This window comes from Falsiroseomonas sp. E2-1-a20 (assembly GCF_051433195.1).
GTDB lineage: Bacteria > Pseudomonadota > Alphaproteobacteria > Acetobacterales > Acetobacteraceae > Falsiroseomonas.
The window spans coordinates 167,502-222,230 of record NZ_JBHMFT010000006.1; the positions used below are offsets into that span (position 1 = coordinate 167,502).

General features: G+C 69.8%; 58 protein-coding genes, 1 tRNA gene and 5 pseudogenes (2 of these 64 running past the window's edge). 31 read left to right on the plus strand and 33 right to left on the minus strand.

What is annotated here, in order from left to right:
* Positions 1-153 carry the 3' portion of an efflux RND transporter permease subunit gene (locus tag ACFHPP_RS10110; RefSeq protein ID WP_437163145.1) on the plus strand. The gene continues 3,000 nt to the left of window position 1, outside the view, so only the last 153 of its 3,153 coding nucleotides appear in the window; the start codon falls outside the window, past its left edge; the stop codon is at positions 151-153.
* Between the two features lie 16 nt (positions 154-169).
* A complete protein-coding gene (locus ACFHPP_RS10115; RefSeq protein WP_437163146.1) occupies positions 170-463 on the plus strand; it encodes a DUF6713 family protein in 294 nt (97 codons plus the stop codon).
* A 32-nt stretch (positions 464-495) separates the two neighbouring features.
* Here the strand turns inward: ACFHPP_RS10115 and ACFHPP_RS10120 are convergent, their stop codons facing one another.
* The 6 genes from ACFHPP_RS10120 to ACFHPP_RS10145 form a co-directional block, all read right to left on the minus strand.
* On the minus strand, positions 496-1,521 hold the full coding sequence (locus ACFHPP_RS10120; protein ID WP_437163147.1) for a nucleotidyltransferase family protein: 1,026 nt from the start codon (positions 1,519-1,521) through the stop codon (positions 496-498).
* Complete coding sequence (locus tag ACFHPP_RS10125) at positions 1,521-2,588, minus strand: hypothetical protein (protein WP_437163148.1); 1,068 nt, start codon at positions 2,586-2,588, stop codon at positions 1,521-1,523. Before ACFHPP_RS10125 ends, ACFHPP_RS10120 begins: the two co-directional genes overlap by 1 nt.
* A gap of 197 nt (positions 2,589-2,785) precedes the next feature.
* Entirely contained in the window at positions 2,786-3,151 is a 366-nt protein-coding gene (locus ACFHPP_RS10130) for a hypothetical protein (protein WP_437163149.1), read from the minus strand.
* Between the two features lie 107 nt (positions 3,152-3,258).
* A complete protein-coding gene (locus ACFHPP_RS10135; RefSeq protein ID WP_437163150.1) occupies positions 3,259-4,974 on the minus strand; it encodes a methyl-accepting chemotaxis protein in 1,716 nt (571 codons plus the stop codon).
* 26 nt (positions 4,975-5,000) lie between these two features.
* On the minus strand, positions 5,001-6,968 hold the full coding sequence (locus tag ACFHPP_RS10140) for a TonB-dependent receptor plug domain-containing protein (protein WP_437163151.1): 1,968 nt from the start codon (positions 6,966-6,968) through the stop codon (positions 5,001-5,003).
* 1 nt (position 6,969) lies between these two features.
* Positions 6,970-7,539, minus strand: a complete 570-nt coding sequence (locus ACFHPP_RS10145; protein WP_437163152.1) for a YfiR/HmsC family protein — start codon at positions 7,537-7,539, stop codon at positions 6,970-6,972.
* A gap of 222 nt (positions 7,540-7,761) precedes the next feature.
* Between ACFHPP_RS10145 and htpG the strand changes: the two genes are divergently transcribed.
* Complete coding sequence (htpG, locus tag ACFHPP_RS10150; protein ID WP_437163153.1) at positions 7,762-9,597, plus strand: molecular chaperone HtpG; 1,836 nt, start codon at positions 7,762-7,764, stop codon at positions 9,595-9,597.
* 162 nt (positions 9,598-9,759) lie between these two features.
* Positions 9,760-11,766 carry a Calx-beta domain-containing protein gene (locus ACFHPP_RS10155; protein ID WP_437163154.1) on the plus strand — a complete coding sequence of 669 codons (2,007 nt, stop codon included), beginning with the start codon at positions 9,760-9,762 and terminating at the stop codon, positions 11,764-11,766.
* Positions 11,767-11,787: 21 nt separating this feature from the next.
* On the opposite strand, the gene ACFHPP_RS10160 is transcribed toward ACFHPP_RS10155, so the two are convergent.
* The 5 genes from ACFHPP_RS10160 to ACFHPP_RS10180 all read right to left on the minus strand — a co-directional run bounded on the left by ACFHPP_RS10160 (position 11,788) and on the right by ACFHPP_RS10180 (position 17,839).
* Positions 11,788-13,413: a M10 family metallopeptidase C-terminal domain-containing protein gene (locus tag ACFHPP_RS10160; protein ID WP_437163155.1), complete on the minus strand. Its 1,626-nt coding sequence runs from the start codon at positions 13,411-13,413 to the stop codon at positions 11,788-11,790.
* 219 nt (positions 13,414-13,632) lie between these two features.
* On the minus strand, positions 13,633-14,631 hold the full coding sequence (locus ACFHPP_RS10165) for a helix-turn-helix transcriptional regulator (protein ID WP_437163156.1): 999 nt from the start codon (positions 14,629-14,631) through the stop codon (positions 13,633-13,635).
* Positions 14,628-16,793 (minus strand): molybdopterin cofactor-binding domain-containing protein, encoded by a 2,166-nt coding sequence (locus ACFHPP_RS10170; protein WP_437163157.1) that lies wholly within the window; start codon positions 16,791-16,793, stop codon positions 14,628-14,630. The genes ACFHPP_RS10165 and ACFHPP_RS10170 overlap by 4 nt, the downstream gene beginning before the upstream one ends.
* On the minus strand, positions 16,780-17,259 hold the full coding sequence (locus ACFHPP_RS10175) for a (2Fe-2S)-binding protein (protein ID WP_437163158.1): 480 nt from the start codon (positions 17,257-17,259) through the stop codon (positions 16,780-16,782). The genes ACFHPP_RS10170 and ACFHPP_RS10175 overlap by 14 nt, the downstream gene beginning before the upstream one ends.
* Before the next feature lie 205 nt (positions 17,260-17,464).
* Positions 17,465-17,839: a hypothetical protein gene (locus ACFHPP_RS10180; RefSeq protein ID WP_437163159.1), complete on the minus strand. Its 375-nt coding sequence runs from the start codon at positions 17,837-17,839 to the stop codon at positions 17,465-17,467.
* A 164-nt stretch (positions 17,840-18,003) separates the two neighbouring features.
* Between ACFHPP_RS10180 and hflX the strand changes: the two genes are divergently transcribed.
* A complete protein-coding gene (gene hflX, locus ACFHPP_RS10185; RefSeq protein WP_437163160.1) occupies positions 18,004-19,356 on the plus strand; it encodes a GTPase HflX in 1,353 nt (450 codons plus the stop codon).
* Positions 19,357-19,473: 117 nt separating this feature from the next.
* On the opposite strand, the gene ACFHPP_RS10190 is transcribed toward hflX, so the two are convergent.
* Positions 19,474-20,169, minus strand: a complete 696-nt coding sequence (locus ACFHPP_RS10190; protein WP_437163161.1) for a LuxR C-terminal-related transcriptional regulator — start codon at positions 20,167-20,169, stop codon at positions 19,474-19,476.
* A 734-nt stretch (positions 20,170-20,903) separates the two neighbouring features.
* Between ACFHPP_RS10190 and ACFHPP_RS10195 the strand changes: the two genes are divergently transcribed.
* Positions 20,904-20,978 (plus strand) — tRNA-Gly (locus ACFHPP_RS10195).
* A 384-nt stretch (positions 20,979-21,362) separates the two neighbouring features.
* Here ACFHPP_RS10195 and ACFHPP_RS10200 read toward each other — a convergent pair.
* From ACFHPP_RS10200 to ACFHPP_RS10235, 8 genes and pseudogenes are all read right to left on the minus strand, one after another.
* Positions 21,363-22,280: a hypothetical protein gene (locus ACFHPP_RS10200; RefSeq protein WP_437163162.1), complete on the minus strand. Its 918-nt coding sequence runs from the start codon at positions 22,278-22,280 to the stop codon at positions 21,363-21,365.
* A complete protein-coding gene (locus tag ACFHPP_RS10205; RefSeq protein WP_437163163.1) occupies positions 22,244-23,662 on the minus strand; it encodes a hypothetical protein in 1,419 nt (472 codons plus the stop codon). Before ACFHPP_RS10205 ends, ACFHPP_RS10200 begins: the two co-directional genes overlap by 37 nt.
* Positions 23,659-23,844, minus strand: a complete 186-nt coding sequence (locus ACFHPP_RS10210; protein WP_437163241.1) for a hypothetical protein — start codon at positions 23,842-23,844, stop codon at positions 23,659-23,661. Before ACFHPP_RS10210 ends, ACFHPP_RS10205 begins: the two co-directional genes overlap by 4 nt.
* Before the next feature lie 32 nt (positions 23,845-23,876).
* A pseudogene (locus tag ACFHPP_RS10215) lies at positions 23,877-24,068 on the minus strand (Fic family protein); the annotation flags it as partial.
* Positions 24,069-24,097: 29 nt separating this feature from the next.
* Positions 24,098-24,337: pseudogene (locus tag ACFHPP_RS10220) on the minus strand (Fic/DOC family N-terminal domain-containing protein); the annotation flags it as partial.
* 199 nt (positions 24,338-24,536) lie between these two features.
* On the minus strand, positions 24,537-24,851 hold the full coding sequence (locus ACFHPP_RS10225; protein ID WP_437163164.1) for a hypothetical protein: 315 nt from the start codon (positions 24,849-24,851) through the stop codon (positions 24,537-24,539).
* Positions 24,848-26,170 (minus strand): recombinase family protein, encoded by a 1,323-nt coding sequence (locus ACFHPP_RS10230; protein WP_437163165.1) that lies wholly within the window; start codon positions 26,168-26,170, stop codon positions 24,848-24,850. Before ACFHPP_RS10230 ends, ACFHPP_RS10225 begins: the two co-directional genes overlap by 4 nt.
* Before the next feature lie 26 nt (positions 26,171-26,196).
* On the minus strand, positions 26,197-26,694 hold the full coding sequence (locus ACFHPP_RS10235) for a DUF2924 domain-containing protein (RefSeq protein ID WP_437163166.1): 498 nt from the start codon (positions 26,692-26,694) through the stop codon (positions 26,197-26,199).
* Here ACFHPP_RS10235 and ACFHPP_RS10240 point away from each other — a divergent pair.
* Positions 26,651-26,890: pseudogene (locus tag ACFHPP_RS10240) on the plus strand (terminase gpA endonuclease subunit); the annotation flags it as partial. The gene ACFHPP_RS10235 and the pseudogene ACFHPP_RS10240 sit on opposite strands and share 44 nt — an antisense overlap.
* Positions 26,891-26,920: 30 nt before the next feature.
* Here ACFHPP_RS10240 and ACFHPP_RS10245 read toward each other — a convergent pair.
* The gene (locus ACFHPP_RS10245) at positions 26,921-28,186 is read right to left on the minus strand and encodes an IS110 family transposase (protein WP_437163167.1); all 1,266 of its coding nucleotides are present in this window, start codon (positions 28,184-28,186) and stop codon (positions 26,921-26,923) included.
* 212 nt (positions 28,187-28,398) lie between these two features.
* Here ACFHPP_RS10245 and ACFHPP_RS10250 point away from each other — a divergent pair.
* Positions 28,399-29,421: pseudogene (locus ACFHPP_RS10250) on the plus strand (terminase gpA endonuclease subunit); the annotation flags it as partial.
* 11 nt (positions 29,422-29,432) lie between these two features.
* On the opposite strand, the gene ACFHPP_RS10255 reads toward ACFHPP_RS10250, so the two are convergent.
* From ACFHPP_RS10255 to ACFHPP_RS10280, 6 genes are all read right to left on the minus strand, one after another.
* Positions 29,433-30,311 carry a hypothetical protein gene (locus ACFHPP_RS10255; protein ID WP_437163168.1) on the minus strand — a complete coding sequence of 293 codons (879 nt, stop codon included), beginning with the start codon at positions 30,309-30,311 and terminating at the stop codon, positions 29,433-29,435.
* A 74-nt stretch (positions 30,312-30,385) separates the two neighbouring features.
* Positions 30,386-30,604, minus strand: a complete 219-nt coding sequence (gene gvpA, locus ACFHPP_RS10260; protein ID WP_168048067.1) for a gas vesicle structural protein GvpA — start codon at positions 30,602-30,604, stop codon at positions 30,386-30,388.
* A 163-nt stretch (positions 30,605-30,767) separates the two neighbouring features.
* Positions 30,768-31,265 carry a hypothetical protein gene (locus ACFHPP_RS10265; RefSeq protein WP_437163169.1) on the minus strand — a complete coding sequence of 166 codons (498 nt, stop codon included), beginning with the start codon at positions 31,263-31,265 and terminating at the stop codon, positions 30,768-30,770.
* A complete protein-coding gene (locus ACFHPP_RS10270) occupies positions 31,262-31,765 on the minus strand; it encodes a hypothetical protein (RefSeq protein WP_437163170.1) in 504 nt (167 codons plus the stop codon). The genes ACFHPP_RS10265 and ACFHPP_RS10270 overlap by 4 nt, the downstream gene beginning before the upstream one ends.
* A gap of 20 nt (positions 31,766-31,785) precedes the next feature.
* Positions 31,786-32,160: a photoactive yellow protein gene (pyp, locus tag ACFHPP_RS10275; protein ID WP_437163171.1), complete on the minus strand. Its 375-nt coding sequence runs from the start codon at positions 32,158-32,160 to the stop codon at positions 31,786-31,788.
* 57 nt (positions 32,161-32,217) lie between these two features.
* A complete protein-coding gene (locus ACFHPP_RS10280) occupies positions 32,218-32,721 on the minus strand; it encodes a hypothetical protein (protein ID WP_437163172.1) in 504 nt (167 codons plus the stop codon).
* Positions 32,722-33,003: 282 nt separating this feature from the next.
* On the opposite strand from ACFHPP_RS10280, the gene ACFHPP_RS10285 reads away from it, so the two are divergent.
* Complete coding sequence (locus tag ACFHPP_RS10285) at positions 33,004-34,224, plus strand: AMP-binding protein (RefSeq protein ID WP_437163173.1); 1,221 nt, start codon at positions 33,004-33,006, stop codon at positions 34,222-34,224.
* Between the two features lie 254 nt (positions 34,225-34,478).
* Here the strand turns inward: ACFHPP_RS10285 and ACFHPP_RS10290 are convergent, their stop codons facing one another.
* Positions 34,479-36,050, minus strand: coding sequence for a methyl-accepting chemotaxis protein (locus ACFHPP_RS10290; RefSeq protein ID WP_437163174.1), 1,572 nt, complete (start codon positions 36,048-36,050; stop codon positions 34,479-34,481).
* A 237-nt stretch (positions 36,051-36,287) separates the two neighbouring features.
* On the opposite strand from ACFHPP_RS10290, the gene ACFHPP_RS10295 reads away from it, so the two are divergent.
* The 20 genes and pseudogenes from ACFHPP_RS10295 (at position 36,288) to ACFHPP_RS10390 (ending at position 49,996) form a co-directional block, all read left to right on the plus strand.
* Positions 36,288-36,977, plus strand: coding sequence for a hypothetical protein (locus ACFHPP_RS10295; RefSeq protein WP_437163175.1), 690 nt, complete (start codon positions 36,288-36,290; stop codon positions 36,975-36,977).
* 6 nt (positions 36,978-36,983) lie between these two features.
* Positions 36,984-37,970, plus strand: coding sequence for a gas vesicle protein GvpN (gvpN, locus tag ACFHPP_RS10300; protein WP_437163176.1), 987 nt, complete (start codon positions 36,984-36,986; stop codon positions 37,968-37,970).
* Positions 37,970-38,293: a hypothetical protein gene (locus ACFHPP_RS10305; RefSeq protein WP_437163177.1), complete on the plus strand. Its 324-nt coding sequence runs from the start codon at positions 37,970-37,972 to the stop codon at positions 38,291-38,293. The genes gvpN and ACFHPP_RS10305 overlap by 1 nt, the downstream gene beginning before the upstream one ends.
* Positions 38,294-38,305: 12 nt before the next feature.
* A complete protein-coding gene (gene gvpO / locus ACFHPP_RS10310) occupies positions 38,306-38,563 on the plus strand; it encodes a gas vesicle protein GvpO (protein WP_437163178.1) in 258 nt (85 codons plus the stop codon).
* Positions 38,564-38,567: 4 nt separating this feature from the next.
* A complete protein-coding gene (gvpJ, locus tag ACFHPP_RS10315) occupies positions 38,568-38,861 on the plus strand; it encodes a gas vesicle protein GvpJ (protein ID WP_437163179.1) in 294 nt (97 codons plus the stop codon).
* Complete coding sequence (locus tag ACFHPP_RS10320) at positions 38,858-39,388, plus strand: Hsp20/alpha crystallin family protein (RefSeq protein WP_437163180.1); 531 nt, start codon at positions 38,858-38,860, stop codon at positions 39,386-39,388. Before gvpJ ends, ACFHPP_RS10320 begins: the two co-directional genes overlap by 4 nt.
* Positions 39,385-40,146: a GvpL/GvpF family gas vesicle protein gene (locus tag ACFHPP_RS10325; RefSeq protein WP_437163181.1), complete on the plus strand. Its 762-nt coding sequence runs from the start codon at positions 39,385-39,387 to the stop codon at positions 40,144-40,146. The genes ACFHPP_RS10320 and ACFHPP_RS10325 overlap by 4 nt, the downstream gene beginning before the upstream one ends.
* 1 nt (position 40,147) lies before the next feature.
* Positions 40,148-40,399 (plus strand): gas vesicle protein GvpG, encoded by a 252-nt coding sequence (locus ACFHPP_RS10330; RefSeq protein ID WP_437163182.1) that lies wholly within the window; start codon positions 40,148-40,150, stop codon positions 40,397-40,399.
* Entirely contained in the window at positions 40,396-42,468 is a 2,073-nt protein-coding gene (locus ACFHPP_RS10335) for an AAA family ATPase (RefSeq protein ID WP_437163183.1), read from the plus strand. Before ACFHPP_RS10330 ends, ACFHPP_RS10335 begins: the two co-directional genes overlap by 4 nt.
* Positions 42,453-43,451 (plus strand): GvpL/GvpF family gas vesicle protein, encoded by a 999-nt coding sequence (locus ACFHPP_RS10340; RefSeq protein ID WP_437163184.1) that lies wholly within the window; start codon positions 42,453-42,455, stop codon positions 43,449-43,451. The genes ACFHPP_RS10335 and ACFHPP_RS10340 overlap by 16 nt, the downstream gene beginning before the upstream one ends.
* Before the next feature lies 1 nt (position 43,452).
* On the plus strand, positions 43,453-44,229 hold the full coding sequence (locus ACFHPP_RS10345; RefSeq protein ID WP_437163185.1) for a GvpL/GvpF family gas vesicle protein: 777 nt from the start codon (positions 43,453-43,455) through the stop codon (positions 44,227-44,229).
* A 1-nt stretch (position 44,230) separates the two neighbouring features.
* A complete protein-coding gene (locus tag ACFHPP_RS10350) occupies positions 44,231-44,455 on the plus strand; it encodes a gas vesicle protein (protein WP_437163186.1) in 225 nt (74 codons plus the stop codon).
* Positions 44,452-44,751: a gas vesicle protein K gene (locus tag ACFHPP_RS10355; RefSeq protein ID WP_437163187.1), complete on the plus strand. Its 300-nt coding sequence runs from the start codon at positions 44,452-44,454 to the stop codon at positions 44,749-44,751. The genes ACFHPP_RS10350 and ACFHPP_RS10355 overlap by 4 nt, the downstream gene beginning before the upstream one ends.
* A 34-nt stretch (positions 44,752-44,785) precedes the next feature.
* On the plus strand, positions 44,786-46,789 hold the full coding sequence (locus ACFHPP_RS10360) for a hypothetical protein (RefSeq protein ID WP_437163188.1): 2,004 nt from the start codon (positions 44,786-44,788) through the stop codon (positions 46,787-46,789).
* Positions 46,790-47,133: 344 nt separating this feature from the next.
* Positions 47,134-47,493: a transposase gene (locus ACFHPP_RS10365; protein WP_437163189.1), complete on the plus strand. Its 360-nt coding sequence runs from the start codon at positions 47,134-47,136 to the stop codon at positions 47,491-47,493.
* 70 nt (positions 47,494-47,563) lie between these two features.
* Positions 47,564-47,953, plus strand: a pseudogene (locus ACFHPP_RS10370) (transposase); the annotation flags it as partial.
* 67 nt (positions 47,954-48,020) lie between these two features.
* Positions 48,021-48,287, plus strand: coding sequence for a transposase (locus ACFHPP_RS10375; protein WP_437163190.1), 267 nt, complete (start codon positions 48,021-48,023; stop codon positions 48,285-48,287).
* A gap of 268 nt (positions 48,288-48,555) precedes the next feature.
* Entirely contained in the window at positions 48,556-48,741 is a 186-nt protein-coding gene (locus ACFHPP_RS10380; RefSeq protein ID WP_437163191.1) for a hypothetical protein, read from the plus strand.
* A complete protein-coding gene (locus ACFHPP_RS10385; protein WP_437163192.1) occupies positions 48,729-49,163 on the plus strand; it encodes a hypothetical protein in 435 nt (144 codons plus the stop codon). The genes ACFHPP_RS10380 and ACFHPP_RS10385 overlap by 13 nt, the downstream gene beginning before the upstream one ends.
* 242 nt (positions 49,164-49,405) lie before the next feature.
* The gene (locus ACFHPP_RS10390) at positions 49,406-49,996 is read left to right on the plus strand and encodes an NADPH-dependent FMN reductase (protein ID WP_437163193.1); all 591 of its coding nucleotides are present in this window, start codon (positions 49,406-49,408) and stop codon (positions 49,994-49,996) included.
* Between the two features lie 38 nt (positions 49,997-50,034).
* Here ACFHPP_RS10390 and ACFHPP_RS10395 read toward each other — a convergent pair whose 3' ends face one another.
* Positions 50,035-50,700: an alpha/beta hydrolase family protein gene (locus ACFHPP_RS10395; protein WP_437163194.1), complete on the minus strand. Its 666-nt coding sequence runs from the start codon at positions 50,698-50,700 to the stop codon at positions 50,035-50,037.
* Between the two features lie 74 nt (positions 50,701-50,774).
* On the opposite strand from ACFHPP_RS10395, the gene ACFHPP_RS10400 reads away from it, so the two are divergent.
* Complete coding sequence (locus tag ACFHPP_RS10400; protein ID WP_437163195.1) at positions 50,775-51,581, plus strand: exodeoxyribonuclease III; 807 nt, start codon at positions 50,775-50,777, stop codon at positions 51,579-51,581.
* A gap of 54 nt (positions 51,582-51,635) precedes the next feature.
* Here the strand turns inward: ACFHPP_RS10400 and ACFHPP_RS10405 are convergent, their stop codons facing one another.
* The 4 genes from ACFHPP_RS10405 to ACFHPP_RS10420 all read right to left on the minus strand — a co-directional run bounded on the left by ACFHPP_RS10405 (position 51,636) and on the right by ACFHPP_RS10420 (position 54,137).
* Positions 51,636-52,178: a hypothetical protein gene (locus ACFHPP_RS10405; protein ID WP_437163196.1), complete on the minus strand. Its 543-nt coding sequence runs from the start codon at positions 52,176-52,178 to the stop codon at positions 51,636-51,638.
* A 163-nt stretch (positions 52,179-52,341) separates the two neighbouring features.
* Positions 52,342-52,791, minus strand: a complete 450-nt coding sequence (locus tag ACFHPP_RS10410) for an N-acetyltransferase family protein (protein WP_437163197.1) — start codon at positions 52,789-52,791, stop codon at positions 52,342-52,344.
* A 265-nt stretch (positions 52,792-53,056) separates the two neighbouring features.
* The gene (locus ACFHPP_RS10415) at positions 53,057-53,539 is read right to left on the minus strand and encodes a recombinase family protein (RefSeq protein ID WP_437163237.1); all 483 of its coding nucleotides are present in this window, start codon (positions 53,537-53,539) and stop codon (positions 53,057-53,059) included.
* Entirely contained in the window at positions 53,532-54,137 is a 606-nt protein-coding gene (locus tag ACFHPP_RS10420; protein ID WP_437163238.1) for a DUF3489 domain-containing protein, read from the minus strand. Before ACFHPP_RS10420 ends, ACFHPP_RS10415 begins: the two co-directional genes overlap by 8 nt.
* Positions 54,138-54,652: 515 nt before the next feature.
* On the opposite strand from ACFHPP_RS10420, the gene ACFHPP_RS10425 reads away from it, so the two are divergent.
* On the plus strand, positions 54,653-54,729 hold the start of the coding sequence (locus tag ACFHPP_RS10425; protein WP_437163198.1) for a hypothetical protein. 283 nt of this gene lie beyond the right edge of the window; only the first 77 of its 360 coding nucleotides appear in the window; its start codon is at positions 54,653-54,655; the stop codon falls past the right edge of the window.

Consider the following 54,729-nt stretch of genomic DNA (forward strand, 5'->3'; position numbering starts at 1 on the left):
TCGCCGCTACTGGCCTTCTGGTTCACCCCGGCGATGTTCCGGCTGGTCCAGCGGCGCCCGGCGCCCGCGCCGACCGCCCTGCCAGCAAGGCCGGATCCGGTGTCCGCGCCGGCCGGGGTCTTTAGATCGGCGATGCCGCAACCGGCAGAGTGAGGGCGGCCGCCGTCCGATGGGTCTCGATCTCGTCTATGATGCGCTGCTCGCCGCCTTCCTGGCGCATGAACTCGACACGGTGAAGCGGCACGAATGGCGCGTGCTGCCGCTGACCAGCTTCCTGCCGGACCGGGTGGGTGAGCAGGTCTTCATCTGGAGCCACCTGCCGCTGGTCCTCGCCAGCCATGTCGGCCTGCATTGGGAGTTCCGGACGCATCCCGCCTACGAGTTCAACAACCCTTCCTCCCGGGGGCTGATCCTGCTGACCGGGTTTCTGGGCGCGGCCTATGTGCTTGGCGCCGTGGCATGAGGCGTGCCGGATCCGCACGCCCCGCCGCGATCTCAAAGCTTCGAGCTTGCACCGCCGGCCAGGATCCTGAGCGCCTTGCGCGCCAACTCGGCGGGCAGGCGTCGCGTGGCGCGCCTGGCAAGGACGAGCCGCCGCAGGCCCCACACCAGGTTCCCGGCGAGGCGCAACGGAGCCGCCGCCACCGGATGCCGCGCGCTGAACATCCGGCGCTGGTGCTGCAGGCGGGCGATGCCTCCGCCGCGCAGGTCGGTGGGTATGTTCGTGCCGAACAGCACATGCAGCGTCCGCAGCTGCGTCTCGACGACGTTGCGGCCAAGCCGGCCGGGCATCATGTCCCGCAGACGGCGCCAGTCCAGGTCGGGTTCCGTCCTGCCGAGTTCGGCGAGATCATGCAGGTGGCGAAGGTCGATCCGCCCGCGCCAGTAATCGCCCTCCTTGATCAGGTCGTGCACGATCCAGTGCAGCGCACGGTCGGTCGCCGAGGGAACCCTGGCGCGGACCCCGTCACGGTCCTCAAGCCGTGGCATGTCCTGGCGCCCCCACCGCAGGTAGCCAGCGCTGAGGGTGCTGGGGCGGTGGCGCAACTCCAGCATGCCGACATCCTGCGGGCGCTCCATCCCGCGCGTGCCCGTGGCGTCGCGGTAGCCGAGGCGCAGCAGGCACGCCCGGGCGGCCTCGCTTTCCGCCTCCTCGACGGCCAGGTCGAGATCGCGCGTGATACGGTTGCCGAGGCTGTCCTCCGCATCCCGGAACAGCCGCACCGCGCCTTTCAGCAGCGTCGGCTCGATGCCCTGCTGGTTCAACGCGGCCAGCGCCTCCCGCAGCTGCGCCCGCAGGCGGAGGTTCCGCTTCAGGTTGCGCCCATGCAGGAACGCCAGGTAGGCGCGACCCTCCTCCGGCAGCGCGTCCAGCCGGCCGGCACGGTGCAACGCCTCATGCAGGGCCGGCGTCAGCAGCGTCCGGTTCGCCAGGGCGATCACCGCCATCCAATCCGGGTTCTCCGGCGGCGTACCGCGCAGGCAGGCGGCCAGGGCCCCCAGGGCGCCGCCGCCCCGCATCAGCGACAGGCCCCGTGCAGCAGTTCCATCGCATCCTCCAGGCGGGAGTAGGTCAGGCGGTGGACCTGCGCGGGACGGAGCGCGAGGCGCAGCGCCTCGAAGCCGGCCGGTGTCAGTACGCGGCCTTCCGCATAGGCGTCCTGCAGCATCCAGCGCAGGGCAGTCGGTGGATCGACCGGCGTCAGGCTGGCCTTGGCCCCCGGGCGACGGTCGAGCCGCAGGAGCCAGCCGATCGGGTGGGGCCGGCTCGGCACCAGCGCCTGCGGCAGGGGGTAGCGCACGCGCTTCCGGTCCGGGCGCCGGAACACCGGGGCCTCCCCGATGTCGGGGCGGGCAGCGGCGAGCAGGTCCCAGGCGCCGGGCTTGACCGCGGGGGCGAAGGGCACGCCCGTCGCCCGGCCATCCGCGGCCAGCAGGACCAGGTCGTCGCCGGCAAAACCGAAGCCTGGACCGGCCAGCGCCAGGGCAAGCGTCGTCTTGCCGGCGCCCGGCCTGCCGCTGAACAGCAGCATCCGGCCGCCCTGGAGCAGCGCCGCCGCATGCAGGGCAAGTTCGTAGGTGCCACGGCCGAGCACCTCGTTCATCACCTGCGCCTTCAGCGCAGTGGCGGCCTCCTCCCGCGGGCAGGACAGCAGCAGGTCGCCGTCGCGGAACAGGTCCACGCCGCCGTCCCGTTCGATGACGTCCAGCGTCACCTCCGGCGCCGGGCCTGGACATTCGAGGTGCGCGAAGATCGGTGCCAGATCCGGCCCGGGCGCGGGTGCATGGCGGATGCGGGTCGCGACGCCCGCCACGAGCAGGTCCTGGCGGCGCACCTGGCCCGGCGAGGGCTCTGGCACCTGCCGGATGAAGTCGAGTTTGATCCATTCGCGGATCGCGGCGTCGAGGTGCCGCCGCGCCGCCGCGGGCGCCAGGCCCGCCGCCACGAGTTCACCCAGGATGTCCTGCTGGGCCAGCCCATCCTCGATGCAGCGCCAGAGATGGGCGGCGGCATCATTGATCTCGAAAAGCTTCTGGTCCGCGGCGCTGAACAGGATGTTCCGCCCATCGATGACGCCGAACCGCATGCCGGGGGCCCTGGCCAGCCGCGCAGGCCGCGGCGACGCCTGCCGTTCGTCCGGCACCCGGGATGCGGCACCCGGAGGCGTGTGGTCGAGGGCCGGATTTCCCGCCGCTTCCGCCGTTCCGCTCCCGCCGAAGCTCCGGGCGGCCTCCCGCTGGTGATCGACCATTGGATCGGCCCGGATCGAGGCGGTGCCTTGATCTAGGTCCCGCCGTGGCCGGCGCCGCGGCCATTGCCCGAGTTGCCGTTGCCGTTGCCGTTGCCGCGGTTGCCGTTGCCGTTGCCGTTGCCGTTGCCGCGGTTTCCGTTGCCGTTGCCCCGGTTGCCATTGCCATTGCCGCGGCCGCCGCCAACCACGCCAGGCAGGCCGAGCCCGCCGCCGCGACCGCCGCCGCCACTTGCCGCAATGGCGTTGGATGTCAGGGATGTGGACAGCAGCAGGGCGATCGCAGGGGGCGTCACCACCGCGAACTTGCCGCATTTGTCGAGAAAGGCGCGACGATCCTCATCGACGTCGGCCGAGGCTGTCTCCGGTTGCTGGTCGTGGCTATCCGGGCTGTGGCTCATCGGGAACTCCGCACCAGGGGTGAAACCGGCTGGCAGCTTCAACCTTGGCAAAAGGTCAGTCCGGGAGCCAGCACAACAAGGGGCTACTCCTTCGGAGCAGCACGGCGTCAGCCGGCGCGCAGCCGGGCAACGATGCGGGTCACCTCGCTGCGCAGCGCGTCGCCCTGCGACGCCACCGCATCCGCGGACTCGATCAGCACGGCAAGGCTGCTGCGGGTCTGCTTCGCGCTGGCCTCGAGCCCGCTGGCATGTGCGGAGACGCCTTTTGTGCCGGTCGCCGCCTGTGCCACGCTGCGCGCGATCTCGCGCGTCGTCGCTCCCTGCTGTTCGATGGCGGCGGCAATGGAGGTGGCGATGCGGTCGGTGCGCTGCACCGTGTCGCCGATGCCGCGCACCACGCGTACGGTCCGTTCCGCGACGGACTGGATTTCGGCAATCTGGCGGCTGATCTCCTCGGTTGCCCGGGCGGTCTGGCCGGCCAGGGACTTCACCTCGCTCGCCACCACGGCGAACCCCTTGCCCGCCTCGCCCGCACGCGCGGCCTCGATCGTGGCGTTCAGCGCGAGGAGGTTGGTCTGACCGGCGATGGCGCTGATCAGCTGCACCACGTCGCCGATCTTCTGCGCGGCGGCGGACAGCGTCTGCACGATGGTGTCCGTTGCCTGCGCTTCCGTCACCGCGCTGCGCGTCGCTTCCGCCGCGGCGGTTACCTGGCGGGTGATCTCGGACACGCTGGCGGCCATCTGCTCGGTGGCGGCGGCCATGGTCTGCACCTCGTCATTCACCTGGCGGGCCCCATTGGCCGCCTGGCCGGCCACCTCGGCACTCTGGTCCGAGGACGCCGTCAGATCCTGCGTCGTGACACGCAGTTGCACCGAGGCGCCGGAAAGCTGGTCGGCGACGCTACCGACGACGCTCTCGATGCCCTCGGCCAGGTCCATCCGCAGCCGCTGCTGGGTGACGCGGGCTTCATCCTGCAACTGCTGCTCGCGTTCACGCAAGGCAGCGATGCGCTCCCCATCGGCACGGAACACCGCGAGCGAGGTCACCACAGCGCCCAGCGCGTCGCGCCGCTGCAACGGCGCGAGATCGACGGTCAGGTCACCCTTCGCAAGCCGCTCGGTCGCTTCCGAGATGCCGCCGATGGAGCGGGTCACCTGCCGCCCGATCGCCCAGGCCAGGGCCGTGACCAGCAGCAGGGCGCCGAGCGCGAGCAGCATGCTGAACCGGCCGCGCGCGGCCGCGGCCTGGCTGCTGGCCGCGGCATCGCCACGGCTGTCCCGCACCGCCTCGTCCACCATGGCGCGCAGGTTGTCCATCACCTGCGTGAAATTGCGCGCGAAGGGGTCGAGGAAGGAGACGGCGCTGGCAAAATCCAGCTCCAGCATCGTCGCCACCACTTCCAGCGCCTCGCCGAAGGTGGCGAGCTGCTCGATCATCTCACCGGCTTGGGCGGCATCGGCGGTCTCCTCCGGCCGGAGTCCGTCGCGGTAGCGGGTGATGCCGGCGGCGACCTCGGCGACCTCCGCCTTCAGCGCGGCGACCCGGGGCGGCACGCCGGCCGCCTCGCCCTGCGCCGCCTGCGCCGCCTGCGCCGTCAACAGCCGGTTCAAGGTACCGTTCACCTCCGCGAAGCGGATCGCCGCGCTGGACAGCGTCACCACGCGTTCCATCTGGCGCCCGGCGATGTCGTTGGCGATGCCGGCCTGCCAGGACATCGTCACCGCGCCGATGAGCGCCATCCCGGCCATGGCGCACAACGCCACGGCCGGGGCGAGGCTGAGCTTGAGGCCGAAGGGCAGGTCGTTCAGGCGCAGGCGCATCGTGTCAACATCCCTCCGCAGGTGGTTCAGAAGCTGACGCGCACGGAAAGGTAGACCCGGCGCTCCGGCTCCAGCGTGATTCCGGCGTCCTGCTGCTCCGTCACCACGCCATCGGCCTCCAGCGCGAATTCCAGCCGCTCCACGGGGCGCCAGGCGGCGCGCATGCCGGCCCAGACCTGGTCCGAGGCGGTGACCAGGAACAGGCCGTCGTCGCGCAGGCGGTACTGCGACGACCGGGTCTGGTAGCGGGCGAAGCCATCCAGCCGGATGGGCCCGGCGCTCCAGCCCAGCCGCGCAGTCGCCAGGTGCAGCGGGGAGCCGGTGGTGTAGGCTAGGCTGGAGGTGGTCGAGAGATCACCATCCACCTGGGCCAGGCGGTAGCCCAGCCCCCAGTCGAAGCCCTGCGGCAATTCCCCGCGCGCCGAGAGGTCCACGCCGTAGACGTCGGTGGAGCCTGCCTTGCCAGGGCTGCTGATGACGCCGGCGCCCGGCACGAAGCGCGCCTGGGCGCTCACGCTGCTCGAGAGATCGTTGTTGATCTGGTAGAAGACGGAAGCACCGACCTGGCCGCTGATCGCCGCGATCCGCCGCGTCCAGCCCAGCTCGAAATTGTCCACCACCACCGGGTCCAGCGCCGGATTGCCGACCACGGTCAGTGGCGTTCCCAGGATCGGGAGAATCAGGCCGAGGTCGACCAGGCTTGGGGACCCGATGCCGCGGGCGGCGGCCAGGCGGAAGGTATCGTCCGGCGTGGCCTTCCAGACCAGGCCGGCATTGTAGGCGAAGGTGCCGATGCTGCGGTCATAGTCGGCATCCCCCGGCAGGATGCTGCCATCGCCATAGCCCGAGCCTTCGAGCTGCATCTGGTCCCAGCGCCCGGCCAGTGTGCTTTCCAGCTGATCCGAGATCGCCCAGTTCCACATCATCCCGGCCGAGAACACATCATAGGCCACACGCTGGCCGCTCGGCAGCGACATCTGGTTGCGACGATATTCGGCGGAGGGCCGGATGGCATGCGCCGCGCCGATCTTCAGCGTATCCGAGAGCTGCACCACCGTGACGTTCTGCCGCAGGAATCCGATATCCATGGTGCTGTGCGCGACGGAGGATTCGAGCAGCCCGAACGAGGTCTCGGCGGCGATACGGCCGCGAAACCCCAGGCTCCGCTGGTCGGTCCAGAACTGGCTGGCGCCCGGATGGTACAGCGTGCCCAGGGAGCGGGAGGCATTGGCATCGAGGCCCACCTGAACCCCGTCCGCCACGCGGAACAGGCTCGTTGCCGCCAGGCGGTAGCTCTCCGGGTCGCGATCCGCGCGCCCGGCGCGTTCCCCGCCGGTGAAGCCGTTGCTCCAGGTATCCTCGCTGCGGATGCCGGCGGAAAGCCGCACGCCGCCGCCATCGCCCACCGGCGCGGAGGCGATCACGCTGGCTTCGCGGTACTGGCCGGTGCCGCTGCGCAACGTGCCGGTGTTCACCCGTTCATAGGCCGGGTTGAAGGTGATGATGTTGATCACGCCGGCCGTGGCGTTGAAGCCGAACAGCGCGCTGTTCGGGCCCTTCACCACCTCGATCTGCCGGATCTCGGCCAGTTCGACCGGAACCAGGGCCCAGGCGGTACGGCCATAATCATCCACATAAACCTGGCGGCCATCGACCAGCACCAGCAGCCGCGGCGTCATGGGCGTGTTCATGCCCCGCACCGCCACATTGGCGTCGTTGGCGTTGTTCTGCATGACATCGAGCGTGGTGTAGCGCTGCAGCACGCCCGGGATGTCCCGCGCGCCGGAGCGCCGGATCTGCTCGGCCGAGATGATATCCATCGACACCGGGGCGTCGGAGGCGCGCTGCGGCTTGCCGGTGGCGCTGGCCGTCACAGGCTCGCCGAACAGCGCCTCCAGCGCGCCGTAATCCATGGTCTGGGCCGCGACGGGCAGCGGGACCAACGCCGCGCCGGCCAGCAATGCAGCGCGCATCCGATTCAGGGTGTGGGTCATCTCAGCGCTCCTGGATCATCATGCGGAAGGCGGCGGAGAAGCTGACGCCGGCGCCCTGCGCCGCGGCACGGTTGACCAGGATCTCGACCCGCGGCTCGCTGCGCACGGTCATCACCACGCGGCCACCCTCAATGGCAGCGGGATCGGTGGATACGGTCAGGACCCCCTTGCCGGCGACGGCGGCGGCCACCGCGGCCGCCTGCGGCAGGGCAGCACTGGTCAGCAGCAGCGCGACCGGGCCGCTGGGGACGCTCTCCAGCGCGATAGGGCGGGCGGTCAGGGTCAGGCTGCCGGCGCGCAGGCCGCCACCGAAGGCCGCGACGATCCGCTCGGCCTCCTGCCTCCCCGGCGCCGAGGCCGTGGGGTAGACGATGCCGATCTCGACGGTGCCGGAGGGCGCCGGCGTCATGAAGGCAACCGCGCGGGCGATCACCTGCAGGTCCCGGACGGAGACATCCGCCCGGGCGGCCATGGGCGTGACGGCCAGCAGGACGCCAGCCAGGAATGATGCCGCGCGGGCCGGCGCCTTCGCCCGGCGCGCCGCTCTCGGCAGGTTAAGGACTTCGGGCAAGGATTTTCCCCACTGCTTTGATCGGCGCGACATCCCGCCGGCAGCGATCATGCCGACACAGGAATGAAGAAATCCTCAGCGTCGGGCGGCGATGGTCGCGCTTTCCGCGTGATCGGGTGCCGATGCTCCCGCTTCGCGGCGTGCCGGCTAAGGTCGGCGGTTGAAAGCCGCTTTCGCCTGCCGCATATCGCGCCATCGGTTCCGGTAGCGAGGGAGCAAGCGGTGAGCGAGACGGTGGAGCGGCATGAATTCGGCGCCGAGGTGGGGCGCCTGCTCGATCTGGTGGTGCATGCGCTGTACTCGGAGCGCGAGATCTTCCTGCGCGAACTGGTGGCCAATGCCGCCGATGCGGTGGACCGCCGCAGGTTCGAGGCGCTGTCCGACAACCAACTCGGCCTGCCGGCCGAAGCGCGGGTGCGGGTGGTGCCGGACCAGGCGGCGCGGACGCTGACCATCTCCGACCCCGGCATCGGCATGGACAAGGCCGACCTGGCCCAGCATCTCGGCACCATCGCGCGGTCCGGCACCCTGGCCTTCGCGAAGTCGCTCGCCGAGGCGCCGCCCGGCGACAAGCCGAGCCTGATCGGGCAGTTCGGCGTCGGCTTCTACAGCGCCTTCATGGTCGCCGACCGCATCGAGGTCACCTCGCGGCGTGCGGGGCGCGAGGAAGCCTGGGTCTGGGCCTCCGAGGGCAAGGGCGACTACACCCTGGCCCCCGGCGCCCGCGCCGAGGCCGGCACCGACATCGTGCTGCACATGAAGCCCGACGCCGGGGAGTTCCTGGAGCCGCATCGCCTGCAGGCCATCATCCGCAAATGGGCCGACCACATCACCATCCCGATCACCGTCGCCCGCGACGGGGTGGACGAGCCGGCGAACGAGGGAACCGCCTTGTGGCGGCGCCCGAAGGCGGAGGTGACGGAGGCGCAGTACGAGGAATTCTACCGCCACGTCGCACACGCCTTCGACAAGCCCTGGGCGACGCTGCACTGGCGCGCGGAGGGCGCGCTGGACTTCTCCGCCCTGCTGTTCATCCCGGGCATGAAGCCGTTCGAGGCGGTGGAGGGCGAGCGCGAGAGCCGCGTGCGGCTGCATGTGCGGCGCATGTTCATCACCGACGAGGCCGGCCTGCTGCCGCCCTGGCTGCGCTTCGTGAAGGGCGTGGTGGACACCGAGGACCTGCCGCTCAACGTCAGCCGCGAGATGCTGCAGGCGACGCCGCTGCTGGCCCGCATCCGCAAGGCGGTGACCGGGCGCGTGCTGTCGGAGTTGAAGGCGAAGGCCCGGGACGCCGAGGGCTATGCGGCGTTCTGGGACAGTTTCGGCGCGGTGCTGAAGGAAGGCGTCTGGGAGGATGGCGAGCACGCGAAGGACATCGCCGCGCTGCTGCGGTTCCGGTCCTCGGCCGTGGAGGGCTGGACCAGCCTGCCGGACTACCTGGCGCGGATGAAGGAGGGGCAGGAGGCGATCTACGTCCTGGTCGGCGACGATGCCGCCGCGCTGGCGAATTCGCCGCAGCTCGAGGGTTTCCGCGCGAAGGGCGTCGAGGTTCTGCTGCTGTCCGACGGGATCGATGCCTTCTGGCCCGACCGGCTGGGCGCGTTCGAGGGCAAGCCGATTCGCAGCATCACCCAGGGCAGCGTCGATCTTTCGAAGATCGCGGGGCAGGCGCCGGAGGGCGAGGCGGCGGATGTCGCCATGCTGCTGGGACTTTTGAAGGACGCGCTGCGCGAGGATGTGTCGGAGGTGCGCGCGACGGACCGGCTCGTGGAAAGCGCGGCGGTGCTGGCTGCGGCACAGTACGGTCCCGACCTGCAGATGCAGCGCATGCTGCGGCGCGCCGGGCGCGAGTCCGGCGCCGGCCTGCCAGTTCTGGAGATCAACCCGCGCCATCCCTGGATCCGCAGCCTGGCGGGGACTGCGGCAACGGAGACCGCGCTGAAGGAGAAGGCCGGGCTGCTGCTCGACCTGGCCCGGGTGCAGGACGGCGACAGCCCGCGCGACCCAGCCGCCTTCGCACGCCAGGTCGCCGCGGCCCTAGCGGCCGCAGCAGGCTGACCCCGCTGCAAGGGTTCAGCATCCGGGTGACACGGAGGCTGGCTCAAAGGAAGTAGCCCCTCTCCGCACTTGGCAAAAGGGCTGGCGCTTCTGTCTGATGCGGCCGGATCGGGGCAGACACGGCCATTGCCGCGCCTGCCTGCCGACGAGCCGGAGGCTGCAATGAGCATGGCCAGCACGCCCAACGTCATCAACGGCACCAGCGGTGCCGAGGATCTGCTTGGCACGGGGGGCTATGATTCGATCTCGGGCTTCAGCGGCAACGACCGCCTCTACGGGCGCGGCGGCAACGATTTCCTGAGCGGGGGCGCGGGCAACGACCGCCTCGATGGCGGCACCGGCGCGGATACGATGCTGGGCGGGTCCGGCAACGATGTCTATGTCGTCGACAGCGTCGGCGACGTGGTGAGCGAGGAGAACTCGCCCGGCGTCGACAGCGGCGGCGTCGACACCGTCCAGTCCTGGATCAGCTACAGCCTCGGCGCCTTCGTCGAGCGGCTCGAACTTCTGGGCACGGCGGACCTGGACGGCGTGGGCAACGCGCTCGGCAACGCGCTCCGGGGCAATGCGGGGTCGAACGTCCTGTTCGGTGGCGCCGGCGTGGACACGCTCTATGGCTTCGACGGCGACGACATCCTGATCGGGGGTGCCGACAAGGACTATCTTTATGGCGGAGCCGGCGCGGACACCTTCGTCCTCGGGCTGAACGATGGCGCCGCCGACGTGGTGTACGACTTCGAGGCCATCGACCGGATTGGCATCTACGCAGGTGTCTTCGGGCTGACCGAGGGTGCGGGGCTCAGCGGCGGCCAGCTGGATGGCGCCTACTTCGTGGCCGGCTCCGCCGCCACGGCGTCGGGTCATGGCCAGTTCATCTTCACCTCCGGCAGCAAGCCGGCCCTGAAATGGGATCCGGACGGCATCGGTGGCCAGGGTGCGGTCACGCTGGCCACCTTCTCCTCCGGCATCGTCCTCACCGCGGAGCAGATGCATGTCCTCACCGCGCCGACCGCATCGGCCGCCGCGGCGGTGCCGGGGCCGCAGTCGGAAGACATGGGCACGGTGTACTTCACGCTGACCCTGTCGCAGCCCTGGTACCAGGATGTCGTGCTGTCCGTCAGCACCGTGAACGGCACCGCGCAGGCAGGCACGGATTTCGTTGGTCTGTCGAACGTGCAGGTCACCATCGCCGCGGGCGCGACCACCGCCTATGTCGGCGTCACCGTCATGGACGACGGCGTGCTGGAAGCCATCGAGACCTTCTCCCTCCGCATCGACTCCGCCACGATCGCCGGAGGCGGCACGGCCCTGGCGGTGGGGGACGGGACGGCCTCCCTCGCCCTCACGGATCCCGCACCGTCCGTCGTCGCCATCCACAACCTCTGGCAGTACGGCATCCCCGACCCATCCGGCATCGCCTACAATCCCCTGACCGGGAAGCTGATCATCTCCGATGCGGAGATCGAGGAGGAACCCACCTTCAACCCGATCAGCATCTACACCTTCGACCTGGACGGCGGTGCGCCGCTCAGCAGCTACACCCCGCGCTATTCGGACGAGCCCACCGGCCTCGCGATCGACGCGGGTCGTGGCGTGATGTACGTCTCGGACGACGACAACTCGGCCATCCATGTCACCAACCTGACCGATCCGTCCCGACGGATCTGGTCCTTCGACGCCGAGAGCCTGGGGGCCGACGACCCCGAGGACGTGGCGGTCGATCCGGTCACGCACAACCTCTTCATCGTCAATGGGCTGTCGCGCACGCTGCAGGAAGTCAGCGTCGATCACGCCGGCAGGACCGCAGCGCTGGTCGATTCCTTCACCTTCAGCGACAGCCGCATCATCGACCCCGAGGCGCTGGCCTACGTGCCGGAGTACGACGTGTTCCTGGTCGGTGGCGGGTTCGGATCGAACATCTGGGTGGTGGACCGGCAGGGTGACACGTTGGAGATGCTCACCCTTCTCCAGGACTACCGGAACACGCAGACGGATGTGGCCGCAGGCACCATCCGCACGAGCGTGAAGGACATCGAGGTCGCGCCGGCCAGTGACGGCAGCGGCGCGACCCACATCTACGTCGCCGATTTCGGCGCCAGCCACAAGATGGATGGGCGCCTGATCGAGATCGCACCCGGCAACCTGTTCAGCGATTTCCTGATCGCCTGAAGGACTGCCCGGCCAGCGGCGTCACAGGATGAAGTCGGCGGCCGAGAAGTCGTGCTGGCCGGCGACCTTGAACCAGTACTCCGGCGCCGCGTCACGGTCCGTGTTCAGCTCGACAACCGTCACATTCCCGGCGCGGTCGTAGGCGGCGCGAAGCTGCCCCGGGGTTCCGTCCTTGAAAGCAGCCGTGCCGATGAAGGCGAAGGCCTGGTCCCCGGACATGCGCTCATTGGCATCGATCAGGCTGAGGTCGAAGACGTCGCTGCCTGATTCGAAGTCCATGAAGATGTCGACCACGCTGGAGCCATCCATGTCGCCGCCACGGGCGAAGACGAAGGTGTCCCGGCCCTCACCGCCCCACACCACATCGGCGCCGTTCCCGGCATCGATCGTGTCGTTGCCGGCGCCGCCCTTGATCGTGTCGTTGCCGTTGCGGCCCTGGATCACGTTGTCCAGGTCGTTGCCGATGATGAGGTCATCGCCGCTCGATCCCCTGAAATCCGTGCCGGAGAAGGTCGCGCGGTCCGCGGGGGCCGGCTGGACGGGAGCCGGCTGGACGGGAGCCGGTGTGACGGGAGCCGTTGTGACGGGAGCCGGTGTGACGGGCGTTGGCTCGACCGGGTCGGGATCGGCGGGCGCAGCCTCCTCCGGGTCCGCCTCGACCGGGTCCGACTCGATCGGGTCCGACTTGACCGGGTCGGCGGGCGCGGCTTCCTCCGGAATCGGCTGGGCCGCATCATCCGGCTCGGTCACCGAGCCATCGCCATGCTCGCTGATCCATTCGCTCCGGGCCTGTTCCCAGTAGCTCCGCGCGGCCTGGCCCTCGAGGATGGTCCAGCCCTGGGTCGGCTTCGGATAGTCGGACGGCAGCGGCGTGTCCGAGAGGTTCAGGAAGACGTTGCCGCGCGATTCGACGGTGTTCTCCCAGGCGTTCTCCAGCCGGGTCCAGCCGCGGTGATCCGGCGTGTCGATCGCCATGACGGTGTCGATGAACCGAAGCTGCGGCGTGGTGTCGAAGGCGCCGGAATTGGTCTTGATGGGCGAGCCGTGCGTCATCTCGCCCTGGTACAGATAGGCCTTGCTGCGCATCAGCACGCCGTCGAAGGTCACGGTGTTCGCGGACCCGTCGATCTTGTCGCCATCGCCGAGGCTGACGCCGACGAAGACACCGTCGAACAGGCTGTCCTTGATGGTCCCGCTGTAGCCGCTGTCGTTCTCGAAGGCATCGTCGCGGATGTTGCTGACCCAGGCCTGGTTGATCGTGAAGTTCGGCGAGGCATCGGAGACGCGGAGCGCATCCCAGGCGCCGTCGACGCGGGTGCCCTGGATGGTGGCATCGGGGGCGTGGGAGATGCGCAGCGCCGCGGAGTTGACGTAGGTATCCTCCCAGTCGGAGTTCTGCGGCACCTGGCCGTTGAAGGTTCCGCCGAGGATCGTCAGGCCCTGCCCCGCACCATCGACCCGGAACGGATAGAGGTTGATCGGACCGCTGCCCTCGTCGGCCTGCTGGCCCGCCGTCGGGTTGTCGTTGCGGCTGTTGTCGACGATCCATGTGGCGCCCCTGGCGTCCACGGTTGAGCCTGCACCTAGGTCGGTCAGGCGAAGCGAAGTATAGCCATAGTCCTCGGTCAGTCGAACCAGTTCGGTCATTGTATTTTTAGTCCTTTGTGTGGGTCGATTAGCCGCGCCATCAGTATCGACCCCACAAATTCACCGCAACCCAGATAAATTTCTATAACTCATGCGAAATCAATATAGCAATCAATGTAATAGAATATACAGAACATATGCCTCGGCATCTCCGCACGCGATCCGAACGTATCGAAGGCGCGACATGCCGGGCGGCAGCGGCGCGGTCAGCGTGCCGGCTCAGGCCGCCCCGCCTGGCCGGTCGCGTGGCGCATGCAGCAGGCCGCGATAGGCGCCCGGCGTCATGTTCACGCGCTTGCGGAACTCGCGCGTGAAATGCGCCTGGTCGCTGAAGCCGCAGATGTAGCCCACGGCCGGCAGGGGCTCCTCGCCGCCGGCCAGCAGGGCGCAGGCGTGGCGTACCTGCACCGTGCGCAGCACGGCGGTCAATGTCAGCCCGCTGGCGGCCAGGCGCCGTTGCAGGGCGCGCGGAGACAGGCCCAGCGCTGCCGCCACCTCGGCCAGCGGCAGGTGCCGCGCCGGGTCCTCGCCCAGCAGCCTGGCGAGGGACACGGCCTCCGCGCAGCCATCGAAGCTGATGGCGGGCGCACCTGCCGGATCATGAGGCGGGCACGGCGCCACGACATCGCGGCGCATCGTCCAGCCGGACCAGGCGATGTCCCACTCAGCCGTCGCGGCGGCGGCGACGGCGAGCGCAAGGCCCCGCGAATCCCAGCCGCCATCGCCCCGCGCCACGACCTGCCCGCCCACCCGCGCGGCCACCCCGTGGCAGCCGATGGCCCGCAGCAGGCCGAGATACACGCCCAGCACCAGCAGATCCTCGGCGGCCGAGGGTGGCGCGCCGGATAGCGACACATGGCGCAGCCGCGCGCCCTGCCCGTCCAGCCGGTCCACCGCCGTGCGGTGATGCGTGTGGGCATAGCGCTCGAGCCGCAGCCAGCGCGTGACCAGGTCCTGCGGCCCCCGGGCCCGCAGCAGCGCGTGCAGCATCGGCTGGAAGCCCTGGTCCGCGATGGCCTCGCCCACGCGCAGCAGCGGCAGCGGGCCGTGCGCCCGCATGATGGCCGAGAGCAGGTCCCGCTTGGCGCCGAGTGGCACGGTGGGCGCCGCGTAGCGCAGCCCGGGCGGCGATGGCACGGGCGGCGCGATGCCCTGGCGGCGCAGTCCGTCGAAGACCAGTGCGAACAGCCCGGCCGAGGCGAAGGCCCTGCCCGTCATGCCGCGCGTGCCAGCAGCGGCAGGGCGCGCAACCGCCGGCCCGTGGCGCGCGACGCGGCATTGGCGATGGCCGCCAGCGCGGGGCCCAGCGCCGTCTCCCCAGCGCCACCGAATCCTGCGCCGGGCGGCGGGTCCATCAACGCCACCTCCAGCCGCTGCGGGATGTCCGCCAGCGTGGGCAGCCGGTAATCGGCGAAGCTGCTGGCCGCGACGGCGCCGTCCGCAAGCCCGAGGCGCTCGGTGAGGGCCGAGCCGACGGCCCAGGCCAGGTTGCCCTGCACCTGGGCGAGCACGCGGTCCGGGTCCAGCACCCGCCCGCTGTCCTGCGCGCACCACAGGCCGCGCACGGCAAGGCCCCCCGCGCCGTCCGCCTCGACCTCCGCCACCACGGCGGCCCAGGAGGCGTCCTTGTAGGGCGCGCAGCCAACCCCGAGCGCGCGGCCTGGCGGCAGGGCGCGGCCCCAGCCCGCCATCGCCGCGACATGGCGCAGGCAGGCGGCAAGCCGCGGCTCTCCGTCCAGATGGGCGAGGCGGAAGGCCACCGCATCGCGGCAGGCCAGCCGCGCCAACGCGTCCATGGCGCTTTCCACGGCGAAGGCGTTGGGTGCGGCGCCCAGGCCGCGCCAGGGCCCGGTCGGCACCGGCAGGCGAACCGCATCGAACTCCACCCGTGCGGTCCCGAAGGCGTAGGGCGGGCGCGCCCCGCGCGCGATGCCGGTGTCGCCGGTCACGGCATTGGCGGTGCGCTGCAGCCATTCCGGCAGCACGGCGGCGGTGAAGATCACATGGCCGGAGACGAAGGCGTGCCACCAGGCGGCGACGCGCCCCTCCGGCCCCAGCCGGGCGCGGATGCGGTGGGAGGAGGGCGGCCGGTGGAAAGCCTCGCGGAACTCGTCGGCACGGGTCCACTGCACCAGCACGGGACGCGGTGCCACGGCGCGGGCCAGGCGCGCGGCCTCGAGCTCCACATTGGGCACGGTGCGGCCGCCGAAGGCGCCGCCCATGCGGCAGGATCGCACGACCACCGCCGTCTCGCGCAGCCCCAGCCGCCGCGCCAGCACCGCGCGCACGAAGAAGGCGTCCTGCGTGCCGGTCCAGACCTCGACCTGGGCGCGGTCGGCGGACCAGCGGGCGGTGGCGGCGCGGGGCTCGATGGCGGCGTGCGCGGCCATCGGCACGTCGAGCCGCAGGTCCAGCGTCCAGGGCGCCGCTTGGTCCATCGGCGCATCGAGCAGCCGGTGCGGCAGCGAGGCGCCACCGCGCGCCGCGAGGCGGGCATCGACATCCGTGGCACGCGCGAGTTCCGCCTCGCCCCAGTCCGAGCCCCCCTCCCAGCGCGCCTCCGCCGCGGCGACGGCGCGGGCGAGTGCCCCCGGGCGCTCCGCGACCAGCCCGGCCCAACCGGCCTCGCCGGCGAAACCGACGAAGCCCGGCATGGTGGCGGCGGCGTCCGCCCCCGCCCGCACCAGCCGCGCACCGAGACGCGGCGGGCGCAGCATGGCCCCGTGCAGCAGGCCCTCCGGCATCACATCCGCGGCGAAGGCGGGCGCGCCGCGCAGCACCGCGGAAAGCTCCGGTGCCGGGCCCACCTGCGGCGGAATGGTGGCCCCGAGCGGCTGCGCCGCGCGCAGGGCGGCGGCCGAGAGGATCACCGGCGCGCCATCGGCCAGCGATGCCAGGGATGCGCTCGCGGCCCCCGCCACGAAGCCGTCCGGCGTGGGACGCAGCGCGGCCGGCGCCACGCCCAGCCGCGCCGCCGCACGCCGCCGCAGTTCCTCGCGCAGGGCGGCGGCGGCGCGGGCCAGGGGCTCGGCGAAAAGATGCAGGCTCTCGCTGCCCACGGTGGCGCGCACGGGGGGCATGTCCGCGGTGTCGGGCAGGCGCAGTTCGATGGCGGCGGGCGGGATTTCCAGCTCCGCCGCGACGATGCGGCGCAGCGCGCCGACCACGCCCTGCCCCATCTCCTGCCGCGGCGCGTGCAGGACGACGCGGCCCTCGGGCGTCAGGCCCACCCAGCCGGCCGCGCTGTCGGCGTCCCCTGGGTCGGGTCGCCCCGGCAGGACGGGCAGCGACGCGCAGGCCGCGAGGGTGGGGGCCAGGGCCAGCACGGCCAGCCCGTGCAGCAGGTGGCGCCGGGTCGCCGCCACCTCAGGCGGCCCCATCGAGCAGGTTCGCGGCGCGCGTCGTTGCGGCGCGGATGCGCGGCGCCGTGCCGCAGCGGCAGAGCACGCCGGCCATCCCGGCCTCCACCGCTTCGGGCCCGGGGCGCGGGTACCGAGCGAGGAGGGCCGCGGCCTGCGCCATCTGGCCCGACTGGCAGAAGCCGCATTGCGGCACAGCGAGGTCTTCCCAGGCGCGAAGCACGGCGGCGGGGGCGCCGCCCGCCGCGCCAAAGCCCTCGGCGGTCGTGATCCGGCGGCCGATCGCGGCGGCCGCGGGCATCAGGCAGGCACGCTCGGCGGCGCCGTCCACCAGGATGGTGCAGGCCCCGCACAGGCCCACGCCGCAGCCGAACCGCACGCCTGCCAGGCGGAGGTGAAAGCGCAGGAAGGACAGGACGGATTCGTCGTTCCAATCGCCGGGCACGCTGGCCGCCCGTCCGTTCACCACAATCTGTCCGCTCGTCATGATACCCACCGGTCTCGTTCGGTCATCAACATGACAGACATGGCATGCAGGTCTTGAACGATCGCGACAGGCGGGGAGCCTTCAGACGAAAATCGCGGCGATTCCGCCATCCGGTTTCGACCACCGCATCCCACGACGCGCCGACCACGCTGCCGCGGTCGCCGAACGGGGTTGCGCGGATCGGCGCGGACGGGCGACCGGATCGTCATCCTGTCGTCCCGGTCGCGGCCTGTGCCTTCTCGAGCTCCGCATTCACCACGGCGCCGAGCGAACCGCCGAGGCCCAGCGTGTCGCGGTCCTGCCTCGCGAGCCGCGCCAGCTGCTCGCCGACCAGGCGTGCGGCATCCTCCGGCATCACCGGCGCCAGCCTGAGCAGGTCCTGCGCCGCGGTGGCGCGCTCGGTGAACAGCCCATACGGCAGGACCAGCTCCGTCATGGCGGGGCCCAGCCCCAGCGGCATGAAGACGGCGACCGCGCCGGCTTCATCCAGCACGTGATGCCGGGAAAAACGTAGGACGCTGCCGCGCGCCACCCGCCACCAGCGCGGCCCCTGATGCCCCAATCCGAACATGCCCTGCACCTGTGCCCCTCCCTCGCCTCCGCGCAGTCTGGCAGCATGGCGGGGGAAGCCATCTGCCGCGGCGGGGGCTCAGGGCTGGAACCGCCATGGCGGGAGGAGGCGCATGGCGAACCTCGCCACGGGGAGAGGCAAGGGTCGCGCCCGATTCATGCTAGTGCGGCGCCATGGAAACCAAGCCGCCGATTCCTCGCGCCATCCTCGTTGGCATCCAGACGCCGGAGGTCGATGACGTGGCGCACGCCGCCAGCCTGGAAGAACTGGGGCGCCTGGTGAAGACGCTGGGCTATGAGGTGGTGGGAGTCGTGGCGCAGCGGCGCGAGGGAACGGGTGCCGGCTCGCTGCTCGGCAGCGGCAAGCTGGCGGAACTCGCGGCGCTGACCGGCGGCAGCGGTATCGTCGGTTCCATGGCGCCGCCGCCGAAAGCCAAGGCGCGGGAGCGGTTCGATGGTGCCGGCGCGGCAGCACCTAGGGCGGAGCCGGAGGCGGTAGCCGGGCCCAGGCCGCAATTCGTCATCGTCGACCATGAGCTGTCGCCGAGCCAGATCCGCAACCTGGAACGGGCGACCGGCGCCCAGGTGCTCGACCGCACCGGCGTCATCGTCGAGATCTTCCACCGGCACGCCAACACGCGTGAGGCCAGGCTGCAGGTGGAGATGGCGCGGCTGAAATACGTCGCCCCCCGCCTGCGCGAATCCTCGGGCGGTGGCGAGCGGCGGCAGGGCCCCGGTGCCGGCGAAAGCACGCTGGATCTCGACCGCCGCAAGATCCGCGATCGGCTGGCGGAGTTGAAGGACCAGCTGGAAGCGGTGCAGCGCGACAGCGACCAGCGTCGCTCCGCGCGGCGCGACCAGCTGCGGGTGGCGCTGGTCGGCTACACCAATGCGGGCAAGTCGTCGCTGATGCGGGCCCTGACGGGCAGCGAGGTGCTGGTGGAGGACAAGCTGTTCGCCACCCTCGACACCACGGTCCGGATCCTGCAGCCGGAGACGCGGCCGCGCGTGCTGGTGTCCGACACGGTGGGCTTCATCAAGCAGTTGCCGCACGACCTGGTGGCCTCGTTCCGCTCGACGCTCGCGGAGGCACTGGAGGCCTCATTGCTGCTGTTCGTGGTCGATGCCTCGGACCCGACCTACGAGGCGCAGCTGGAGGTCAGCCGCAGCGTGCTGCGCGAGATCGGCGCCGATGCGGTGCCGTCACGCCTGGTGCTGAACAAGATGGATCGGGTGGATCCGGAGCGCCGCGCGCTGCTGGTCGAGAAGCACCCGGACGCGATCCTGCTCTCGGCCCACGCGGCCGAGGATGTGAGCGCGCTGCGCGACACGATCATCGACTTCTTCGAGGCGGCGATGGTGGAGGATGTGCTGGTGCTGCCCTATGCGCGGCAGGGCCTGATCAGCGAAGTGTATGAAAGCGCGCGCGTGCTTTCGGAGGACTATGACGAGACCGGACGGGTCCTGAAGATCCGCGGACTGCCGGGCGCCATCGCGCGGCTGCGGCGGAGCCTCGCCGTCCAATGAAGCCTGCAGTGCGCCGCGGCAACTGACCGGGAAGGTAGCCCGGGTCGCGTCTCATAAGGGCCGCATCGAATGCGAGCCGCCAGGCGCCGGAAGGGGCAAGGCGCCATGCACGGTCAGTCAGGCGCTACCGACATGTCCGTTCACGGCCAGTCCGTGAGACTTGGCCCAGACCGCCGCCTCCGTCCGGTTTCTGGCGCTCAGTTTGCGAAGGATGGCCTTCATGTGCGCCTTCACCGTCGCCTCGCTGATCCCGATCTGCCTCGCGATCAGCTTGTTGGAGTTGCCGCCGCTCAGGTGGCAGAGCACCTGCATTTCCCGGGGCGAAAGCTGCGTCTCCCGCGGCGAAGGCTGCCTCAGTTGGAATGCGGTGCCGGCTTGCGGCTCTGCGGCGAACGGGTGCGCAGCAATCTTTGCCTCGCGACAGACTCCCGAGACGACCCGTTCACCCAGCAGGACGACCTCGATCGCCTTGATGAGGGCCTTTACCTCGATGGTGCGCAGGATGAGGCCGTCGATCAGGGGCCAAGCCAGCATCGGGTCCTCCTCCGCGATGGCATCAACGAGGAAGACGAACTTTACCTTGGGATACCCGGCACGGATCTTGAACAACTTGGCTGAATGCTCGTGCAGCTCGCCGGAGGGCAGAGCTGCCAGCAGAAGATCTGGTTCGAATTCAATTTCTTCCCCTAGAATTTCATCCAGGGTCTTGGCGCAGAGACACACAAAGAATCCGGCTTCAGCAAGAATGTGCTTCAGTCCTTCCAGGACCAGGGGAAAGCTTCCAACCAGCGCAACCCTGCCATTTTCTTGCATGATCATTCCCCCCAAGGAACCCACAACGACCAGGAGATGCCCTCTGATCAAAAGTAAAGGTCGATTTATTTTATGTTTATCGAAGGATTATTTGGCTGTACTGGCTCATTATTGTCCCTCTTATACTTCCGACTCACAATGCCATTGACTTCCCAGTCGTTCACATTTCTGTCACAATATCTTGTACGGATCATGGGCCGCCAGCCACTACCCACCCCGGCCCTTCGCTCGATGTGGGTGAGGTACCGGTGCGAATGGCCCGCTGCCATGGCACGCTGGCCTTGATGCGATCTGCGGCCTGGCTGCCGATCGGTCTCTGGCCCGTCAGAGACTCCTGACTTCCCGCACCACGGGTGATCCTGCCGTCGGCTCCACCGGCCCCCGCTGTTCCTAAACCCGCCGGTTCAAGCCGGGTCCCCATCGTGCTCCGCGGAAAATCCGTCCGGATGCACCGAGAGTCTCGATGCCGCTCAGTGCCGTGCGTGCAGGGCACGAGGCGATTCCCCGGGGGACGCCGCACCATTCCGGCACAAGCCATACGCAACCGCGGACCGGTCCTGCTCAGACTGCCGCGCCGGGCGCTGACTCATGGCCGGCGCTACGCCCAGCCTCTGGCCAGACCCCGGCCACCACAATCCTGATGGGCGATCAAAGCCATCCTATTGTCGCGGAACAGTTCAGGCCGAAGCCGCTCTTGCATTCGAAAAGCATCATGCTAAAGACGTTGGCGGAGCGCGGGCGTAGCTCAGGGGTAGAGCACAACCTTGCCAAGGTTGGGGTCGAGGGTTCGAATCCCTTCGCCCGCTCCAGTCGGTTTTCCAACCTCACATTTCCCTTCCCCCGACAGCGCCGTGAACCGCAGGTTGCCTGGGGTTTTGCGACCGTGGCTTAGGGGTTGGAGAACGCAACGACCCCCGAAATTGCTCTCCGGAGGCGCGAAAGTCTCCGAAGCTTGGGGGTGGGGTGATTTAACCCGCAACCTTTATCTCGTTGATCCGGCAAGAATTTCTCGGCGCTGAGCTTGGGGGATTCCTCAAGTCGATCGCCAGGCAAACGCGACCGGAGAGGGAAGACCCGACCCTGACCCCCAAGCCGATCATCCGTCCCGATCCAGGGGGGGCGTGACCACTTTCGACAACGGTCACTTCCGCCCCCGCCTGCCGGTGACCACCGCCACGGCGACGCCTTCTCGGTCAGTGCAAGGAATCACCGGCACCTCGGTCCTTCACCATCAAGGCGGTCCCGGAGGAATCCAGGGCGCCAGCCACACCAAGGATCCATCCTTCCACCCGGGCGACAGTCCGCTCCGGGGGGTTGAGGCGGGGCCGCAGGAAAGTGGCGAGGCTTCCATCCCTGTCGGCCATCGCCAGCCAAGCGGCGATGCTGAAGGCGTCGTGCTGGTCGCCCGTGCGGCCGTCCCGCGCGAAGCCGCGGCTCCAGAGGGCTGGATAGACTTCCGCGATCGCGGACCTGCCGGCTGGCACCTCCCATCCGTCGAAGGGCCAGAAGTGCACGCGCGGACCCAGCCGCTGACGCAGGAAGCGCAACCAGGGGATACCGGCATGGGTGGACTTTGCCACCGAGCCCTGCACGTCGAAATGGAACACCGATTTCGCGCCACCCGCCCGCAGCTCGGTCAACCGTCGCCAGCGGGCATTGCCCTGCCGCGCCGCGCCATGGCCGAAGGACCCGTCGCGGATGAAATCGACGTAGGTGTGATCCTCGTCAGTTGGCCAATGGCGCTGGAAATCGTCGAGGAAGGTGGGCCAGTCAGGCAGCAGGCCATGCGCCTCGAAATAGCGCAGCGGGAAGGAGAAGCCGTGGTCGATGCCGACCAGCGTCGGCACATCCTCGGCCAGGCGCTCGGCGAGCCATTCCGCGATGCCGCGCCGTGTCCAATATTTGCGCGGCGAGGGCGGGGGAAGAACCTCCGTGGGCGTGGCGCCGCCCTCGGCCAGGTAGACGCGCAGCCCCTTCAGGCTAGCCGTCGGCGTTTCCGCGCCGGAGTAGTCGACGCCTATGCTGCGCTGGAAGCTGCGCGCGATTCCCCGGGCCGGCTCGGTGGGCAAAACCATCAAGCCAAAGCCTCCGGAAGCGGCACGTCCGCGCACTGGGGCACCGGCGCGATCGTTTTGGCCTCGGCAGCGTAAACGGCGGCCTCGAAGGCGGTCCAGGCTTTGGCGCGGGCGGCGGCGGCCTCTGTTCGCAGGCGGGAGGCTTCGGCTCGCCCAGCATTGAGTGAGGCTATCAGCGTGCGCTGGTCAGAGATGGGCGGCAGGGGAAAGGTAAGCGAAAGCAGAGACGGCTTCGATATGTTCTTCATCGTGGGCGAGGTGCCCGTGAGTTTGGCCTCGATCTGGCGACGAACGTCACCAATGCGGAGTACCTCAGTCACGAATTCGGGTGTGATGGGCGGGTTTTTGCGCCAGACCATACGGAAAATCTTGTCGCAGAGTAGCAACTGAGGGCGCGTTTCGCCGATCAGGGCTGTGGCGCCAACAAGGCGGGAAATGTTCGCGCGGCTGACTAGTACCTGCGCAGGCTTCATCTCCAGTTTGGGGCGTGGTTTCAGATTTGCCGGAAGCGCCTTGTTCTCAAGCTCGTTGAAGACTCCAAACGACACGGCGCCCAGCTTCAAGACGCCCCACTCGCCAGGTTTGGCCGGGCGGTCGAGGCATTTTGGGCTCCAGCCGTTTTCGAGATCGGCGATCACATCACCGAGCCGAACGACGGGCCATGTACTGGTGCCGGTCGCACCGCCAGTGATACGGCGCAGGACACCGTCGTGGCTCCAGCGGTCGAGGTCCTTGAACGAAGCGACGAAGATGGGTTTGTCAGGCAGAGGCACGGGCGGTGTGAAGCCGAGCGCGGCCTCGAAATCGCCCATGGCTTTCGCCTCGGCGGCTTCTGCGGCCTGCTCCTTGTCAGCCACTGCCTTCAACGCCGCGTCATAGGCCACGACGATCCCCTGTTGCTCGGCTAGATCCGGAAGGGGCATCTCAAGATCTTCAAAGACCGACAGCTTGACCTCGGTTCTGCCATCCGCACCAGAGCGATTTGCCCAGAGCCAGCGCTTGAACTCGCCTGTTTGTACGATGTATCGGAGATAAAGCGGGTAGACGCATGTAGTATCCGGCTCGTAGACCGCAAAATGCGTGGTCACTACAGCGTTCGACCAATCAGCAGGAAGGATGCCAACCGCCCCATTCTTAAGGTCGATTTTCGATAAGACGAGATCGTTCGGGCGGACCCACTTCAGCGCCATGGAATAATCGCGGCCATCTTTCACGGATCGACGCGATATGTTGCCGTCAAAATGGATTGTAATCGGTTGAAGGTCAGCGAACGAGTGCTTTGACCGGACGACGGTTTCATTTCGGGGGCGAAGCAGGTCACCAATTCGCGCACTAGAAACGCGGGACGGGAAGTGCAGGTGCGGGATCGTAAACTTGTCCCAGCGGTCCAGCTTTTTGAAGCGGTAGACCTCCATCATGCTGCGAAACTCGGTTCGTCAGCGACAACCGCTCCAGCTGCCAGCCAGCTTTCGAAGCGACGATAGCCTTCAAGAACGGTTGGAAGTTCGTTGCCGACGTTCTCGCCTGTCTCGCCGGTCGAGGTGATGCCGACCGCTTTCGGCAAGGCGACGAAGACCGGATAATCGAAGGCGTCGCGCACATGCGCCCACAGCGCGGCGTAACGAGCAGGCGGCCGAGGCGGCCATTGCCATCGAGGAAGGGATGGATCGTCTCGAACTGGACATGGACCAGGCCCGCCTTGAGCAGCGTTGGCAGCTCCGGCGTGTCGGCGTGGATGAACCGCTCCATGTCGCCGAGGCAGGGCATGACGAGCTGCGGCGGCGGGGGCACGAAGGCCGCGAGGCTGGGGCGCGGGCCGCCGATCCAGTTCTGCGAGGAGCGATCTGCGACGAGAGCAGCGCTTCCTTGCGGACGTACATATAGAGAAACAGCCCGGTGTCGGGCAGGATCGACGCCATGCCGTCGAGACGGCCCAGCGCCATCTGCGCCCGCTGCAGCGGCACCAGCAGGCTGGAGACGTCGATCGGCGGGATGGGCGGCAAGGGCGGCGGCACGAAGGCGCGTGTCGCCTCACCGCCGAAGGTGGTCGTCTCATATCGCCCGAGGCGGCTTTGGCGGCTGGGCTGAGGCATCCTTATGAAAGGTGACTTTCGCTAGGGGCGGCGCAAGGAAGAATTCTGCCCTCTTTCTTTCATAAAGGCCGGTGATTCGCCAGCCTTGTCTGCGGGCTGGCGATCCTTCAGGTTGGTCCAGACCCACGGCCATTCGCGCGCAAAGTGCCGCGCTGGGCGTCCCATCCCACCGGCACCCCTCCGTCCAACACCGCGAAGGTCAGGCCCTCCGGCTGCCGCCCGCCCAGGATGGCCGACACGATGTCCGGCGCCAGGAGGGTGAGGCGGAGGAGGCTGCCGAGGTAGCCCGCTCGAGGCGCTCAGCGGCTTCCATCTCGGTGATGGATGCGTAGCGCCCCTGATCGAGCATGCGCTGATACCGGAATGCCCGCGCCAGAGCCTTCACCAACGCCGGGTCGGCCCGCGTCGTGACCGGCGCCACGCCATCCGCCATCGGCGTCACGACGGTCTTCCGGCCCGGTCGGAAGCGGATTGCCAGCGGCACCCGGACGGTGATGCTGGTCGCCGTGTTCATGCTGCCGACCTCAGGACATCGGGCGCGATGGCGCCGAGATCACGGACCAGGCCGCCGAGACCATCCAGCCGCAGCCGAATGTCGGCGCCGGCGGGCCCTACCACCACCCGCTCCACCAGTGACCTGACGATCCGCGCCTGCTCTGCCGGGAACAGGTGCTCCCACAGCGGGTCGAGCCGGTCCAGAGCGTCGTGGGTCTCGGCCTCGGTCAGGTCCGGCGCCTCCCTGCGCGCCGCCCGCCATGTGCCGATCACGATCTCTGGCTGGCGCAGAAGCGCCCGCACCTGGTCCACCACCGCCGCCTCGATCTCCGCTGCCGATACCCGGCGCACGATGGTGTCGTCGCCGGCGGCGTCTCCCTTCAGCACGCGCTGAGCCACGTAGTAGCGATAGAGCCGGCCATTCTTCCGGGCGTGCGTCGGCGACAGCGCCCGCCCGTCCACCCCAAAGATCAGCCCCTTCAGCAGCGCCGGCGTCTGCGCCCGATTCTGGTTGGCGCGGACCCGCGGGCTGATCTGCAGGACGGCGTGCGCCCAGTCCCACAGCTCCCGCGGCACGATCCCCTGGTGCTCACCGGGATAGACCTGACCCTTGTGCGCCGCCTCGCCGACATAGGTGCGGTTGTTCAGCAGCTTGTAGACGTCGCCCTTGTCCAGCGGCCGGCCCGCCTTGCTGGTGGCGCCCTCCGCCCGGAGACGGGTCACCGTCTCCATGCCCGATCCCGTCTCGGCGAAGATCTCGAACACCCTGCACACGCGCGGCGCCTCGTCCTCATTCACGATCAGCTTGCGCGCTACTACGTCGTAGCCGAGCGGCACCTTGCCCCCCATCCACATGCCGCGGGCGCGGGACGCGGCAAATTTGTCGCGGATTCGCTCGCCAATGACCTCGCGCTCGAACTGCGCGAAGCTCAGCAGGATGTTCAGCGTCAGCCGCCCCATGCTGGTGGTCGTATTGAACGACTGTGTGACCGACACGAAGGTCACGCCGTGCGCATCCATCACCTCCACCAGCTTGGCGAAATCCATCAGCCAGCGGCTGAGCCTATCGATCTTATAGACCACAATGACATCGACCAGGTCGGCCTGGATGTCGCGCAGCAGGCGCTGCAGTGCCGGCCGCTCCAGGGTGCCGCCGGAGAACCCGCCGTCGTCGTAGCGATCGCGCACCAGCACCCACCCCTCGGCGCGCTGGCTGGTGATATAGGCCTCGCAGGAATCCCGCTGCGCATCGAGCGTGTTGAACTCCTTCTCCAGCCCTTCGTCCGTGGATTTCCGAGTGTAGACGGCGCAGCGCAGCTTTTTCGTCGTGGCCGGCATGGCCGGCTCGATGCGGACGCGGCGGGTCATGCGTCACCCCGCGCGCGCAGCCCGAAGAACGTCCAGCCGTTCCACCGCGTGCCGGTGATGTGGCGGGCGATGGCCGACAGCGACTGATACGGCCGCCCCTCGAACTCGAAGTCGTCCTGGCGCACGGTGACCACGTGCTGCACGCCCTGCCATTCCCGGATGAGGCGCGTGCTGGCCAGTGGGCGACTGTCGGCGCGGATGCGGCGCAGCACCACGTTGCCGCCATCCAGTTGCTCACCCAGCGCCACCAGCCGGTCGACGGTCTCGGGCTTCAGCCCGCCATACGCGAGCTCCTGGATTCGGTACGCCAACCGGCTTTGGATATAGGCGCGGTTCCAGGGCGGCGGCTCTTTGCCGAACAACTCCCGCCATTGGTCTTTCAGCATGGCGGTGGGCGCAGCCTGCAGCGCGGCGAGCCGGCTCAGCACCTGCGTCGGCGGGATCTTCGGGATGGTGGGCGCCGGCGCGGGCGCGGCGGTGGATCGTCTGGTCACGCGAGTCCCGTCCTGTTGGGGTTCGCATGCAGGCGCTGCTTGCCGGTGGAGTGTAGGCGAACCTCTCCTACCCCCCGAGCTATCTCGGCATCCCGCGCATCATCCTCGGCAGCGCGGCTGCGCAGCCGCACCCACGGGCGCGCTGGTGCTCACCGCCGGCGTGGACTTGCAGGACGATCGCCTGGAATGCGACGTCTGGGGCTGGGCTGAGATACCGTCACGTCCATCAAGCGATTTCTTCACGCCGCGCAGGGCGCGCGGTTGCGCTATTTGTGGGCACCAGCGGGCGCCCCTGGTCTGTGGCGATGACGAAGGCTTTGCGGTGTTTTGCGACGCTGTAGACGGCGTGGAGGAGCTTTCGCATGGCGGCGATGAGGGCGAGCTTGGCGGGTTTTCCGGCGGCGCGCAGACGCAGGTAGAAGGCACGCAGCCAGGGATTGCGGGTGACCGCGCTGAGTACGGGCATCCACAGGGCGTGTCGCAGCTTGGCATGACCGAGCGTTGCGATGCCGGCGCGGGAACTGGTCTGCTTGCCGGATTGGCGCAGCCCGGGAACGACGCCGACGAAGGCTGCGAAGGCGGCGGCGCTCTTGAAGTGGGCGGGATCGCCGGCGGCCGCGATGATGCGGGCGGCGGTCTGCGGTCCGATGCCGTCGATGCTGGTGATGAGCCTGCCCGGGATATGGGTGTCGAGCAGGTCCTCGATGTCGTGCTCGATCTCGGCGAGGCGTTTACGCCAGGTGTCGAGGTCCTGGCAGATGTGACGCGCCTGGAGCTTGTAGGCCGGGCCGTGGTGCTGGCCGACGGAGTGTTTGGCGGCCTCGACCAGCGATTGGGCCAGTTCGGGTCCTACGAAGTGGCGGCCATCGTAGCGCAGCTTGGCGACGCGGCGGGGTGTGGCGCGGGCGAAGGCGTGGGCGGTGGGGTATTCGGCCAACAGGCAGGTGGCGAGCATGTTGTCGAGGCCGCGGACATAGCGGTTGAATTCGGGGAAGCCGAGATCGACCAGGCGGTGGAGCTGGCGGACGCGGTCGTCGAAATCCTGGCGCAGCCGGTCGCGGTGGCGGACCAACTCGCGCAGCGCCTCGGCGATCTCGTCGTGCAGATGGGTGGGTGCGGGGCGCTTTTCGAAGGCGAGGCGGGCGAGGCCAGTGGCATCGATGGCGTCGGTCTTGGTGCGTTCCAGGCTGGCCTCCTGGAAGCGGCGGGCGATCAGGGGATTGAGGAGAGCGACCTCGTGGCCCGCGGCGGTGAGCACCGCGAAGAGGTTCTTCCAGTAATGGCCGGTCGCCTCCCATGACGACGAGCACCGGCGGCGGGGCGAGTGCCGCCAGCAGGGCGTCGTAGCCCGCGCGGTCCTCGGTGATGGTGATGGGCTTGCCGATCGCAGCCCCCGCGCCGTCGAGACGGGCGAGGACATGGCGTTCGGACGCGATATCGATTCCTCCTGCTGCAACAGACAGCGGCTGGAAGCCTCGGCGCCGGCGTTCATGCTCGCCCTTGTTCAAGCGAGGATGCCGGCTGGCAAGGCCGCACCTCAGGATACCGTTCGAGCACGGAACGCCGGGCGAGGGCGCCTATCTCAGCCACGGAGAATGACCCCCAAGGCTCTCGCGGCGACCCTCTCCCAGCTACCAACACGCAACCTTAGCCAGGAGGCGCGCCGGTGAGTGGAGGAGTTACAAGGGCTTCTCCTCCTGGCTCGTTGACCATGTGGTGATCCCGGGCAGCCCGCGGGATCGAGAGCCCTGGGACGAACTGGCGAAGCTGCTGGCGCGGGACTGGCCGCGGCAGGGTGGCGGCGCGATGCGCAGCGCCCGGCTCTGCGTCGATACCGGCGGCCGCGATACCGCCGCCGTCTATGGCCACCTGCGGCGCCTTCGGGATCCACGCATCGCGCCGACCAAGGGCATCGATGGCTGGAATCGCGCCCAGCCCGTCCAGGGCCCGACGCCGGTGGATGCCCTGGTCAATGGTCAGAAGCTCCGCCGAGGCCTCAAGCTGTGGACCGTCTCCGTCTCGACCTGGAAGGCCGATCTCTATCGCCGCCTCTGGCTCGGCCGCAGTGACGCGGAGGGGTTGCCGCCCGGCTGGGTGCATCTGCCGCGGGCGGTCGAGGTGGAGTGGGTCAAGCAGCTGGTCGCGGAGCAGCTGCGCACGACGAAGGATCGGCGCGGCTTTGCGCGGCAGGAATGGGCCAAGCTGCGCGAGAGGAACGAGGCGCTGGACTGCGCGCTGCTGGCGCGCGCCGCGCTCTGGCTGCTCGGCGCCGATCGATATGGCGATTGCTTCTGGCAGCAGCTGCGGGACCAGATCGCCGATGCGCCAGTGCGAGCGAGCGAGATTCCCGCCGTTGGGGATCTCGCTCTTCCAGCGCCAGCACCGCAGACGCCGGAAGCGTCCGACACACACCGCCCAAGCGGCTGGCTGGCGCCGCGCAGCGGCTGGCTTCGCCGAGAGGGGGACGACCATGGATCCAACCGTCCTCGCCTGGGTGCTGGCGCAGCCCGCCACCAGTCATCCGAGCGTACTGGCCGGCGGCCTTCGAGACCAGCACGTGCGCGAGCAGACCGGAACCCGGCCCGGCATTGGCCGTCCAACGCTTGCGCTATTGGCGCTGACGATATCCGCCGCAGCCTGATCGCGATCGCGGACACCACTACCGCAATGCCAGCGCCTTCGTTGCAACCGAGCAGGCGCGTCACGTTATCCCGACCGAGCGCATGACCGAAGCGGCTTCAATCCTCCGGCGTCAGGCGGCGGGCTTCGGCGATCCAGGCTTCGACATTGATCAACCGGCTGATGTGGCCCAGCGCATGGCGCAGCGCTGCGGGGTCGACATGGGCCAGATCCTCGAAGCGCGCAAAGCCCAGCATCCGCAACCGGGCGAGCATACCAGGGCCGAGGGCCGTGATGGGCGGCGTGGGAGGCGGAAGCTGTTCCGGCATGGAGGTGGGCGCTGCCTCGACGCCCGCTACGGACAACGCCGATGCCTCGTCCGCCAGCCTGTCCAACGCCAACGCGGGCGCTGCCTGCGCCGCGATGTCGGGCGCGGGTTTCGGCGCCAGTTGCTGCGCGGTTTTGACCACGGGCCCGGGGGCCGGTTCCACGACAGGTTCGGGCGCTGGCTTCTTCACGGCCACCGGCGCGGGGTCCAGTTCTGGACCGGAATCCGGCTCGGCCTGGATCCGCGGCGTCGGCTCCGCCGGCATCACGGCCGCGTCGGGCGCTTCCATCATCGCCACGGCCGGCTCCGGCTCGTCCGCCGGCGGGAGGTCGCTTACCAGCGTTGCGAAGATGCTGCTGTCCGGCACGGTCTCAGCGGGCTGCGCGGGGTCCTGCGGCGCGTCCATCGGCGCCATCACGAAATCGGCCGGCTCGGGCTGCGGTGCCGACGGTGTCTCGGCCGCTTGCACCGCCATCGGCGCGGCATTGCGGGCAGGCTGCCAGCGCGGCGGCCGGCTCGCGGCGTCAAACGCGGCCTGTTGGCGTCCGGCCTGCAACGCGGCGCGGCTGGATCGCAGCGCGGCCCGCAGCGAAATCCGCTGGTCGCCGCGCGCGGCGCGGGCCGCGGCAACCAGGGCGTTACCCGGCGGCGGCGTGGGCGCGTCACTCATTCGGACATCCTCGATGCAAGTCGCGCGGCGCGACCGGACGGATGATGGTCCGCCCGGCCGGTTGCCAGCCCTGGTCAGGCCGCCGCGAGTGACGGGTCGCTGGTCAGGCCCACCGCCTCCGCATACTTCAGATACGTCTCGACGGAGGCGATGACGGCGCGGATCTCGATGGCGATCAACTCGATGCCAACCAGCGAGATGCGCACGAAGGCATCGACGACGATACCCTTGTCGAGGATGCGATCGATAACCTCAGCGAGAGAGGAAGATGCCAGGCTCTTGTTGATGTTCATGGGCTCACGCCCTCCTGTCTTGCGGTGTCATCCCGAGGTCATCCCGGAACGGCGGAGGCCATGCCGGCAGCGGGAAGGCCTTCGCCGCCCGATGCCATGCCAGCCAATTCGATTTTCGCCGCAAGCACTTAAGGAAGCACTTCCGGAACGAAATCTTTGTTCGTCAGCCCGCGCTGAGCTGATGCAGGAACGACGCCAGCACTGCGCGATACTGCGATTCCGCTTCGGTGATGCGATACTTTAGCGCGGCCGCATGCACCATCAGTTCCGCCGGGGCGAGAGCGGGATCGGCCGGGTCGAAATCCGCCTGCACATCGCTGCGCGCGTCGTAACTCTCGAAGAACTGCAAGGCTTCCTCAACGCTGTCGGCGACGCAGACATGGAACTGGTCATTGGAGCCCTGCGCCTTGCTGAAGACGCGAATGTCGGCGACGAACTTGCCGTCTTCTGCCTGGTACAGGTTCAGCTCGTGCCACAGCGGCGTGCCGGCGCGGTAGCCATTGCCGAAGCCGACATGCCGGCCGGAGAAGGACACCGGGCGGCCGCCCGACTTGCGCAGGATGAAGATGGAAGCGGCACCCCGCACCGGCGTGCGTGCTTCCGTCGCCATCGCCAGGGGTGGACGTTCGCCGAGGTGATCTAGCGCGTTGACGACATTCATGGGGATTCTCCTTGTGGGTTGCGATGGCCGAAGCAGGTGGAAAGCACCTCGCGCCAGGATTGCCGCAAGCGTCGCGCGCAGGCCGCCGCTGCCTCGTGGCGCGCGGATTCGGCCAGCCCCTCCGCCGCCGCGTACAGCGCCTCCACAGGCAGGTCTTGCAGCGGATCATGCGCGTGCAGGAAGGCCAGGGCCGCATCCGGCCCCTCGCATGATTCCGCGTAGTGCCGGGAGTGCGCCGCACCTTCGCAGCGCAGGTCGTCGATGTTCTCTCGCAGGCCGTGACGGATGGCGATGACAAGGTGGCTGGAGATTGCCTCATGCACCGTCACGTCGCTCCAGACCGGCAGCGTCGGCTCCCGCGCTGAAACCTGCAGCAGCAGGCGTCCATGGAAGCCGAGCGGCCTGCGCCCGTGGCGCGGCAGCGACAGGAAGCCGGGGCGCTCCACCGGCAGCACCTTGCCCGGTGCCATGGTGAACGGTAGCATTGCGGTCTGCTGCATCGCGGCCGTGTCCGAGGCGGTCAGAGGCGCTTGATGAAGATCCAGATGCCTTCCTCGATCGAGGTGGACTTCATGTGGACCCGGACCTTGGCCGGGTTCATCTTGTAGTCGAAGGAATACTCGAACATCGTGTTCATGCTGCCCTGCGCCACGCCCTGCTGGAAGCGGCCCTGGAACTGATGACCCTTGGTGCAGGGCGCGACATCGTTGAAGAAGTTCTTGCCCACCACCTCGCCGGGCGGCCGCGATGCCAGCGCGCTTTCATAGGCGTTGTATTTCATCACGCGGCCGCCGCGGTCCACCAGGATGGCACCGAAGGGCAGGCGGTCGAGCCGCGCGGGATCCTGGGAGACCAGGTTCTCGACATGGTCGGTGCCGAATTTGATGAGTTCCATCGTAGCGGTTCCTGTGAAGGGAAGATTGACGGGAGGATTGGGACAACCGTGATCGGCTCAGGCCGGGACGGCGAAGCGGTACAGCAGTTCTCCGATCAGGCACCGCCACTGCCGGGTCACGGCATCCGCCCTCTGGCGCAACGCCGCGGCCATCAGCGCGATCTCCACGGTGCTGATACGACGGTCGGAGGCATCGAAGTCCGATGCAAGATCCGCGGTCGGGTCGAATCGTTCCAGCCAGGATAGGGCATCTTCCAGCGTCCTGAAGATTTCGGCGTGATGGATATCCGGCTCGCTGCCGGCCTTCTTCAGCATCCGCACGGCCAGCGCGCAGTCGCCATCCACGGTCTGATACAGCGAAACCTCATGCCATGCCGGGATGCTGGGCGCCCAGGAGGACGCTTCTGCCACCATGACGCCTCGGGTCCGCAGCGGCTTGCCGCCGGAAACGCGCAGCGTGATCTCGGTCGGCTCCGATGTCGGCGGCAAGGCTGCGGCCGGCAGGGAAGCCGAGGGGCTGACACCCGGCACGCCGGGCAGGCTCACGGCAACCAAGACCATCCTGATCTCCACGGCGCCACGTCATCGGACCGATCGATGCGGCGGGCTAAGCGGCTCGACGAAATTCGCCCGCTATCGCGAACGGGGTGGGTTGGGATGCGCATGGTGCGGCGCCATCGGTGGGATGATGCGCCCCGCTTGGTGAAGCCGACGTAAAGACACAACGGGATTCGCGTACCCGATCCGCAATTCGCAGTCTGCAATCGCCACTTGGCGAGCGGTGAGCACAAGGAATCCTTCAGACATTCCTGCTTGGCTGGGCGTTTCAACAGGGGAAGCAAGATGTCCGTAACGCCGTCCGACGCAGCGCTGCTTCGCCTGCTGCGTTCGTTGCTGCCGCAGGAACTCGAGGGCCTGGGTGGCCGCGCGATCGGGCCGGCCAGGGCTGCGGCATGGCAGGCGGATCTGTCACTCGGTGCCGAAGGCCTGGCGTTGGACAGCCTGGAGCTTGTGGCCTGCGCCTCCGCCGTGAACGAGTTCTTCCGTCTGCATGAAAGCGGCGTGGAGGATTACCTGCTGGCCGAACGGCGGCTGGATGCCTGGTGCCGCATCATCCGCGCCGGCATCGAGGATGGTGCGAGCGGCATCACCTTCCGTACCTCCGGCAGCAGCGGCACGCCGCGGCGCTGCGCCCACGCGCATGTCACGCTGGCGGCGGAAGTGGCGCATTGGGCGCAGGTATTCCGCGATCGGCGCCGCATCATCCAACTGATCCCGGCGCACCACATCTACGGCTACCTGTTCACCATCCTGCTGCCGGATGCGCTTGGGGTGGAGGTGGTGGATGGCCGCGCGCTGTCGCCGGGCCGCCTGGCGCGGCTGCTGCAGGGCGACGACCTGCTGGTCGGCTTCCCCGGCGGCTGGCTGCCGCTGCTGCGCAGCCTGGATCGGCTGCCGCAGGGTATCCGTGCCACCAGTAGCACCGCCCCCCTGCCCGCCGCCACGCACCAGGCGCTGCGCGAGGGGGGTGCGGCGCAGGTGGTGGAAGTCTATGGCTCATCCGAGACGGCGGGCCTGGCCGCCCGCACGGACCCGCAGGCCCCCTTCACCCTGCTGCCACGATGGCGCCCGGGCCACGCCGGTGACGCGGCCTCCGTGATCGAGGTGGCGACAGGTGGGGAGATGGCGCTGCCGGACCGCTGCGAATGGCTTGGCGGGGCGGCGCTGCGGCTGCTGGGCCGCAAGGATGATGCGGTGCAGGTGGGTGGCATCAATGTCTATCCCGCGCGCATCGCGGCGCAGCTTGCGGCGCATCCGCTGGTGGCGGAGGCGGCGGTCCGGCTGGACGCGATGCTGCCGGAGCCAAGACTGAAGGCCTTCGTCACGCTGCGCGCGCCACGCAACCGCGCCGGTGACCGTGTGGCGCTGGAGGCGTGGTGCCGGGACCATCTTTCGGCGGCAGAGCGGCCCGTCAGCATCGAGCTGGGCGACCATTTGCCGCGCAATGCGCTGGGCAAGCTGGCGGATTGGGCGGCATGCGGGGCGCAGCCCCCGGCGCATTGAGCGTGACGCCCTGATCCACGAAGCTTGTGCCGAGCGCCGGAAATGCTGACCCATTTTCCATCGGGCGCCGGCGCTACGCTTGGCTCGTCACACCAGGGCCTGCGGCTCGCACGACCCATGCGCGGCGGGTGCGGTTCGGCGCCGCAGCCGCCATAGGCGGCCGCAGGTCGGGACTCACGCTGCTCGGCATTCGGGCGGAAGCTTAGCCACGGAGCATGGGCTGCGAGCCGGGGCCGGGCTGGCCCCGGGCGTCGTCAGGCAGCCTGGCGCAGCAGCAGCCGGCGGATCGCGGCGGCCATATCCGCTTCTTCCGCCGCGTTCCTGAACAAGAAGCTCAGCCGCGCCTCGGAATCCTTGCCCAGCAAGCGCACACGCTGCGCCGGCATGCCCGTCAGGTCCAGCATCCCTTCCGTCCCCTCCGGCGCCTCCGGCTCAGGGGAGAAGCGGGCGCCTTTGTTGGAGATATCTTTCAGGCGGCCTTCCGTCGTGCTGGCGCCGAGCGTCAGCCGCGCCGCCAGGTCCACCGCGTGGCGTGGATCCCGACGCCGATCTGCGTCGGGCAGGTTGCTGCGCACCAGTCCGATGATGCGGCTCTGCAGCGTCGCCAGGGAGGCCGTGACCTGGCCGGAGGCGCCATGGATCATGCCGACGGACATGCGGTTGTCCTCGATCTCCTGCACCGCCGCGGCGACGCGCAGGCTCGCCCCGGTCGCCGCTTCGGAGGCTTCGCGCACGGCGGAGGCAACTTCCCCAACCACGCCAGCCTGGTTCTGCAGCATCTCCGTCATGCGGCCGGTGATGGTGTCCAGCGCGTCCATGCCGGCATGGACGCTGTCCATCGCGTGCAGCGCATTGGCCGTGCCGGACTGCACGCTGGCGAGCCGTTCCGCGATTTCGCTCGAGGCCTTGGCGGTCTGTGCCGCCAGCGTCTTGACCTCTCCCGCCACCACGGCGAAGCCCTTGCCCGCCGCACCCGCGCGGGCCGCCTCGATCGTGGCGTTCAGCGCCAATAGGTTGGTCTGCCGGGCGATCAGGCCGATCATGCGCGTCACGTCGTCGATCTCTTCCGCCTGGCGGCGCAGATCGCCGAAAGTCGTGCGCGCGGCGTCGGAGGCGACGACGACCTGGCGCGTCGTCTCCGCCACCAGGGCCATCTGTGAACTGCTCTCGCGGATCGCCTCGACGATGCGGGTGGTGCCAGCGGCGGCTTCGTCGGATCCGGCGGCGGAGCGTTCCGTCTCCCCTTGCGCCTTGGTCGCCTCATGCGCGGCGCGCACCGTGGCGCGTTCGAGCGTATCGGCGATCTCCTCAAGTTCGCGCGCGGAGCCGTTGATCTCATCCACCGCGGCATCCGTCTCCTGCTCGATGACGTCCACCATCCTGCGGATGGCGTCGCTCCTGGCCTCCTCCCCGCCGCGGTCAAGCCGTTCGGCGCGCAGCTGGAGCAGGTCGGCGGTCAGGGCGGGCATGGCCGAACAGAGCATGGCGGCCCGCCGCAGACTGCCCGCGGGCAGCGCCTGGCGCGGCCCGACATGCTCCAGGCCAGGCAGGGCCGCATCGACCGCGGCATCCAGCATGCGGGACGCGCGCTGCTGCGCCACCAGCAACAGCAGGACCAGCAGCGAGAGTGGAAGGCCAATGAGCAGTCCCGGCAACATCATGTCCGTTATGGCCACGGCCAGCGCCAGGCCAGCGCCGCCCAGCGCGGCGGTCACGGCCAGGGCGGGCAGGGCGAAGGCCGGGGTGGCCAGCAGCACGGAAAGCCCCGCCGCGCGGGCCCCGACTATCCTGGCCGCGAGGGCGGCTGAGAGGGCATGGGACGGCATGGCGCAGTTCTCCGTCATGCGGGGCGACATGAATTCGGTACCGAGCGGCACGACCCCAGCGCGCCAACCTGCGGCCGCTTGGGAGAAGAAGCGGTAAACGCCGCGCAATTTTCAGCAGGTCGGACGGCGCCACGCTTCACGGCTGATTCACCAAGTCGCTGCTAGCTTCCCTGCTAGGCGCCCAGGACGGGTGTCGGCGCCCGGGCGCGATCCCGGTCCGGCCAGGATGCCCGGCAATTGGATTTCGGGACGCGCAGCATAAGGTCCGCCGGTATCGGCAGTGGCAGCATCGAGGTGACGCTGCCCAGCCGCCTGCGCGATCTCACCGGCCTGCCCTGCCGAATCACGCTGCGTGACGGGCTACGGCCGGAGATCGTGCTGGTGCCAGATCTGCGCCCGGCGCGGCAGGCGCTTCAGACGCTGTGGACCCGCCTCGCGCTGGCGCTGGAACTGCCGCAGGGCCCGCTGCCGCTGGCCGAGACCGGCATCGCGCTGCGCCCTGATGCGGCCCTCACACGGCTGGCCTGGACCGATGCGCTGCTGCTGGCCGCGCCGCCGCCGCATGCGCCGGAAGCCATCGCGCGGCTGTTGCGCGCGCTCGGCGTGCCCGCGGCGACGCAGGCCGGCATCGCAGCCGAGTTCGTGGATGCCTGCGCCGCCACCTTCGCCTTCGCCGCCACCGCCCTGGTACCCTGCCCCGAGGACCAGGAGGCCTGCGACATCGCCGCCGCGGCGCTCGCCGGCGCCGGGCTGGCACCCGTGCAGGGCGCGGAGGATGCCGGCTGCGACAGCTTCTGGGTCGCCGCCATGCCGCCGCTTCGCCGGTTGCGCGACCTTCACCTGGACCTGACCGCCACGCCGTCCCGCCACGCTGCACTGCGGCGCGCCTGGCGGCAGGGCGTTGCCCTCGAACTGACCGGAGACTGACCGCGCATGGCCCAAGCCCCCTCCTCCACCGCGCAGGCGGCCCTGGACAATGCGCTGCGCCTGCAACCAGGCCCGGAGCATATCCGCACGGCGGAGCTGGACGCGATCCACGAACGTGCGCTGGCCTATCTGAATGTCGGCTATCCCGTCCATTTCCGCGGCCCGGCCGGCAGCGGCAAGACCAAGCTGGCGCTGGCGCTGGCGCAGGAACTGGCGCGACCGGTGCTGCTGCTGGTGGGCGACGACACCTTCGACACGCGCAGCCTGATCGGCGGCGATGCCGGCACCCGCACCCGCCGCGTGGTGGACCGCTACATCACCAGCGTGATGAAGATGGAATCGGAAACCGCGCCGGTCTGGCTCGACCGCGCCCTGACCATCGCGTGCACCGAAGGCTGCACGCTGGTCTACGACGAATTCAACCGCGCCCCCGCATCCGCCAACAACGTGCTGCTGACTGTGCTGGAGGAACGCATCCTGGTACTGCCGAAGGCCGGGCGGGGGGAAACGGCGGTGCGCGTGCATCCCGAATTCCGCGCCATCTTTACGTCCAACCCCGAGGATCATGCCGGCACCCATGCGGCGCAGGACGCGCTGATCGACCGCATGGTGACGATCGATGTCGAAAGCTTCGACCGGGACACGGAAGTGGCCATCACCGTGGCGCGGTCCGGGCTGGCGGAGGTGGATGCGGCACGGATCGTGGACATGGTACGGGATTTCCGCCGGTCCCGCGAATGGGTGCAGCGGCCGACGCTGCGTGCCTCCATCATGATCGCGCGGATGGCGCAGCGGCTGGGGCTGCGCGTGGCGGTGGATGAGCCGCGCTTCGTGCAGTTGTGCCTCGATCTGCTGGCCAGCCGCGCCAAGCCCGGCCCGAACGGCGTGCCCGATCCGCGCCAGCGGCAGATGCTGGCGCGGCTGATCGAGCATTTTTGCGGCGCCGAGGCCGGGGTCGCGCTGCGCCCCGCGCGCGCCGGGATCGCCGCGTGATGCGCGCCGCGCCGGGCACCATCCCACCGCGCCGGTCACGCCTGGCGCGCGGCGGCGAATGCGCGACGCTCGAGGCAGTGGCCGCGGAATTCGCGCTGCTGGCGCAGCGCCGCGCGCGGCTGCAACGCCAGCTCGACCTGCTTGGCCGGCAGGCGGATGCAGCACGTGGCAACCTTTCGCGCGTCGAATCACGACTTGCCGCGCTGTCCGGCCGCATGACGCTGCCCGACCTGCGCGCGGCGGCACTGCGGTCCGGAAATCCGCCCCCTGCCGCCCCCGCGCGGCCCCGTGCCGGCGGGCGCGGCGCGCTTCTCGAATACTGAAGGATTCGCCCCATGGACCTCACCGCGATCGTCGCCCAGACCAAGCGCCAGATGGCCGCCATCACCGGCCTGTCGCCGGAGACCGTCGCGCGGTTCGACCGCGAGGAGGAAGGCTGGTGCATCGCCATCGACATGGTGGAACACCGCGCCATCCCCCGCACGAACGACCTGCTGGCCAGCTTCGAGGTGAAGCTGGACGAGCAGGGCAACGTGCTGCGCTGGAAGCGCACTGGCCGCTTCCTGCGCAGCCAGGGCGGCGAGACGGGCTGATCCGATGACCCTGCAGCACAGCGTCGCCGGATCGGGCCTTGCCGACATCCTGGAGCGGATTCTCGACAAGGGCATCGTCGTGGCCGGCGACATCTCGGTCAGCCTCGTGGGCGTGGAACTGCTGACCATCCGCCTGCGGCTGGTCATCGCCTCCGTCGACCGGGCGCTCGAGATGGGCATCCGCTGGTGGGAGGCGGATGCGGGGCTGACCGGCAAGACGGACTCGCTGCAGGCGGAGAATGTCGCGCTGATGCAGCGCGTCGCCGCGCTGGAACAGGCGCTGGAGATCCGCCGATGAGACCGCCGCGCCGCCCGCCTTCCGTCGCCCGCCGCCTGGCGGATGCGGACCGCCCGCCGCAGGCCGCAACCGGCCTAGGCGGCATCTTCCAGGGGCTGCAGAAACTGATGGAGACGTTGCAGGGCCTGTCGCAGAAGCCGGCCGGCGAGGAGGGCCGCGTTGTCTTCGGCTATTCCATCCGCACCGCGGGCGGGGAGACGCGGGCCGAGGCCTTCGGCCATGTGCCGCCCGCAGCCCCGCCGCAGGCGAGTGCCGCCGCGCCGGAGGCGAAGCCTGCCGCGCAGCAGCCCATCGTCGACGTCTTCGAGGAAGCCGAGGCGATCCGCGTGATCGCCGAGATGCCGGGCGTCGGCGCCGCCGATTTCGCGGCGCGGGTGGAAGACGGCGCGCTGGTGCTGCAAGCCGCGGATGGCCGCTGGCACAAGCGCGTGGCGTTGCCCGGTGCGGTGGATGCCTCGGGCATGACCGTGGCGGCACGGCACGGCATCATCGAAATCCGGCTGCCGCGCGCGGGGGGCGGCGCATGAGCGGCCTCTATGTCTTCGGCGTGGTGCAGGCGGATGCCCTGGCCGATGCCACCGCCTTCGGCCCCGGCCTCGGCGGGGCGCCGCTGCGCCTGCTGCCGGGCGAAGGGGGCCTGGCCGCGCTGGTGGCCGATGCGCCGGCGGAGCCGCCGGAAGCCACGCGGCGCAACATGCTGGGCCATACCGCCGTGCTGGAACGCGCCATCGCGGCGGCGGATGTGCTCCCGGTGCGCTTCGCCACCGTGGCGCCGGATGCCACGCGGCTCACCGGCTGCCTTGATCGAAACGCGGAAGCCTTCCGCATGGCGCTGGCGGCGATTGCCGGGTGCATCGAGCTCGGCGTGAAGGCGAGCTGGCAGGAGGGCGTGGCCTTCCGCGACATCCTCGACGCCGATGCCGGGCTGCGCGCGCTGCGCGACCGGCTGCAGAACCGCCCGGCGACGCAAACCTACCAGGAGCGCATCGAGCTGGGTCGCCGCGTCGAAGCGGCGATGAACACGATGCGCGATCGCGACGCGGCCCTGCTCGCCGCGCGGCTGGACCCGCTGGCAGAACGCAGCCTCGCGCTGAAGCCCGTGGATGACAGCATGGTGCTGAACCGCGCCTTCCTGGTGAAGCGCGACCGCGAACCGGCGTTCGACGCGTCGATGCGCGAGCTGGGCGAGGCGCAGGGCGCGCGGATGAGCTTCCGCTACATCGGCCCCGTGCCCCCCTACAACTTCGTCACGCTGCGCGCCGACTGGCTGGGGGAGGCCGCGTAGCATGGGGCTGTTCAAGCTGCTCACCTTGCCCGTCGCCCTGCCGCTCGGCGGCATCGAATGGTTGGCGCGGCGTGTCGATCAGGCGGTGGACGCGCAATGGAACGACCCGAAGCGCATCGAATCCGCGCTGATCGCGTTGGAACGGCGGCTGGAGGCCGGGGAGATCGACGAGGCTGCCTTCGAGGCCGCGGAAGCCGGGCTGCTGCGCGAACTGCGCGAGATGCGCGCGCGCCTGGCGGCGCAGGCCCCATGAAGCTTCTGGTAGACCCGGCGCGGGCGGAGGAAGCCGGCCGCGGCATCGCCCGGCTGGATGCGGCGGACATGGCAGCCCTCGGCCTGGCGCCGGGCGCGCTGGTGGCGCTGACCGGCGCGCGCACCACCCATGCCCGCGCCCTGCCGCATCGGCCCGGCACGCGCGCGCCCGGTCGCATCGCACTGGATGGCGCGACGCGCGGCAATGCCGGGCTGGGCCTGGGCGATGCGGTGCAGGCCGCCGCCGCACCGGAAGCGGTGCCGGCCGAGCGAATCACCCTGGCCGGCCAAGCGGTGAACGAGGCGCTGCTGCGCCGCGCGTTGGAAGCCGTGCCGCTGGCGGCTGGGGAATCCTATCGCTTGGCGCTGATGGGCGGCAGCGACCGGCCGGTGCGGGTCCTGGCGGTCGACCCGCCCGGGCCGGCGATGCTGGTGGCCACCACGCGCATCCTGCTAAAGAAGGCGGCAGCAGCCCCCCGCGCCGGCCTGCGCTACGAGGAAATCGGCGGCCTGTCCCGCGTGCTGGATCGCGTGCGGGAAGTGGTGGAACTGCCGCTGCGCCACCCCGCCGCCTTCGCCGCACTCGGCATCACCCCGCCCCGCGGTGTGCTGCTCTCCGGCCCGCCCGGCACCGGCAAGACGCTGATCGCCCGTGCAGTGGCGACCGAGACCGGCGCGCATTTCATCGCCATCAACGGGCCGGAGATCGTCGATCGCTTCTACGGCGCCTCCGAACAGCAATTGCGGAAGTTGTTCGAGGAAGCGCAGCAGCGCGCGCCTTCCATCATCTTCATCGATGAGCTGGACGCCATTGCGCCGAAGCGGGATGCAATGTCGGGCGAGAAGCAGGTGGAACGCCGCATCGTCGCGCAGTTGCTGACGCTGATGGATGGGCTGGCCGGACGAGGGGAGGTGGTGGTGCTGGCCGCCACCAACCTGCCGGACAGCCTGGACCCCGCCCTGCGCCGCCCCGGTCGCTTCGACCGCGAAATCCGCATCGCCCCTCCGGATCGCGACGGACGGCGCGAGATCCTGGCGGTGCACAGCCGGACCATGCCGCTGGCTTCGGATGTGGATCTGGATGCGCTGGCGGAGGCGACGCCTGGCCATGTCGGTGCCGACCTCGCGGCACTGTGCCGCGAAGCCGCGATGGCGGCGCTGCGCCGGGCCGGCGCGCTGAACCCGGATGGGCTGGCGCTGGCCGTGGAAGTCCTGGTGGTGACGGCGGCGGATTTCGGCGAGGCACGGCGCGTCGTCACCCCCTCCGCGTTGCGCGAAAGCTTCGTCGAGATCCCGAATGTCCGCTGGGCCGAGGTGGCCGGCGTGGAGCCGGTGCGGGAAGCGTTGCGCCGCGCCGTCGAATGGCCGCTGCGGCGGCCGCAGGCCTTCGCACGACTTGGGTTGCGCGCGCCGCGCGGCGTGCTGCTGCATGGCGCGCCGGGCACCGGCAAGACGCTGGCGGCCAAGGCGCTGGCGACGGAAGCCGGCGCCGCCTTCATCGCCGTCCGCGCGGCGGAAATGCTGAGCGAATGGCAGGGTGCCAGCGAAAAGGCGCTGCGCGAGGCCTTCGCCCGTGCCCGCGCCGCCACGCCCTGCATCCTGTTCTTCGACGAGATCGACGCCATCGCCGGCCGTCGGGGCGGCGGCGAGGGTGCCACCATCGAACGCATGGTGGCGCAGCTATTGGTGGAGATGGACGGCATCGCCGATCCGCCCGGCGTGGTGGTGCTGGGCGCCACCAACCGGCTGGACCGGCTGGACCCGGCGCTGCTGCGGCCCGGGCGGTTCGACCTGCTGGTGGCGATGCCGCAGCCCGATGCCGTCGCGCGCCGCGCCATCCTGGATGTGCATGCCGGCCGCATGCCGCTGGCGGCGGATGTGGATTGCGCCGCGCTGGCCGCGGCCACGGATGGCTTCGTCGGCGCCGACCTCGCGGGCCTCTGCCGCCGTGCGGCGCTGGAGGCCCTGGCACGTGCCGGGGAAGGACAGGATCCGGACACCGTTTCGGCGTCCGATTTCGCGCTCGCGCTGACCGCGCAGAAGGAAACCAGATCATGGACAAGCCCCTGAGGTTCCTGGGTGCCGCCCCGGCCGAGGGCGCGGCGGCCCTGGCCGCCAGGCTGGGGGCGGATGTGCGGGTGATGCCGCTCGGCGCCGTGGCCGCGTTGCTGCAGCCGGGCGATGCGCCGCTGCGCCGCCTGTTCATCAAGCGCGACCGCGCCGCCCTGCTGCGGCAGTTGAAGACGGTGCAGACGCGGCTGGAGGTGGCCTGCCAAGCGGGCCCCTTCCTGGCCTGCGACCCCGGCGCCGCCACCTGCCCGGAAAGCGAGCTGCGCGCCCTGCTGGAGGCAGCGGCGGAGGAGCTGGAGGCCGTGCTGGCCCGCTTCGGCCGCCGCCACCAATGGGATGTGATCCTGCGCTGGGCGCCGGAGGCAATCCTGCGCGAACACCGCATGGTCCTGGTCGCCAGCGGCGCCGGCATGGCGCTCGCCATCAAGGATGTGCTGGCGCGCGAGGTGGCGCAGCGCAGCCAGGCGCTGCGCCAAGCGCTGGCGCCGCATGTCATCGCCATCGGCGACCAGGCGCCCTGCGCCGGGGATGGAGAGGCTGGCGCCACCGTCATCATCCGCGCCGGCGTGGATGCTGCGATCGAGACCGCGCTCGGCGCGCTGCCCGAAACCGCGACCCGGCATGCGAGCTGCGACCTGCGCGGCCCGCTGCCGCCGCTGGCCCTTGGCGCACTGCGCATCGCCCGGACGGAACCGAAGGAGGTGGCCGCCGCCTGGGCATTGCTCGGCCTGCCGGAGCGGCTGGAGCCGGCGGAACTCACCCAGCTGTGGCGCGGCCTGGCCGCGGCGTTGCACCCGGACCGCCAGGGTCCGCGCGCCGATGCCGCCGCCATGGCGCAGGCCAGCGCCGCCTATCGCCTGCTGCGGCAGGAAGCGGCGCGGCAGGGTGGGGGACCGCTGGACCGCCAGGCGGTGCTCGCCCGCGCCGGGTCCTACCTCGCTCTGCCCGATCATCTGCCCGATGCCCTGGCAGAGGCTGCGTGACATGACGGAAGCGCTCTATGCCTATGCCGTGGCCCCCACCGGCAGCCTGCCGGACCGGCTGGACATCGATGGCATCCTGCCCGGCGCGATGGTGCTGGCGCTGGACGAAGCCGGGCTGACGGCCCTGGCGAGCACCGTGCCGCGGGAGGCCTTCGAAGCCGGGCCGGGCTGCCGGATGGAGGACGCGGATTGGCTGGCCGACCGCGCCGCCGCGCATCACGGCGTGGTCGCCGCCCTGCCCGGCACGGTGCTGCCGCTGGCCTTCGGCGCGGTGTTCTCCGGCGAGGCGCCGCTGCGCGACTGGCTGCGGCAGTGCGCGCCGCGCCTGTCCAGCGCCCTGGCCGCCGTGTCCGGCTGCACCGAATGGGCGGTGACGCTGGAGGAGGATGCAGTCCGGCACGGCATCTGGTTGCGCGAGGCCGACCCGGCGCTCGCCCGGCTCGCCAGCCAGGCGGATCGGGCCAGCCCCGGCACCGCCTTCCTGCTGGCGCGCCGGCTGGACAAGGCACTGGCCGCCAGCCGCCAGGCGCGGCTGCAGGACACGGCGCAGTCGCTCGGCCGGTTGTTGCTGGCGGAGGCGCGGCATCTGGCGCCATCCCGCCCGCGCAACGGCGCGGTGGCCGGCTGGTCCGCCCTGCTGGGGCAGGCTGCGCAACACCGGCTGCGTACGGCACTGGAGGCGGAGGCGCTGGCGCTGTCCGGCACCGGCCTCAGCCTCAACCTCTCCGGCCCCTGGCCGCCCTATGCCTTCGCGCGGGAGGCCATGTCCGATGCCTGACATGGCCGACTCCCTGCCGCGCCAGCCCCTTCCTGGCCCGGCCGCGCCACAGCAGTCGCTGGTCGATGTGCTGGACAAGCTGCTGGATACCGGTGTGGTGCTGGATGGGCAGATCGTGATTTCGCTGGCCGGCGTGGACCTGATCCATATCGGCCTGCGCGCGCTGGTCGCCTCCGTCGATACCGCGCAACGCCTGGTGGCGGCGCAACCGCGGAGCCCGGCATGAGTGGCGTGCACGCCGAGGCGCCCGCCCCGCCTGTCTTCCGCTTCGCATTGGATCCGGCCGATGCCGAACGCGACCTGGCGCGGCTGGTGCTGACGCTGGTGGAACTGGTGCGGCGGCTGCTGGAATCCCAGGCGCTGCGCCGCATGGAAGCTGGCACGGTGACGGAGGATGAGGTGGAGCGCCTGGGTGCCGCGCTGATGCAGACGCGCGGTGCCGTGCTCGGCCTGTGCGTCCGGCTCTCCTTGCAGCCGGAGGAGCTGAACCTCGATCTCGGGCCCTTGGGACGTCTGCTATGATCGCTGCCGGGACGCCTTCGGGCGCGATGAAGCGATGACAATGAAGACCGCGCCAAGGGCGCCAAGCCTGGCGCCGAAGCCGGCGTCGAAGCTGGAGTCGGGCCGGCTGGGGCCGGAGGGGCTAGCGGCCGCCTGCCTGCTGGCGCTGGGCGCCGGCATGCTGGGCGTGGCGCAGGAAGGCGGTGCGGCGGCGGGCTGGGCGCCGCTGGCTGCCGCCGGCCTGGGCCTGGCGGCAGGATTGGCCGGGCTTGCCGGGCTGTGGCGCCGCAACCGCGCGCCACCGCAGCCCCTGCCCGCCCCGCCGATGCCGGACGGCTCCACCGAAGCCATCGCGGCGCTGCTACGAACGCTGACCGCGGAAATGCTGCGGCTGAAGCGTGATGGCGCCGAGGTCACCCGCACCTTGTCGCGTGCGGGGGAAGCCGGCGGCCGCATGGCGGAAGCCGCGGCCACCGCCACCTCCCGGCTGGAGGAAAGCGCCGAAAGCAGCGCCATCGCCGCCCGCGCCCTGGCGCTGCTGCCGGGATTGGCTGATGCCCAGGCGCACCGGATCGAGCAGATGTCCGCCCGCGCCGAACGGGCGCTGTCAGTTTTCCCGGAAGGCATGGCCGCGCGGCTGGACCGGCTGCCGCAGGAAGTGACGGTGGCGCTGGCAGCGCCGCTCGATGCCTCGATCAATGCGGCCGAAGCGCGGCTGGCTGCCCGCCTGGCGCCGCACCCGGCCGAGGATCAGGCGACGACAACGCGCCTGGCCGGCGTGGCGCAACGGCTGGAACGCGCCGGCACGGCCATGGTGGGCCTGGGCGAGATCCTGCCGCAGCGGCTGGACCAGGTGGCCGCCACGCTGGAATCCCGCCTCGATGCCGCCATGCCGCCGCTGCTGGCGCGGCTGGAAGCGCTGGCCCGGCCGCTGGAGCAGGCCAGCACGACATTGCTGGCCGACCTGTCCAGCCTGGCCGCGCAGGCCGAGGCGATCGGTACCGCCGCCGCCACCATGCGCATGCAGGCCGAGGCGGCGCCCGATACCGCGGCCGCGGACAGTCTTCGGGCCGGAATCGCGCGGCTGGACGCCACTGCCGCACAGCTTGCCGCGGCAGGCGAGGCGGTGACGACGCAGATGGCGGCGCAGATAGGGGTGGCAACGGCCGCGCTCGGCCTGCAGGCTGACCGGATCGGCGACAGCCTCCCCAGCCTCGATACCCGGCTGGCCGAGAGCGCGGTTCGCATCGACGAGGCAACGGAAGCCCTGCGGCAGGAGGCATCGAGCCTCGGCCTGATGGCACCGGCGCTCGAATCCCAGGCGCAGATCGCCACGGCCGGTATCGGCGCGGCCACGGCCGCCCTGCACCAGGAAGCGACCCGGCTGGAGACGCTGGGCAGGTCTGCGGAGGCGCATCTGCGAACGCTTGACGCCGCTCAGCCCTTGCTGGAGGCGGCGATGCAGGGGCTGGCGGTCTCCACCGGTGCGCTGGATGATGTGGGCCAGCGCCTGCGCCCGGCGACGGAGGCACTGGCCCACCTGGCCGGACAACTGCCGCAGACCTGCGCGGCGCTGGAACGCGCCAGCGAAGCCCCGGCCCGCGCCGCGGACCGGCTGGCCAGCGCGGCGCAGGCGCTGGAGAAGGTGGCCAGGCAACCCACCGAGCCCGAGCCCGCGGCGTTGCTTGCGCCGTTGCGCGCGGGGGCGCCCGAACCGGTCGTGGAACCGGCGCCCGCTACGCCGCTGGCCCGGAGCATCGCCTCCTCCATCCTCGGTAGCCTGGCCACGAAGGAGGAACCAGCCATCGTCGCGACGCTGTTGCGCCTCGATGGCATCGGCAACGATGTAGAAGCCCTGCTGCGCGGCACGGAGGGCATGGTGGCAGGCACGGATGCGCCCGCCATGTCGCACCGCCTGGCCCAGCACGCTCCTGAACTGCTGGAGACGCTGGACCAGACCATCCGCAGCCTGCAATCGGTCGCCACCGCCATTGCGGTGGCCGCCGATCGAGGCCTGTTGGAAAACAGAGGGGCAACGCGGCACGGCATGACAGGATGAAGTCGCGGGCCCGGAGCGCCGGCTGGCCGACGACCAGCGCCACCATCTCCGGCCCACCGCCATGGCAGGCGCCGTGTTGGACGGCCGTGCCGGTGGCGCCGTGGACGATGCGGATCGAACCAGAGTAAGCGCCGGAGACAAAATCCCTCGATGAAGCGGCCGGATTGTCTGGCTGCGCCGGTGTAAAATTGCATCGGGGTGAAGCTCCTTGCGGTCAGCGCAGAGCGCTGGGGTATGAAGCTTGTGTACCGGCGTGGAGAAAAAGGCCCCCATGGAGGGGTGCGCCCCTGGGGGTGGACAGTCTGGGCGATTTGAATTGACCCTCCTGGCCGGGCTTCCAGAGGATGGAAGTCATGACGAAGCATCGGTCGCACAGCGCGGCGTTCAAGCGGCAGGTTGCCGAGGAGTTCATTGCCGGGGAGACACTGCAGGCCCTGGCGCAGCGGCATGACATCTCGCGGCAGCTGATCCGGATCTGGGTCGGCGAGTTCGAGGCGGGCGCGCTCGATGGCGACGTGCAGGCGGCCGACCTGCTGCAGGAATTCGAGGCCAAGATCGCGGCGCTCGAGCGGATGGTCGGGCGGCAGGCGCTGGAGATCGAGTTGCTAAAGGGGGCTTTGAAGCATGCTCCCCGGCCGAGAAGCGCGAGCACCTCCGTCGTCACCGGCCCCGTGGTCTCTCCGTCAGCCGAGGGTGCGCGCTGATGGGCCTCTCGCGCTCCACCTTCTATGATCCTGCGCCCACACGCTGGACGCGGGCGAGGTCCTCGGCCGGATCGGCGCGATCTGTGACGAGTTCGAGTGCTACGGCTACCGTCGCGTGGGCGCCGCCCTGCCTCACCAGGGCATCGTGGTGAATGGCAAGAAGCTGCGGCGCCTGGTGCGCGAACACGATCTTCAGCCGAAGCGACGGCGGCGTCATGTCGTGACGACCGACAGCGACCACGCTGGGCCGATCTTCCCGGACCTGGCCAAGGATGTCGTGCCCGAGCGCCCGAACCAGCTGTGGGTCGCCGACCTGACCTACGTCGCCATCCCGGGCGGCTTCGTCTACCTGGCTGCCATCCTCGACGCCTGGTCGCGCAAGGTCGTGGGCTACGCGATCAGCCGGTCGATGGATGCCCGCATCGCCGTCGCCGCGCTCAAGGCGGCGATCCGAGGCCGCAGCCCGCCCCAGGGCTGCATCATCATTCCGACCGCGGATCGCAATATGCATCGGAGATGTACCCGCGTTGCTGACCGCCCACGGCCTGGCGGGCTCGATGAGCCGCGGGGGCAATCCCTACGACAACGCCAAGGCCGAGAGCTTCATGAAGACGCTCAAGGTCGAGGCCGTCTACCTCGCGGCCTACGAGACGTTCGAGGACGTCACCGCCGAGCTGCCGCGCTTCATCGACGAGGTGTACAACGAAAGGCGATTACATTCCGCCTTGGGCTATCTCAGCCCCGCCCAGTTCGAGCATCAACACGCCCGCCAGACGGTCAAAACAGCAGCCTGAAACCGTCCACCCCAGGGGCGCACTCCACAGTTGAGTGGGTTCACGTTAGCTCTCGGAGTTGCTGGGGGTCGCCTCCCCCACTCGGATCGTTCGAGGCATGGTCGGATTGGGTGCGGGGCGCGCTGCTCTGGCTGGACCAAGCCGATCCCGTGGCCACCCTTGATGTGGTCAGGGCGCAGGACCCGCGGCTCGATGCCATCACCGCCCTGCTCAGCTAATGGCACGAGCACCTCGGCACCTGTGACGTCACGGTGCGCGATATCATCGAATGCGCGACTGCCTGTCCGGCCGCGCCTGCCACGCGGTGGAGCTGTCGCCGGCCTATGTCGATGTGGCGGTGCTGCGCTGGCAGGCCTTCACAGGGCAGCAGGCGGTGCTGGAGGCCGATGGCGGGTCCTTTGCCGAGGTCACCACGGCACGTGGCGTCGAGGAGGCTGTGCCATGCAGGGCGTGACCTACGTGCCGACCGACGAGCAGCGGCGCACCGTGCGCGCCATGTCCGGTCTCGGCATCCCCCAGGACGACCTCGCCACCTTCCTGGACATCGACAAGAAAAAGCTGCGCAAGCACTTCCGGCAGGAACTCGACCGCGGCTCGGTCGAGGCGGCGACGAAGGTGGCGCAGAGCCTGTTCCGGATGGCGACGGATGGCGGCTCGGTCGCGGCGGCGATCTTCTGGATGAAGGCGCGCGCCGGCTGGCGCGAGAAGCACGATGGCTCGGGCGGTGCCTCCGGCGATCCGGCGGACAAGTCGATCGAGGTCCTGTTCCACATCGTGGATCCGAAGGAGCCAGGGCCACCGCGGCCGATCATTGAGCCGGATTTCGACCAGCCGATCTCCGGCCTGCCGCAGCTCGACGGTCGCGAGCGCGACTGACGGCGCATGTTCAACACCGACCAACGACCATTGATCGGTGGTGAACAGGGGCGGACATGGCTCGCGTCGAGGGTTCTGGCAAAACCTTTTTCTTCTTTTGGGGTGGGCCTCAGGGTTATCGTGCAGCCCTGTGCAGGAGGTGGGCCAGCGGTCGCGCTCAAGGCTTCCGGCGGACGCAGTTCCGCAACCATCTGGGTGCATTAACAGCTTAGGAATCACCATTATTTGAAGCGGGAGACACCATGGCCTTTAAGCTTCTTGTTCTTTACGGATCCTATCGCTCCGACCGCACTGGCATTCGGCTCGCTCGCTTCTTGGTCGAGGCATTTGCAGCGCGTGGAGCTGAGGCCGAATTGATCGATGCCCAGGCGGTCGGGCTTCCGATGCTGGACCGAATGTACAAGGAGCATCCGCCCGGGACGGCACCGGAGGCGCTTGAAACCCTGGCGACGAAAATCAGAGGTGCCGATGGCTACGTCTTTGTCGCCGGCGAGTACAATTGGGGCGTTCAGCCGGGGCTGAAAAACCTCACGGATCACTTCCTTGAGGAGTGGTTTTGGCGGCCCGCGGCCATCGCCAGCTACTCCGCCGGCCGACTGGGCGGGGCTCGGTCTAACCTTGTCTGGCACGGCACCCTCCCGGAGATGGGTATGGTTGTCATCTCGAGCACGCTCCTGGTCGGGACGATCGGCGCATCGCTCGATGAGGCAGGAACACCTACCGGTGAGGGCGGCGCGGCGCTCATGCGGGCGTTCCCCCGCTTTGCCGAGGATTTGGAATGGTGGGCCGAGGCGGTACGCCGGCAGCGCGTTCATCGCGCGCCGCCCTACTGAGAGATACTTGGTGCTGAATAAGGAGGGACGGGCGCTCGCTACGTTCCTGCGAGGACGGATCGCATCCACGCAGCAACATGGTCGAGCATCTCATGGAGGATCTCCGCGTCCGTTCGACCGGACCTGACCGGGACATGAAAGGAGTGGTCAGCCTGCTCCGACACGACCAGCGTCGCCCGGTCTCCCAGCTTCGCGACCGCAGGCCGCAGGTGCGTCATGTCGGCGAGCAGGTCGCGCGTCCCCTGGAGAAACAGCATTGGCACGCTGATCCGCGCGAGATGATCTGCTCGATCGGCGCTCGGCTTGCCCGTCGGATGTAGCGGGAAGCCCAGGAAGACCAGCCCCAGGACATCAGGCAGTGGTGCCTCCGCCTGTGCCTGCGACGTCATGCGTCCCCCAAAGGACTTGCCCCCGGCGAAGAGCGGAACCTTGGGCAGCCGCGCCCGCGCCGCAGGGACCGCCGCCCGGACGGTTGCATGCGCGAGCAGCGGACGATCTGGCCGCTTGCTGCCTGCTTCCATCGAGGGAAACTGGAAGCGCAAGGTGGCGATCCGCCGGGCAAGCAGCCCCTCGGCCACTGCAGCCATGAACGGGTGGATCATGCCCGCGCCTGCCCCGTGGGCCAGGACAAGGCAAGCCACAGGCTGCGGCGGCGCCGTCAGCAGTGCAGACACGCTGTGCGCGTTGTCGACCTGGATCTTCATGGCACCTCCGGCGATCATTGTGCGTTGGCCCCGGGACAGCCGACCACGCACCGGATGAGCCGAGAACTGATCACGTGAAGATTGCCACCTTCAACATCAACAACGTGAACAAGCGCCTGCCGAACCTGCTTGACTGGCTGCAGGAGGCTCGACCCGACGTCGTCTGTCTGCAAGAGCTGAAGGCGGCGCAAAATGCCTTTCCGGCTGAAGCAATCGGGGCGGCAGGCTACCACGCGGCCTGGATTGGTCAGCCCACCTGGAACGGCGTGGCGATCCTCGCCCGTGGAGTCGCACCCGTGGTGACCCGCCGCGGCCTACCTGGCGATCCGGGCGATTTGCAGAGCCGGTACATCGAGGCAGCCGTCGATGGCGTTCTGATCGGCTGCCTCTACGCACCAAACGGCAACCCTCAGCCTGGCCCGAAGTTCGTCTACAAGCTGGCGTGGCTCGAGCGGCTGATCGACCATGCCGCTACCTTGCAGCAGGCCGGCATCCCGATTGCGCTCGCCGGCGATTACAATGTCGTGCCTACGGATGCAGACATCTATCCGTCGAGGTCCTGGGCCAAGGACGCGCTGTTGCAGCCCGAGAGCCAAGCAGCTTTTGCCAGGTTGCTTGCGCAGGGCTGGACCGATGCGATCCGCACAGTGTACCCGACCGGGTCCGTCTATACATTCTGGGACTATAAGCGCGATCGCTGGGCGCGCGACGCCGGTCTGCGGATTGACCACATCCTGCTCAGCCCGTCGCTCGGTAACCGGCTGAAGGCCGCGGGTGTAGACCGCGACGTCCGAGGCCGAGAGGGGGCGAGCGACCACGCGCCGACTTGGGTCGTGCTGCGCCCCGAAGGGAGGCGGCCGCGCCAGGCCCGCAAACGCTGACGGTCTCAGCCCAACCGACAAGGCCCACAATGAGACGAGCGTCGCAGCCTCGCCTCAGTCGCGACCACCCGCCTCGCGGTAAGCCTTCAGCGCCGTGGCTACTCTGGCCTGAGCAAGCCGACGCGCCTCGACGTAGGTCTCCTCGGCTGCAGCCATTTCTGCGTCCAGGGCCGCCTGGCGTTCATCGAGCTCCGCCTCCTCGGCCTTTCGCCGCTCATCGACAGCACGCAGCGCTGCCTCGGCTTTGCTCAACATCGAACGGTCGGATGGCGGCGGAGGTGGTGCCTTGGTCGCTGCTGGCTTCCCGGTCCGCCGGGTTGCCTTCCCATGCGGCACATCGGGCAGTTCGGGAAGCGATGTCGGCTCGACCTCGAAGGGCCCGTCGGAGCCGACAGGCCGCTTTAGAACCGTCCCCGGATGCGCATTCGCCGCCGCAACGGCCGCCTCTTCGGTCGTGAGCTTTGCCCGCCCGTCGTCGAAGACGTTCCGATGGACACCCCACGCTTGCATCGCCGCGGCCTGGCTCGGCGCTGCCACGATGGTGTCGTAGAAGCCGAAGTGGGCCTGGAACACCTTCAGCTTGCGAGCCTTCGCCATGACGATCCCATGTGCTGCTTGTCGGGCCCGATCGCGCGGCGCCCGCCGCTCTCGTAGCCGTCCCTCGGTTCCGCCCAGACAGGCCGTTGGCCTCTTGATCAAGGCGGGCTTGTCCCGCTCACGGGCAGCGACCCGCAACTTTGGCCTGCACCAGCGCAGCACGCTACCCCTGCTTGCGGAGCGACCGCACAAACCTCTGGCCTGCCTCTGCAAAGCCAGTCGCTCGGCAAAACGCATCGAGCGACAACGTGTTTGGCGGGACCAAGATTTCCAGGTCGCCGCAGCCCGCCACGCGCGCAGCCTGAGCGGCCGCCTTGACCAGAATGCGGCCAATGCCCTGGCGCCGGTCATCGGCGTTGACCAGCAGTGTTGTGATCTGCGCTGTCGGACGAGGCGCACGGAGCGTCGGATACCAATGCATCACCACCACGCCGCTCGGCGGCCCCCATCGCACGGCCAGCAGAACCGCACCGGATGCCTCTCGCAAGGCGACCAGTCTCTCCGCCAGTTCCAACGTGTCGACGAGGTGTCCGGCCTCAGCCAGCAGCGTCGCGATGTCAGGGGCGTCGGCGGCCGTGGCTGTGCGGATCGTGAGGCCGTAGCGTGAGGTCACCAATATGGTCCGTGCTGTGGCAAGCTGCTGACAAGAGACTGGCTACAGCTTCAGCGGCTGCGCGCAAGTACGCGGGCGACCGTGGTGTGGGTCCAGACACCTTGGCCGCGGGGTGTCGGTACGCCCCTCTCGTTGAGCGTCCGAGCTAGCGCTGCCTGGCCAAGCACGCCCTCGCCGCGGAGCCGCTTCACCTCCAGGTGCAGCCTGTATGCCGCCTGCTCGGCCACCTTGCGGCGCGCCAAGGCCGCGGCGCTGCTGTCGGGGCCTACCGCAGGCCGGTAGCCCCGGTCGCCGCCCAGCATCGACCCACGTGCCTTGGCGGCCGCAAGCGCCGCCCGGGCTCCGAGATTAGCTCCCGCTCCTTCTGCGCCATGGCCGCGTAGATCCGCAGCATCAACTTGTCCGCCCCCGGCATGTCGGCCGCACGGATCGAGTACCCATCCTCCAGTAGTTGCGACAACGTGTGGGCACGGCGGGTGATACGGTCCAGCCGCGCCGCCACGAGCACTGCCCCCAGCTGCCGGCACCGCGCCAGCGCCGCCTGGAAGCCTGACCGGCGGTCGTCCTTGCCGCTGGCGATGTCGGAGAACTCGGCCACCAGAGTCCAGCCCTGCCCTGCCACGAAGGCGCGCACGCTGGCCTGCTGCGCCTCCAGGCTCAGGCCGCTCTGCCCTGCTCGGTGGTGGAGACCCGGTACAGGCCGACCGCCAGGCGCGAGACGCCGTGCTGCGTGGCGCGCATCAGGCAGTCACCGCCGCGATCTGGTAGACGCTGTAGCTGCCCTTCGCGCCGGTGTTGTTCGGACCAACCTGGCGCACCCGCTCCAGTACCGTCACCTCGATGCCGTGCCGGGTCCGGAGGCCGGCGAAGAAGCCGCGGACGGTGTGCGGCGCCCAGCCGGTGGCCTCGACCACCTGCGCGACGGTCGCGCCCTCGGGCCGGCGCAGAAGCGCCAGCACCGCCGCCTGCTTGGTGCCCTCGCGCGGCCTGCGGGGGTGTCGGCTGCTCGTGATGCGCGGGCCGGCCGGCCGGCGAGGATCGCGCGCAGGGAGGTCAGGGCAGTATCGACTGGCTCGGCGACTTCCCAGGCGGTGATCACGGCGGCCGCGGCGATGCGCAGGGTGGCACGGCTCGGGCTCGTGTGCTGGGGCAAGGATGCGGCCTCGTGGGCCTGAGGCGGGCCGTCGGCGCTGCCGGGGTTTTCGGCGCCCAACTGCGCCACGGCGGGGACCGCGGGCGCCACAACGGCTCGCTGGCCCGCCTGTAGGGGCTCCACGCCAATGGCGGTCAAGCCGACGTTGGTGATGCGGAGCGCGATCCAGGCACCAGTCGCGTCCTGGCGCCAGCCGCGCCCGACATAGTCCGGCAGCGCCGGCAGCTCCGCCAGCAGCTCAGTCTTGAGCATGCTGCGTAGCACGGCGTTGCGAGCGGCGGCCGGGATCTTCGGCAGCGGGGCAAGCCCCGCCTCGTGCTGCGCAGCCTCGCGCGGGATCTGAAGCGGGGTGTCGGACAGCATAATGGTGGTGGTCTCCGGCTTCAGGCGCCGAGGATCGAGCCCTACCACCAGGCGCCCCGCCGGGCAGAACCCGGTCGGGGCGTGTCCCACGCTTCGCTCTGCGTGCGAGCAAAGCCAAGCGCCTTCTGCGAACTGCGGCGCGACGGGGGGGGTGCCGGCCCTTGTCTTGCGGTGACGCGTGCCGAAGCTCGCGCGCTCCCGAGCCAGTTCGCCCCGTCTCGTCGAAGACCCGATCCGCCGAGGCCCCCCCCCGGGGGGCCGGGACCCGCGATCGGCGGCCCGCCTATGACGGTTACTGTGCAGACCTCAGTTGCACCCCGCATCTCCCCGGTCGAAGTTTCTGCCATGCCAGCCGCCGACGTCCTGCTGACCGATGCGCGCCTGCCCGACGAACGGCAGGGTATGGCCATCGCCATCGCGGG

Coding starts and splice junctions, on each gene's coding strand:
- ACFHPP_RS10115 (WP_437163146.1), top strand. CDS start 170: ATGGGTCTCGATCTCGTCTATGATGCGCTGCTCGCCGCCTTCCTGGCG.
- ACFHPP_RS10120 (WP_437163147.1), bottom strand. CDS start 1,521: ATGCGGGGCGGCGGCGCCCTGGGGGCCCTGGCCGCCTGCCTGCGCGGT.
- ACFHPP_RS10125 (WP_437163148.1), bottom strand. CDS start 2,588: ATGCGGTTCGGCGTCATCGATGGGCGGAACATCCTGTTCAGCGCCGCG.
- ACFHPP_RS10130 (WP_437163149.1), bottom strand. CDS start 3,151: ATGAGCCACAGCCCGGATAGCCACGACCAGCAACCGGAGACAGCCTCG.
- ACFHPP_RS10135 (WP_437163150.1), bottom strand. CDS start 4,974: ATGCGCCTGCGCCTGAACGACCTGCCCTTCGGCCTCAAGCTCAGCCTC.
- ACFHPP_RS10140 (WP_437163151.1), bottom strand. CDS start 6,968: ATGACCCACACCCTGAATCGGATGCGCGCTGCATTGCTGGCCGGCGCG.
- ACFHPP_RS10155 (WP_437163154.1), top strand. CDS start 9,760: ATGAGCATGGCCAGCACGCCCAACGTCATCAACGGCACCAGCGGTGCC.
- ACFHPP_RS10160 (WP_437163155.1), bottom strand. CDS start 13,413: ATGACCGAACTGGTTCGACTGACCGAGGACTATGGCTATACTTCGCTT.
- ACFHPP_RS10165 (WP_437163156.1), bottom strand. CDS start 14,631: ATGACGGGCAGGGCCTTCGCCTCGGCCGGGCTGTTCGCACTGGTCTTC.
- ACFHPP_RS10170 (WP_437163157.1), bottom strand. CDS start 16,793: ATGGGGCCGCCTGAGGTGGCGGCGACCCGGCGCCACCTGCTGCACGGG.
- ACFHPP_RS10175 (WP_437163158.1), bottom strand. CDS start 17,259: ATGACGAGCGGACAGATTGTGGTGAACGGACGGGCGGCCAGCGTGCCC.
- hflX (WP_437163160.1), top strand. CDS start 18,004: ATGGAAACCAAGCCGCCGATTCCTCGCGCCATCCTCGTTGGCATCCAG.
- ACFHPP_RS10190 (WP_437163161.1), bottom strand. CDS start 20,169: ATGCAAGAAAATGGCAGGGTTGCGCTGGTTGGAAGCTTTCCCCTGGTC.
- ACFHPP_RS10205 (WP_437163163.1), bottom strand. CDS start 23,662: ATGATGGAGGTCTACCGCTTCAAAAAGCTGGACCGCTGGGACAAGTTT.
- ACFHPP_RS10225 (WP_437163164.1), bottom strand. CDS start 24,851: ATGAACACGGCGACCAGCATCACCGTCCGGGTGCCGCTGGCAATCCGC.
- ACFHPP_RS10230 (WP_437163165.1), bottom strand. CDS start 26,170: ATGCCGGCCACGACGAAAAAGCTGCGCTGCGCCGTCTACACTCGGAAA.
- ACFHPP_RS10245 (WP_437163167.1), bottom strand. CDS start 28,186: ATGAACGCCGGCGCCGAGGCTTCCAGCCGCTGTCTGTTGCAGCAGGAG.
- ACFHPP_RS10255 (WP_437163168.1), bottom strand. CDS start 30,311: ATGAGTGACGCGCCCACGCCGCCGCCGGGTAACGCCCTGGTTGCCGCG.
- gvpA (WP_168048067.1), bottom strand. CDS start 30,604: ATGAACATCAACAAGAGCCTGGCATCTTCCTCTCTCGCTGAGGTTATC.
- ACFHPP_RS10265 (WP_437163169.1), bottom strand. CDS start 31,265: ATGAATGTCGTCAACGCGCTAGATCACCTCGGCGAACGTCCACCCCTG.
- ACFHPP_RS10270 (WP_437163170.1), bottom strand. CDS start 31,765: ATGCAGCAGACCGCAATGCTACCGTTCACCATGGCACCGGGCAAGGTG.
- pyp (WP_437163171.1), bottom strand. CDS start 32,160: ATGGAACTCATCAAATTCGGCACCGACCATGTCGAGAACCTGGTCTCC.
- ACFHPP_RS10280 (WP_437163172.1), bottom strand. CDS start 32,721: ATGGTCTTGGTTGCCGTGAGCCTGCCCGGCGTGCCGGGTGTCAGCCCC.
- ACFHPP_RS10285 (WP_437163173.1), top strand. CDS start 33,004: ATGTCCGTAACGCCGTCCGACGCAGCGCTGCTTCGCCTGCTGCGTTCG.
- ACFHPP_RS10290 (WP_437163174.1), bottom strand. CDS start 36,050: ATGCCGTCCCATGCCCTCTCAGCCGCCCTCGCGGCCAGGATAGTCGGG.
- gvpN (WP_437163176.1), top strand. CDS start 36,984: ATGGCCCAAGCCCCCTCCTCCACCGCGCAGGCGGCCCTGGACAATGCG.
- ACFHPP_RS10305 (WP_437163177.1), top strand. CDS start 37,970: ATGCGCGCCGCGCCGGGCACCATCCCACCGCGCCGGTCACGCCTGGCG.
- gvpO (WP_437163178.1), top strand. CDS start 38,306: ATGGACCTCACCGCGATCGTCGCCCAGACCAAGCGCCAGATGGCCGCC.
- gvpJ (WP_437163179.1), top strand. CDS start 38,568: ATGACCCTGCAGCACAGCGTCGCCGGATCGGGCCTTGCCGACATCCTG.
- ACFHPP_RS10320 (WP_437163180.1), top strand. CDS start 38,858: ATGAGACCGCCGCGCCGCCCGCCTTCCGTCGCCCGCCGCCTGGCGGAT.
- ACFHPP_RS10325 (WP_437163181.1), top strand. CDS start 39,385: ATGAGCGGCCTCTATGTCTTCGGCGTGGTGCAGGCGGATGCCCTGGCC.
- ACFHPP_RS10330 (WP_437163182.1), top strand. CDS start 40,148: ATGGGGCTGTTCAAGCTGCTCACCTTGCCCGTCGCCCTGCCGCTCGGC.
- ACFHPP_RS10335 (WP_437163183.1), top strand. CDS start 40,396: ATGAAGCTTCTGGTAGACCCGGCGCGGGCGGAGGAAGCCGGCCGCGGC.
- ACFHPP_RS10340 (WP_437163184.1), top strand. CDS start 42,453: ATGGACAAGCCCCTGAGGTTCCTGGGTGCCGCCCCGGCCGAGGGCGCG.
- ACFHPP_RS10345 (WP_437163185.1), top strand. CDS start 43,453: ATGACGGAAGCGCTCTATGCCTATGCCGTGGCCCCCACCGGCAGCCTG.
- ACFHPP_RS10350 (WP_437163186.1), top strand. CDS start 44,231: ATGGCCGACTCCCTGCCGCGCCAGCCCCTTCCTGGCCCGGCCGCGCCA.
- ACFHPP_RS10355 (WP_437163187.1), top strand. CDS start 44,452: ATGAGTGGCGTGCACGCCGAGGCGCCCGCCCCGCCTGTCTTCCGCTTC.
- ACFHPP_RS10360 (WP_437163188.1), top strand. CDS start 44,786: ATGACAATGAAGACCGCGCCAAGGGCGCCAAGCCTGGCGCCGAAGCCG.
- ACFHPP_RS10365 (WP_437163189.1), top strand. CDS start 47,134: ATGGAAGTCATGACGAAGCATCGGTCGCACAGCGCGGCGTTCAAGCGG.
- ACFHPP_RS10380 (WP_437163191.1), top strand. CDS start 48,556: ATGCGCGACTGCCTGTCCGGCCGCGCCTGCCACGCGGTGGAGCTGTCG.
- ACFHPP_RS10385 (WP_437163192.1), top strand. CDS start 48,729: ATGCAGGGCGTGACCTACGTGCCGACCGACGAGCAGCGGCGCACCGTG.
- ACFHPP_RS10390 (WP_437163193.1), top strand. CDS start 49,406: ATGGCCTTTAAGCTTCTTGTTCTTTACGGATCCTATCGCTCCGACCGC.
- ACFHPP_RS10395 (WP_437163194.1), bottom strand. CDS start 50,700: ATGAAGATCCAGGTCGACAACGCGCACAGCGTGTCTGCACTGCTGACG.
- ACFHPP_RS10405 (WP_437163196.1), bottom strand. CDS start 52,178: ATGGCGAAGGCTCGCAAGCTGAAGGTGTTCCAGGCCCACTTCGGCTTC.